This window comes from Priestia sp. FSL R5-0597 (genome assembly GCF_038006305.1).
Classification (GTDB): Bacteria; Bacillota; Bacilli; order Bacillales; family Bacillaceae_H; genus Priestia; species Priestia zanthoxyli.
In genome coordinates this window covers 3,574,738-3,630,126 of sequence record NZ_JBBOUZ010000001.1, presented here as the reverse complement: position 1 = coordinate 3,630,126, position 55,389 = coordinate 3,574,738, and the positions used below count along the sequence as shown (strand labels likewise).

The 55,389-nt window shown below is 39.5% G+C and carries 64 protein-coding genes, 1 pseudogene and 1 riboswitch (1 of these 66 only partly in view); of the genes and pseudogenes, 39 read left to right on the top strand and 26 right to left on the bottom strand.

Annotated elements, in window-relative coordinates; translation table 11 throughout:
- A protein-coding gene (locus MKX72_RS19120; RefSeq protein WP_155007715.1) for a squalene/phytoene synthase family protein crosses the window boundary here: on the bottom strand, positions 1–146 show its beginning. 673 nt of this gene lie to the left of the window's left edge; only the first 146 of its 819 coding nucleotides appear in the window; its start codon is at positions 144–146; its stop codon lies beyond the left edge, outside the window.
- A 325-nt stretch (positions 147–471) separates the two neighbouring features.
- On the opposite strand from MKX72_RS19120, the gene MKX72_RS19115 reads away from it, so the two are divergent.
- The 6 genes from MKX72_RS19115 to MKX72_RS19090 all read left to right on the top strand — a co-directional run bounded on the left by MKX72_RS19115 (position 472) and on the right by MKX72_RS19090 (position 6,343).
- The gene (locus tag MKX72_RS19115; RefSeq protein WP_028414985.1) at positions 472–1,143 is read left to right on the top strand and encodes a response regulator transcription factor; all 672 of its coding nucleotides are present in this window, start codon (positions 472–474) and stop codon (positions 1,141–1,143) included.
- A 1-nt stretch (position 1,144) separates the two neighbouring features.
- Positions 1,145–2,179 carry a sensor histidine kinase gene (locus tag MKX72_RS19110; protein ID WP_154989849.1) on the top strand — a complete coding sequence of 345 codons (1,035 nt, stop codon included), beginning with the start codon at positions 1,145–1,147 and terminating at the stop codon, positions 2,177–2,179.
- Positions 2,180–2,266: 87 nt separating this feature from the next.
- Positions 2,267–2,623, top strand: coding sequence for a YxeA family protein (locus MKX72_RS19105; RefSeq protein ID WP_034263848.1), 357 nt, complete (start codon positions 2,267–2,269; stop codon positions 2,621–2,623).
- Positions 2,620–3,387: an ABC transporter ATP-binding protein gene (locus tag MKX72_RS19100; protein WP_155007716.1), complete on the top strand. Its 768-nt coding sequence runs from the start codon at positions 2,620–2,622 to the stop codon at positions 3,385–3,387. The genes MKX72_RS19105 and MKX72_RS19100 overlap by 4 nt, the downstream gene beginning before the upstream one ends.
- On the top strand, positions 3,374–5,284 hold the full coding sequence (locus MKX72_RS19095) for an ABC transporter permease (RefSeq protein ID WP_034263844.1): 1,911 nt from the start codon (positions 3,374–3,376) through the stop codon (positions 5,282–5,284). The genes MKX72_RS19100 and MKX72_RS19095 overlap by 14 nt, the downstream gene beginning before the upstream one ends.
- Positions 5,285–5,410: 126 nt before the next feature.
- Entirely contained in the window at positions 5,411–6,343 is a 933-nt protein-coding gene (locus MKX72_RS19090; RefSeq protein WP_028414980.1) for a patatin-like phospholipase family protein, read from the top strand.
- Positions 6,344–6,354: 11 nt separating this feature from the next.
- Here the strand turns inward: MKX72_RS19090 and MKX72_RS19085 are convergent, their stop codons facing one another.
- Positions 6,355–6,720, bottom strand: coding sequence for a DUF3221 domain-containing protein (locus MKX72_RS19085; protein ID WP_034263841.1), 366 nt, complete (start codon positions 6,718–6,720; stop codon positions 6,355–6,357).
- A 173-nt stretch (positions 6,721–6,893) separates the two neighbouring features.
- Here MKX72_RS19085 and MKX72_RS19080 point away from each other — a divergent pair, with 173 nt between their 5' ends.
- The 3 genes from MKX72_RS19080 (at position 6,894) to MKX72_RS19070 (ending at position 8,528) form a co-directional block, all read left to right on the top strand.
- Positions 6,894–7,502 (top strand): hypothetical protein, encoded by a 609-nt coding sequence (locus tag MKX72_RS19080; protein ID WP_033579949.1) that lies wholly within the window; start codon positions 6,894–6,896, stop codon positions 7,500–7,502.
- Positions 7,503–7,638: 136 nt separating this feature from the next.
- Positions 7,639–7,899 carry a hypothetical protein gene (locus MKX72_RS19075; protein WP_016765166.1) on the top strand — a complete coding sequence of 87 codons (261 nt, stop codon included), beginning with the start codon at positions 7,639–7,641 and terminating at the stop codon, positions 7,897–7,899.
- 290 nt (positions 7,900–8,189) lie between these two features.
- Positions 8,190–8,528, top strand: coding sequence for a hypothetical protein (locus MKX72_RS19070; RefSeq protein WP_033579950.1), 339 nt, complete (start codon positions 8,190–8,192; stop codon positions 8,526–8,528).
- Between the two features lie 43 nt (positions 8,529–8,571).
- Here MKX72_RS19070 and MKX72_RS19065 read toward each other — a convergent pair whose 3' ends face one another.
- A complete protein-coding gene (locus MKX72_RS19065; RefSeq protein WP_013058548.1) occupies positions 8,572–9,045 on the bottom strand; it encodes a YtxH domain-containing protein in 474 nt (157 codons plus the stop codon).
- A gap of 327 nt (positions 9,046–9,372) precedes the next feature.
- Here MKX72_RS19065 and MKX72_RS19060 point away from each other — a divergent pair, with 327 nt between their 5' ends.
- A complete protein-coding gene (locus MKX72_RS19060; RefSeq protein WP_049166011.1) occupies positions 9,373–10,851 on the top strand; it encodes a glycoside hydrolase family 32 protein in 1,479 nt (492 codons plus the stop codon).
- Positions 10,852–11,197: 346 nt separating this feature from the next.
- Here MKX72_RS19060 and MKX72_RS19055 read toward each other — a convergent pair whose 3' ends face one another.
- From MKX72_RS19055 to MKX72_RS19045, 3 genes are all read right to left on the bottom strand, one after another.
- On the bottom strand, positions 11,198–11,479 hold the full coding sequence (locus MKX72_RS19055; protein WP_028414975.1) for a hypothetical protein: 282 nt from the start codon (positions 11,477–11,479) through the stop codon (positions 11,198–11,200).
- A 199-nt stretch (positions 11,480–11,678) separates the two neighbouring features.
- Complete coding sequence (locus tag MKX72_RS19050; protein WP_235918724.1) at positions 11,679–12,923, bottom strand: MFS transporter; 1,245 nt, start codon at positions 12,921–12,923, stop codon at positions 11,679–11,681.
- A complete protein-coding gene (locus MKX72_RS19045; protein ID WP_049166009.1) occupies positions 12,920–13,657 on the bottom strand; it encodes a MerR family transcriptional regulator in 738 nt (245 codons plus the stop codon). Before MKX72_RS19045 ends, MKX72_RS19050 begins: the two co-directional genes overlap by 4 nt.
- Positions 13,658–13,740: 83 nt before the next feature.
- On the opposite strand from MKX72_RS19045, the gene MKX72_RS19040 reads away from it, so the two are divergent.
- The 3 genes from MKX72_RS19040 to MKX72_RS19030 all read left to right on the top strand — a co-directional run bounded on the left by MKX72_RS19040 (position 13,741) and on the right by MKX72_RS19030 (position 16,723).
- Positions 13,741–14,421, top strand: coding sequence for a CPBP family intramembrane glutamic endopeptidase (locus tag MKX72_RS19040; RefSeq protein ID WP_155007718.1), 681 nt, complete (start codon positions 13,741–13,743; stop codon positions 14,419–14,421).
- A 448-nt stretch (positions 14,422–14,869) separates the two neighbouring features.
- Entirely contained in the window at positions 14,870–15,616 is a 747-nt protein-coding gene (locus MKX72_RS19035; RefSeq protein ID WP_154989864.1) for an SDR family oxidoreductase, read from the top strand.
- Positions 15,617–15,760: 144 nt separating this feature from the next.
- Positions 15,761–16,723, top strand: a complete 963-nt coding sequence (locus MKX72_RS19030; RefSeq protein WP_155007719.1) for an aldo/keto reductase — start codon at positions 15,761–15,763, stop codon at positions 16,721–16,723.
- A gap of 36 nt (positions 16,724–16,759) precedes the next feature.
- Here the strand turns inward: MKX72_RS19030 and MKX72_RS19025 are convergent, their stop codons facing one another.
- Positions 16,760–17,146, bottom strand: a complete 387-nt coding sequence (locus tag MKX72_RS19025) for a MerR family transcriptional regulator (protein ID WP_033579956.1) — start codon at positions 17,144–17,146, stop codon at positions 16,760–16,762.
- Positions 17,147–17,332: 186 nt separating this feature from the next.
- Between MKX72_RS19025 and MKX72_RS19020 the strand changes: the two genes are divergently transcribed.
- The gene (locus MKX72_RS19020) at positions 17,333–17,503 is read left to right on the top strand and encodes a hypothetical protein (RefSeq protein WP_186808505.1); all 171 of its coding nucleotides are present in this window, start codon (positions 17,333–17,335) and stop codon (positions 17,501–17,503) included.
- 62 nt (positions 17,504–17,565) lie between these two features.
- Positions 17,566–17,724, top strand: a complete 159-nt coding sequence (locus tag MKX72_RS19015) for a hypothetical protein (RefSeq protein ID WP_162200723.1) — start codon at positions 17,566–17,568, stop codon at positions 17,722–17,724.
- Positions 17,725–17,742: 18 nt separating this feature from the next.
- On the opposite strand, the gene MKX72_RS19010 is transcribed toward MKX72_RS19015, so the two are convergent.
- Positions 17,743–17,937, bottom strand: coding sequence for a hypothetical protein (locus tag MKX72_RS19010; RefSeq protein WP_186808506.1), 195 nt, complete (start codon positions 17,935–17,937; stop codon positions 17,743–17,745).
- Positions 17,938–18,161: 224 nt separating this feature from the next.
- Here MKX72_RS19010 and MKX72_RS19005 point away from each other — a divergent pair, with 224 nt between their 5' ends.
- From MKX72_RS19005 to MKX72_RS18990, 4 genes and pseudogenes are all read left to right on the top strand, one after another.
- Positions 18,162–18,686 carry a hypothetical protein gene (locus MKX72_RS19005; RefSeq protein WP_155007721.1) on the top strand — a complete coding sequence of 175 codons (525 nt, stop codon included), beginning with the start codon at positions 18,162–18,164 and terminating at the stop codon, positions 18,684–18,686.
- Positions 18,687–18,747: 61 nt separating this feature from the next.
- A pseudogene (locus MKX72_RS19000) lies at positions 18,748–19,242 on the top strand (GNAT family N-acetyltransferase); the annotation flags it as partial.
- On the top strand, positions 19,225–19,752 hold the full coding sequence (locus tag MKX72_RS18995; RefSeq protein WP_340760974.1) for a DinB family protein: 528 nt from the start codon (positions 19,225–19,227) through the stop codon (positions 19,750–19,752). The pseudogene MKX72_RS19000 and the gene MKX72_RS18995, both read left to right, overlap by 18 nt.
- Positions 19,736–19,903 carry a hypothetical protein gene (locus MKX72_RS18990; RefSeq protein WP_186808507.1) on the top strand — a complete coding sequence of 56 codons (168 nt, stop codon included), beginning with the start codon at positions 19,736–19,738 and terminating at the stop codon, positions 19,901–19,903. The genes MKX72_RS18995 and MKX72_RS18990 overlap by 17 nt, the downstream gene beginning before the upstream one ends.
- A gap of 38 nt (positions 19,904–19,941) precedes the next feature.
- Here MKX72_RS18990 and MKX72_RS18985 read toward each other — a convergent pair whose 3' ends face one another.
- Positions 19,942–20,556, bottom strand: a complete 615-nt coding sequence (locus MKX72_RS18985; RefSeq protein WP_155007722.1) for a pyridoxamine 5'-phosphate oxidase family protein — start codon at positions 20,554–20,556, stop codon at positions 19,942–19,944.
- A 124-nt stretch (positions 20,557–20,680) separates the two neighbouring features.
- Positions 20,681–20,935: a hypothetical protein gene (locus tag MKX72_RS18980; RefSeq protein WP_258524412.1), complete on the bottom strand. Its 255-nt coding sequence runs from the start codon at positions 20,933–20,935 to the stop codon at positions 20,681–20,683.
- Between the two features lie 277 nt (positions 20,936–21,212).
- Between MKX72_RS18980 and MKX72_RS18975 the strand changes: the two genes are divergently transcribed.
- Both MKX72_RS18975 and MKX72_RS18970 read left to right on the top strand, forming a co-directional pair.
- Complete coding sequence (locus MKX72_RS18975) at positions 21,213–22,223, top strand: aldo/keto reductase (protein ID WP_033579960.1); 1,011 nt, start codon at positions 21,213–21,215, stop codon at positions 22,221–22,223.
- A gap of 230 nt (positions 22,224–22,453) precedes the next feature.
- Positions 22,454–22,557: riboswitch (purine riboswitch) on the top strand.
- 156 nt (positions 22,558–22,713) lie between these two features.
- Positions 22,714–23,592: a 5'-methylthioadenosine/S-adenosylhomocysteine nucleosidase gene (locus tag MKX72_RS18970; protein ID WP_033579961.1), complete on the top strand. Its 879-nt coding sequence runs from the start codon at positions 22,714–22,716 to the stop codon at positions 23,590–23,592.
- A 66-nt stretch (positions 23,593–23,658) separates the two neighbouring features.
- Here MKX72_RS18970 and MKX72_RS18965 read toward each other — a convergent pair whose 3' ends face one another.
- From MKX72_RS18965 to MKX72_RS18955, 3 genes are all read right to left on the bottom strand, one after another.
- Entirely contained in the window at positions 23,659–24,363 is a 705-nt protein-coding gene (locus tag MKX72_RS18965) for an LrgB family protein (RefSeq protein ID WP_154989873.1), read from the bottom strand.
- The gene (locus MKX72_RS18960) at positions 24,338–24,721 is read right to left on the bottom strand and encodes a CidA/LrgA family protein (protein WP_033579963.1); all 384 of its coding nucleotides are present in this window, start codon (positions 24,719–24,721) and stop codon (positions 24,338–24,340) included. The genes MKX72_RS18965 and MKX72_RS18960 overlap by 26 nt, the downstream gene beginning before the upstream one ends.
- A 430-nt stretch (positions 24,722–25,151) precedes the next feature.
- Positions 25,152–26,648, bottom strand: a complete 1,497-nt coding sequence (locus tag MKX72_RS18955; protein WP_155007723.1) for a carboxypeptidase M32 — start codon at positions 26,646–26,648, stop codon at positions 25,152–25,154.
- Positions 26,649–26,853: 205 nt separating this feature from the next.
- On the opposite strand from MKX72_RS18955, the gene MKX72_RS18950 reads away from it, so the two are divergent.
- Complete coding sequence (locus MKX72_RS18950; protein ID WP_155008234.1) at positions 26,854–28,404, top strand: ABC transporter substrate-binding protein; 1,551 nt, start codon at positions 26,854–26,856, stop codon at positions 28,402–28,404.
- A 55-nt stretch (positions 28,405–28,459) separates the two neighbouring features.
- Here the strand turns inward: MKX72_RS18950 and MKX72_RS18945 are convergent, their stop codons facing one another.
- Positions 28,460–29,194: a class I SAM-dependent DNA methyltransferase gene (locus MKX72_RS18945; RefSeq protein ID WP_155007724.1), complete on the bottom strand. Its 735-nt coding sequence runs from the start codon at positions 29,192–29,194 to the stop codon at positions 28,460–28,462.
- A 157-nt stretch (positions 29,195–29,351) separates the two neighbouring features.
- On the opposite strand from MKX72_RS18945, the gene MKX72_RS18940 reads away from it, so the two are divergent.
- Positions 29,352–30,701 (top strand): TcaA NTF2-like domain-containing protein, encoded by a 1,350-nt coding sequence (locus tag MKX72_RS18940; RefSeq protein ID WP_155007725.1) that lies wholly within the window; start codon positions 29,352–29,354, stop codon positions 30,699–30,701.
- 100 nt (positions 30,702–30,801) lie between these two features.
- Here the strand turns inward: MKX72_RS18940 and MKX72_RS18935 are convergent, their stop codons facing one another.
- The 4 genes from MKX72_RS18935 to MKX72_RS18920 all read right to left on the bottom strand — a co-directional run bounded on the left by MKX72_RS18935 (position 30,802) and on the right by MKX72_RS18920 (position 33,051).
- The gene (locus tag MKX72_RS18935) at positions 30,802–31,527 is read right to left on the bottom strand and encodes an AbrB/MazE/SpoVT family DNA-binding domain-containing protein (protein WP_034271259.1); all 726 of its coding nucleotides are present in this window, start codon (positions 31,525–31,527) and stop codon (positions 30,802–30,804) included.
- 481 nt (positions 31,528–32,008) lie between these two features.
- Positions 32,009–32,164, bottom strand: coding sequence for a hypothetical protein (locus tag MKX72_RS18930; RefSeq protein ID WP_014458731.1), 156 nt, complete (start codon positions 32,162–32,164; stop codon positions 32,009–32,011).
- Between the two features lie 142 nt (positions 32,165–32,306).
- Positions 32,307–32,507 (bottom strand): hypothetical protein, encoded by a 201-nt coding sequence (locus MKX72_RS18925; protein WP_014458732.1) that lies wholly within the window; start codon positions 32,505–32,507, stop codon positions 32,307–32,309.
- Between the two features lie 22 nt (positions 32,508–32,529).
- A complete protein-coding gene (locus tag MKX72_RS18920; protein WP_014458733.1) occupies positions 32,530–33,051 on the bottom strand; it encodes a ferritin in 522 nt (173 codons plus the stop codon).
- Between the two features lie 293 nt (positions 33,052–33,344).
- Here MKX72_RS18920 and pgaC point away from each other — a divergent pair, with 293 nt between their 5' ends.
- From pgaC to MKX72_RS18900, 4 genes are all read left to right on the top strand, one after another.
- A complete protein-coding gene (pgaC, locus tag MKX72_RS18915) occupies positions 33,345–34,601 on the top strand; it encodes a poly-beta-1,6-N-acetyl-D-glucosamine synthase (protein ID WP_033579968.1) in 1,257 nt (418 codons plus the stop codon).
- Entirely contained in the window at positions 34,559–35,020 is a 462-nt protein-coding gene (gene pgaD, locus MKX72_RS18910; RefSeq protein ID WP_047750023.1) for a poly-beta-1,6-N-acetyl-D-glucosamine biosynthesis protein PgaD, read from the top strand. Before pgaC ends, pgaD begins: the two co-directional genes overlap by 43 nt.
- Positions 35,017–35,883 (top strand): intercellular adhesin biosynthesis polysaccharide N-deacetylase, encoded by an 867-nt coding sequence (icaB, locus tag MKX72_RS18905; RefSeq protein WP_155007726.1) that lies wholly within the window; start codon positions 35,017–35,019, stop codon positions 35,881–35,883. Before pgaD ends, icaB begins: the two co-directional genes overlap by 4 nt.
- 380 nt (positions 35,884–36,263) lie before the next feature.
- Positions 36,264–37,979 (top strand): putative bifunctional diguanylate cyclase/phosphodiesterase, encoded by a 1,716-nt coding sequence (locus tag MKX72_RS18900; protein WP_049165995.1) that lies wholly within the window; start codon positions 36,264–36,266, stop codon positions 37,977–37,979.
- Positions 37,980–38,237: 258 nt separating this feature from the next.
- Here the strand turns inward: MKX72_RS18900 and spoIIP are convergent, their stop codons facing one another.
- Positions 38,238–39,422: a stage II sporulation protein P gene (gene spoIIP / locus MKX72_RS18895; protein ID WP_034271278.1), complete on the bottom strand. Its 1,185-nt coding sequence runs from the start codon at positions 39,420–39,422 to the stop codon at positions 38,238–38,240.
- A gap of 190 nt (positions 39,423–39,612) precedes the next feature.
- Between spoIIP and MKX72_RS18890 the strand changes: the two genes are divergently transcribed.
- Positions 39,613–39,759, top strand: coding sequence for a hypothetical protein (locus MKX72_RS18890; RefSeq protein ID WP_176343531.1), 147 nt, complete (start codon positions 39,613–39,615; stop codon positions 39,757–39,759).
- A 10-nt stretch (positions 39,760–39,769) separates the two neighbouring features.
- Here the strand turns inward: MKX72_RS18890 and MKX72_RS18885 are convergent, their stop codons facing one another.
- Positions 39,770–39,949, bottom strand: coding sequence for a hypothetical protein (locus MKX72_RS18885; protein WP_084595977.1), 180 nt, complete (start codon positions 39,947–39,949; stop codon positions 39,770–39,772).
- 123 nt (positions 39,950–40,072) lie between these two features.
- Entirely contained in the window at positions 40,073–40,459 is a 387-nt protein-coding gene (locus MKX72_RS18880) for a glyoxalase (RefSeq protein WP_155007727.1), read from the bottom strand.
- Between the two features lie 172 nt (positions 40,460–40,631).
- On the opposite strand from MKX72_RS18880, the gene MKX72_RS18875 reads away from it, so the two are divergent.
- Complete coding sequence (locus MKX72_RS18875) at positions 40,632–41,159, top strand: YcxB family protein (protein WP_155007728.1); 528 nt, start codon at positions 40,632–40,634, stop codon at positions 41,157–41,159.
- A gap of 62 nt (positions 41,160–41,221) precedes the next feature.
- On the opposite strand, the gene MKX72_RS18870 is transcribed toward MKX72_RS18875, so the two are convergent.
- From MKX72_RS18870 to pruA, 3 genes are all read right to left on the bottom strand, one after another.
- On the bottom strand, positions 41,222–42,025 hold the full coding sequence (locus MKX72_RS18870) for a YwqG family protein (protein ID WP_155007729.1): 804 nt from the start codon (positions 42,023–42,025) through the stop codon (positions 41,222–41,224).
- Positions 42,026–42,199: 174 nt separating this feature from the next.
- On the bottom strand, positions 42,200–43,114 hold the full coding sequence (locus MKX72_RS18865; protein WP_033579975.1) for a proline dehydrogenase family protein: 915 nt from the start codon (positions 43,112–43,114) through the stop codon (positions 42,200–42,202).
- Positions 43,115–43,186: 72 nt separating this feature from the next.
- Complete coding sequence (gene pruA, locus MKX72_RS18860; protein WP_028414951.1) at positions 43,187–44,755, bottom strand: L-glutamate gamma-semialdehyde dehydrogenase; 1,569 nt, start codon at positions 44,753–44,755, stop codon at positions 43,187–43,189.
- Between the two features lie 528 nt (positions 44,756–45,283).
- Between pruA and MKX72_RS18855 the strand changes: the two genes are divergently transcribed.
- From MKX72_RS18855 to MKX72_RS18845, 3 genes are all read left to right on the top strand, one after another.
- Positions 45,284–46,678, top strand: coding sequence for an amino acid permease (locus tag MKX72_RS18855; protein ID WP_028414950.1), 1,395 nt, complete (start codon positions 45,284–45,286; stop codon positions 46,676–46,678).
- Between the two features lie 40 nt (positions 46,679–46,718).
- On the top strand, positions 46,719–48,107 hold the full coding sequence (locus MKX72_RS18850; RefSeq protein WP_033579977.1) for an amino acid permease: 1,389 nt from the start codon (positions 46,719–46,721) through the stop codon (positions 48,105–48,107).
- A gap of 189 nt (positions 48,108–48,296) precedes the next feature.
- On the top strand, positions 48,297–48,410 hold the full coding sequence (locus MKX72_RS18845; protein WP_080754474.1) for a YjcZ family sporulation protein: 114 nt from the start codon (positions 48,297–48,299) through the stop codon (positions 48,408–48,410).
- Between the two features lie 41 nt (positions 48,411–48,451).
- Here the strand turns inward: MKX72_RS18845 and MKX72_RS18840 are convergent, their stop codons facing one another.
- Entirely contained in the window at positions 48,452–49,126 is a 675-nt protein-coding gene (locus MKX72_RS18840) for a hypothetical protein (RefSeq protein ID WP_155007730.1), read from the bottom strand.
- 481 nt (positions 49,127–49,607) lie between these two features.
- Between MKX72_RS18840 and MKX72_RS18835 the strand changes: the two genes are divergently transcribed.
- From MKX72_RS18835 to MKX72_RS18820, 4 genes are all read left to right on the top strand, one after another.
- Positions 49,608–49,808 carry a cold-shock protein gene (locus MKX72_RS18835; protein WP_013058502.1) on the top strand — a complete coding sequence of 67 codons (201 nt, stop codon included), beginning with the start codon at positions 49,608–49,610 and terminating at the stop codon, positions 49,806–49,808.
- Between the two features lie 77 nt (positions 49,809–49,885).
- Positions 49,886–50,041, top strand: coding sequence for a DUF3934 family protein (locus MKX72_RS18830; RefSeq protein ID WP_162837669.1), 156 nt, complete (start codon positions 49,886–49,888; stop codon positions 50,039–50,041).
- Between the two features lie 386 nt (positions 50,042–50,427).
- Positions 50,428–51,078 (top strand): RNA polymerase sporulation sigma factor SigH, encoded by a 651-nt coding sequence (sigH, locus tag MKX72_RS18825; RefSeq protein WP_013058500.1) that lies wholly within the window; start codon positions 50,428–50,430, stop codon positions 51,076–51,078.
- A gap of 149 nt (positions 51,079–51,227) precedes the next feature.
- Positions 51,228–51,605: a hypothetical protein gene (locus MKX72_RS18820; protein ID WP_033579980.1), complete on the top strand. Its 378-nt coding sequence runs from the start codon at positions 51,228–51,230 to the stop codon at positions 51,603–51,605.
- 14 nt (positions 51,606–51,619) lie between these two features.
- On the opposite strand, the gene MKX72_RS18815 is transcribed toward MKX72_RS18820, so the two are convergent.
- Entirely contained in the window at positions 51,620–52,048 is a 429-nt protein-coding gene (locus MKX72_RS18815; protein ID WP_033579981.1) for a hypothetical protein, read from the bottom strand.
- Between the two features lie 253 nt (positions 52,049–52,301).
- Here MKX72_RS18815 and MKX72_RS18810 point away from each other — a divergent pair, with 253 nt between their 5' ends.
- The 3 genes from MKX72_RS18810 (at position 52,302) to MKX72_RS18800 (ending at position 55,352) form a co-directional block, all read left to right on the top strand.
- Positions 52,302–52,754 (top strand): MarR family winged helix-turn-helix transcriptional regulator, encoded by a 453-nt coding sequence (locus MKX72_RS18810; protein WP_034271293.1) that lies wholly within the window; start codon positions 52,302–52,304, stop codon positions 52,752–52,754.
- Positions 52,723–53,922 (top strand): MFS transporter, encoded by a 1,200-nt coding sequence (locus MKX72_RS18805; RefSeq protein WP_033579982.1) that lies wholly within the window; start codon positions 52,723–52,725, stop codon positions 53,920–53,922. Before MKX72_RS18810 ends, MKX72_RS18805 begins: the two co-directional genes overlap by 32 nt.
- A 179-nt stretch (positions 53,923–54,101) precedes the next feature.
- Positions 54,102–55,352, top strand: coding sequence for a C40 family peptidase (locus tag MKX72_RS18800; protein WP_155007731.1), 1,251 nt, complete (start codon positions 54,102–54,104; stop codon positions 55,350–55,352).
- Positions 55,353–55,389 lie beyond the last annotated feature (37 nt).

Genomic DNA, 55,389 nt, shown 5'->3' with positions numbered 1-55,389 from the left:
TCATCAATTGCCCTCATACATAAGTAAGCAGATCCTACTGCATCTTGCAATTCTGCCGGCAAGTGGCTAATTGGAATAAAAAATGTTCGGCTTGTCTCTTTTAACATCACCATTGCGTTGTCGCGTAATTTGTTGGGTACACTCATTGATAACTAGCTCCTTTTTACATATCCACATGTCAAATTAGTTTAAGTTTTCATCTTATATACTATAGTAACAAAAAATGAGCATTTAATGGAGTTTAAAGATTACTTATTAACGATATTGTCATTATTTTGTAGTATTTAAACAGAGATACTTGTATCATGCACAAGTTTACACTACGATAATACTCGTTCATTCTTCATTTTACAGACATAAAAAGTTTATTTTTAAGAAAATTGCCGTCATGCTAATGGGTTAGATGAACTTTTAAGAAAACCCTCAACAGTCGGGTATACATAATACATAGGAGAATACAGAGGTGAAGGTATGAAAATTTTAATTGTAGAAGACGATAGCAAAATATATGAATTAGTGAAAGAAAAATTCGAACAGTGGTCATTTGAAGTGGCTGGAGTAGAAGATTTTCAAAAGGTAATGGAAGTATTTATTGCAGAAAGCCCAGAATTGGTCATTTTAGACGTGAATTTACCTGTATATGACGGGTTTTACTGGTGTCAGCAAATACGTACAGTTTCAAAAACTCCTATCGTATTTCTGTCGTCTCGTGAACATCCAATGGACATTGTTATGGCAATGAATGTTGGGGCGGATGACTATATCCAAAAGCCGTTTAACTTGGATGTTCTTATTGCTAAAGTGCAGGCACTTCTGCGCAGAACGTATTCGTATGGAGACACGATTTCAGACGTTATCGAGTGGAACGGTGCGGTGCTAGACTTAAAAAAAGGAAGTTTGCATTATAACGATCGAGAAGTTCATTTAACGAAAAATGAATTTTTTATTTTACGGCTTCTTTTGGAAGAGCGAGGCAAGATTGTATCGCGAGAAGAGCTTATGCGAAGATTATGGGAAGATGAGAAATTTGTAAGTGACAATACGCTTTCAGTCAACATCACACGCATTCGTACCAAGCTGGAAGAAATCGGGCTGAATGATCAAATCGTGACCAAAAAAGGTCAAGGATATCTGGTGAATTAAGATGTGGAAAAGTTTTTTAAGAGAAAGGCTAAGCTGGATTCTATTCGTTCTTCTATGGCTGAGTGTAATCGATGCTCTGCTGCTTCTCGAGTATGATATTAAGGTATCGTCTACTTCGTTTTGGTACTTGAATCTTTTAACGCTGTGTATGTTAATTCTGTTTCTTTTATGGAGAGGAGTAAAAGAAAGAAGATTTATAAAAAGATTAAGTTTAATGCTGCAGAATGACGCGTACGATTTACAAGAAATGCATTCATACGTGCGGACGAAAGCAGATGAAGACATGCTGAGTCTGCTGCAGCGTATAGATCGTGTCTATCGCAGACAAACTCACGCTCTTCACGTACAGCAGCGAGAACAGCAGGAATATATAACGACGTGGGTTCATGAAATCAAAACGCCGCTTACTGCTATGAAGCTGCTTATTAACGCTCGTCGTACAGAGCTTTATAAATGGCCTTGGCTTAAGGATATTGAAGATGAATGGATGAAAATTGATGGGTTAGTAGATCAGAATTTATATGCCGCACGTCTGCGTCACTTAGAAAAAGATTACCAGGTGCAGGCAGTGTCGCTAAGCGAACTTGTTTTTCCAAACGTTGCGTATTTCTCGAAATGGTGTATTGAGAAAAGACTGCATATTGATGAAAAGAATCTAGATACGTTAGTGCACACTGACCCAAAGTGGATGCAGTTTGTTGTGAGGCAAGTGTTATCCAATGCAATTAAATATAGCCCTCTAGAAGGAAAGCTTTCTTTTTTTAGTGAAGAAACGCCGAAGTATGTGAAGTTATTTATCGTTGACCAAGGGGAGGGCATTCCACCACAAGACCTTCCGCGCGTATTTGAAAAAGGATTTACAGGAAATGTCGGAAGAAAATCGAAAGGAGCTACGGGGCTAGGGCTGTATTTTTCAAAAAAAATTACAGATGCTCTTGGCCATCGAATAGAGGTACATTCACTTTTACACGAAGGAACCACGGTAATTTTGACCTTCTACAAACCGAATTCTTTTGATAACCTTTCAAAAATGTAAGGTTGAAAGCCGAGATTGTCATCTGCTTCAAACGAATCTTTCCTTGTTACGAAGTAAGATAGAGCTATACACAAGGAGGGAACGTACATGAAGCGAAAGTGGATTAGCCTTTTAGCCCTGATTTTTATTGTGGGAGCATGTATAGGAGGAATAAAGATTTATCAAAACGCCGCAACGGAGCATCAATACGGGATCATCCCAAAAGAAGCAAAAAAAGTGGACGACTATGGACGAGTTCAATATACCATTTCAGTAATAAACGAAAAAGGACAAACAACGTTTCAAACGTTTACGACGATTAAACAGTTAAAAGAAGGAACGGTTATTGACCTTTTTGTTCGAGGTAACGAAGTTCGGAAATATGACATTATAACAAAAAATGAGCTGCCGCAGCGGGTGAAAAGCGTGTGGCCTACAAAAGAACGAAAGGAGGAAGGGAAATGAGTATTGTCCTTGAAGGGAAAAATGTAACCAAAACGTTTGGAGCAAGAGGAAACGTATACGAAGCGCTAAAAGGAATTGATTTTACAATCGAAGAAGGAGAGTTTGTCGGTATTATGGGACCATCTGGAGCGGGAAAAACGACGCTGATGAACATTCTTTCAACGATTGACCGTCCCACCGACGGCGAGATATGGATTCAAGGAGAAAACGTGGCGCTCATGAAAGATAAGAAGCTGTCTGCTTTTAGACGCAATCATTTAGGATTTATTTTTCAAGATTATAACTTATTGGATACGTTAACTGTAAAAGAAAATATTCTTCTGCCGCTTACGGTTACAAAAATGTCTAAGAAAGAAATGGAAGCGAAGCTGAAAGACACCGCAACGCGACTGGGCATCTATGAGCTAGCGGATAAGTATCCGTATGAGATTTCTGGTGGACAAAAACAGCGCGTTGCAGCAGCGAGAGCAATGATTACGAATCCAGCCGTTATTTTCGCCGATGAACCTACCGGAGCTCTTGATTCTAAGGCCGCTTCAAGCCTGCTTGAAAAGATGTCCCAGTTAAATCAAGAAGACCGTGCCACCATTATTATGGTGACGCATGATCCGCTGGCTTCAAGCTACTGCAGCCGCGTGCTGTTTATTAAAGACGGACAAATTTACACGGAGCTGTTTAAAGGTGAACAAACGAGACAAGAATTTTTCAAACGAATTATGAACATTCAAGGCGCATTAGGCGGTGAAGGCTATGACCGTATTTGATCTTGTTAAAAAGAATATGCGCAAAAACATTAGTCGGTACAGCCTTTATTTCTTTTCAATGATTTTTAGTATTGTTGTGTACTATGTGTTTGCTACGCTTCAGTACGACCAATCGATTTCAAAAGTGATTGGAGAAGAGATGAGGCTGCAGGGCATTTTTAATGCTTCAAATTACGTTCTGCTTACTTTTATTGTTGTCTTTATTTGGTACACAAACTCATTTTTTATCAGACAGCGTAAGAGAGAGCTCGGACTGTATCATTTAGTCGGTATTGAAAAACGTACGATTGGGAAAATGATTTTCTACGAGAATATGCTGCTGGGGATTTTTTCTTTGGTGGTCGGTATTTTACTAGGTACCGTGTTTTCAAGGCTGTTTGTGCTGTTTTTACTAAAGCTTATGGGACTGTCGCTTTCTATTACGCTCACATTTTCTCTTCAAGCGGTTTTAAAAACAGCCGTAGTGTTTTTGATTGTTACCATTTTTATCTCGTTTCAAGGCTATTTTATTATGTACCGCTATACGCTATTAGATCTGTTTCAAGCAGAAAGCAAAAGTGAACGCGTAAATAAAATGAATTCGAAACGCTCAATTGCAGTGGGAGGACTGGGTATCTTACTCGTTGGCTATGGGTACTACCTTTCATCGGGAAACATTGTGACGCCTAATTTTTTTCTAATTGTAGCCGTTGTACTGTTCTCGGTCATTTTCGGTACATTTTTACTTTTTAAAGCCACAATTGAGTGGCTGATGGGACTTTACCGAGAGCATGCAAGCCGATATTATTCGTTTGCAAATATGCTAAGCGTTTCTACGATGATGTATCGCATTAAAGCAAATGCACGAGTGTTAACCCTAATTACGATTTTGTCGGCTACTACACTTGTAGCAGTTGGTGTGACGTATTCCTCGTACTATAACACAAAAGCCGATGCCAGAAGCATGCAGCCTTATGACTATACGCTGCACAGTAAAAACGCAGCGCAAGGCTTTATGGATGTACTGCGTGAGTTAGATATCCAATCAAATCAGTATGTCTATCACATCGTGAAGCATTCCGCTGATTTATCGGATTTTCGATTTATTACATCGGGCTACTATAAAGATAGGGAACAAATCAGCTTTTTAGATGAAGAAGAAGTGCGGAAAAATGGCGTTTCGGTTCCTGCGCTAAGCGCAAACGAAACCGTTATTTTTGATTCAATGGCAAAAGGAAAAGTGTTTAAGCCTAGTACAGGTAAAACCGCAGCTGTGCAGCTGAAGGAATCAGAACAGCTTGCTTTAAAAGTCGTTAAATCCGAGCCTTTGCTCATTCTTGATTCTGACAGTGCCGGCTATCAGTTTGTAGTCAATCACGACACGTTTATCAAACTTTCAAAGGCTGGAAAAAAGCAAGCGGTGTACGTATTTAATACCGATGATGGAAACAAACAAAATGAACTTACTAAGAACTATCATCAAATCGCAAAAGAAGCTGGAGAAAGCCGTACTTCATACTATGATGTGTTTCAGGCAGGCTTAATGAGTAAAGGATTGTTTATTTTTATTGGAGGATTTTTAGGGCTCGTCTTTTTGATGGCAACGGGCAGTATTATTTATTTTAAGCAAATCTCCGAAGCCGAACAAGAGCGCAAAAGATTTGAAGTACTGCGCAAGCTTGGGTTTTCAGTGTCTCAAATGATGAGCGCCGTTCGAAAGCAGCAGCTGTTTACGTTTGGTTTGCCTTTAGTAATTGGCATCTTGCACAGTCTATTTGCGCTGAAGGTCATTACGAATCTAACCGGTGAAAGTCTGATCGTTCCTGTTTTAATAGCGGATGCAGTATACGGCGTTATTTATTTCATTTTCTACTGGCTGACAATGAATTACTATCGAATGGTAATAAAGCGACTGTAAAGAAAAGACTGTTTCGATAAATGAAACAGTCTTTTTTGTTGAAAAAATAAAAGGTATGGAGTAGCGAAAACCTGAATATAAAAAAGGGTATATAAAAACTAGAGAGTTGCAAGGGAGGGGAAAAATGTGAAAGCAGATGCTGTGTTTGAAGGGGGAGGCGTTCGAGGAATTGCATTCACGGGTGCGATTGAAGCAATGGAAGAAAGCAATGTAGAATGGCAGCGTCTAGCAGGTACGTCAGCCGGAGCGTTGATTGCGGCACTTTTGGCGAGCGGCTATAAAAGCGGGGAAATTCGCAAGGAGCTTCAAAACATGGACTATGCCAAGTTTCGCGGAAAAACGATCATTAACCGAATTCCTCTCATTGGCAACTTGATTGAACTGATGGTTCATTTAGGTTTTTATAAAAATGATTATTTGGAAAAATGGGTGTACGGTCTGCTGCGTGAAAAAGGAATCGAAACGTTTGCAGATTTGCCTGCAGATAAGCTGAAAATTATTGCCTCAGATATTTCGAACGGACAGATGCTTGTGCTCCCTGACGATTTGCCCCGATACGGAATGCAGCCAAGCGATATGAAGATTTCACAAGCCGTGATGATGAGTGCGTCCATTCCTTTTTTCTTTCGTCCCGTCATTTGGAAATCCAAAGGGTTCAAGAGGTCATACATTGTCGATGGAGCGCTTTTAAGCAATTTTCCGATTTGGCTGTTTGATACGGAGCATCCGCGTTTCCCGACGTTTGGTTTTCGATTTGTAAAAGAAGAAATTGATACAGCTGCTATTATTCCAACACCTGTCCATTTATTTAAAAGCATGTTTACAACGATGCTGCAAGCTCACGATTTGCGGTATTTGAACGCGGAGACAAAAGAACGAACCGTACAAATTCCAACGGGTGTGATTACGGCAACGGATTTTGCCTTAAAGGAAGAAGAAATCGAGTTTTTATATGAATCTGGTTATATATCAGCCAAGCGCTTTTTAGAAAAGTGGGATTTTGAACAGCATAAAATGAATCGGACTGAACGTCCGCTGACGCGAAGGAAGCTCCTGTAACAGGAGCTTTTCTACGGCTGTTTTAAAATGTTGACTTCCACAGCCTCGCCTTTTGCGGGAACAGAATACTGAACGCTTTTGTCTTTTTTGAGCCATGCTTTAACGAGCTGTCCTTTTTTGTATGTTTGATCATCCGCAACTTTTACATAGATAGGCTGTACATCGCTTGAACCAAGTATTTCTTTTGTTGTATAGTCAAGCGCGGTATCTCGCGGAATGACGTTTGCAATAAGAATTTCATTCTGTTTCACTTGTAAAATGCGCCCTTGAACTAAATAGCCGGCTGGCTTTTTTGACTGCTCGGCGTTATCCGAACAGCCGCTTAAACAAATAAAAAAGAGAAGAAAAAGTGCAGCTGATTGAACGTTAAACTTCATAAAATCTCCTTTCCGTTTTAACATGACTACCATTATAGCGCGTTTGACCATTTCTTTTCCAGTTTTCGGAGGAAGCAAGAGGTAATCATTGACGTTATTTCAGCGCGCGTGATATGTTTTAACTCATAAACGCTATATTACTAGAAGCTATGCTTAGTACGGGAGGTCCTTGTATGGATGTTACCTTTTTAACCAATGTTATTCGACATATATTAGAACGAGATAATTTTGTCATAGACTTTGAAGAATCAGACGAACAGAATATTCATTTTTGGCATCGAGACGAGCCGTTTCGCCTTTTTATTTCAGAGCAAACGGGGGATTATTTAGTATGGACCGTGTTTGAAAATGAAAAAGAACAGTGGAGCGGCAAGACATTTCTTCAAGAAGTGACGAATACATGTAAAGACTGCAGTGAGCCAATCGCACACTGGATTTATAAAGATGGAGGCAAAGCAGGTTATTGCGATCGTTGTCTTCAAACGTTTGGAAATGCGTATTTTACCAATGCTGATGATATCAAGCAAAACCTTCATTTAATTGACGGTTCTATTTGTTTTATTACCGATGAAACCGGAAGCGACTGGTGGATTGCATATGAAGGATTCAAACGAGTAATTGCAAGATTAGAAGAAAATCCTAATCAGAAAGTCGAAATGTACAAGCCTGAATATCCCGTCTTTAAATGGGAAATACATTTTCTAGAGGAAAACAATTCTGCTAGCTTTAAGTTCAAAGATGACTTTGCATCTGGAATTGTACCGAAGGGAAGAATACTCTAACATCCTTGTTATAAGGGTGTTTTTTCTTATAATGGGAAGTTTTTTTGAAAAAAATAATTAATTTAGGTTAAAAAGAAGGAATTAAAGGGTAAAGAGTAGAAGATATATCACTATAGGAAGAATGGGGGAAATAATTATGACAACTACAACAAATTTAACACTGGGGTACAAAATGTACACGATTGATTTTAGCCGTCCAACGCAGTCTAACGAGGCACTGCTTGATTTCTTTAAAGATGTGCAGCACAGACAGGGAAATAATGCAGAAAGCTTTTCTAAAACATTAATGGAAATTGAAGAAATCAAAACAAAATATGTAGATCATGAAATTGTCCTGCTGGCTAAATCGCTTGAACAGCAAATAAGCCGCTCAAATGCAGAAAAACTTGAGGTCTGATAATCACCAGAAATGGTCGATTTATCAGACCTTTTTTATTTTTATCGATGTAGCTCTGTCTCCGTGGCTAAAGAGCAGCCAAGGAGACAGAACTAGACCTAAGCGGAAGTTGTCCTCCCTTGCGGCCTGCCAACTTCCGCTTAGGTGGACCTTTTTGGGGGAATTCAAGGGGTCAGGGAATCTGGTAGCGTAGGTTTTTGGTCGACGATAAAATGCTGTACATTTCTCAGGACGTTTGATTTCATCAAAAGTTGTAGATGAATAGACTATTAAGTCGTTGGAGGCGTTATATGGTTGGAATTTGCAGCTGGAAGTGTGCAGTGAGTGGAATAAGTATTGCGAGTGTCTACAGTAAGCAGCCGTCGTGGCAGCGGGAGTGTTATTTGGTGACACCTGGTAAAGTTTATTATGAGTCGTGCTATCAAGGGTACGGAGAGTTTGCGGGAATGGATATTTTTTGTTTGATGAGAGAACGCGGAGCGGAGCAAGAAGACAGTGAAGGGGTAGCGGCTTTTAAGCCTAAGATTGTGCTGGCGAAGTATTACAGCGGACAGCGTTATGAAGAACTGCCGGAATCAGAGCCGTGTCCGTATGGAGGCTATTTTTTTGAAGGGTGGAAGGAAGGATAGCGAATATACATAAAAGCTGTAGAGATATCTCTACAGCTCGTTATTAACGTCTTGTTTCATCGACAGATTGTTCTAAGTCACTTACTTCTTGCGTAATTGTATTTAATTCTTCTTGCACCGCTTCAGCTTCAAGAACAGGATCTTGAACGATTTCTGTCGTTTCAAGCTCTTCTGCTGCAGCCGTTTCTGCAAGCGGCTGTTCTTTAGCAGTGCGTAGAGATTTCACTTTGTTGACAACTTGCGAAGATTGTTCGGAGACTTTTTGTGAAAGACGAGCCGTGCGCTGTTTGAGATCTTGGCCTTTTGCATATACCGTTTCTTTCACTTGACCTGTTTTAGCAAGTGCTTGATTCGCTCCGTCTTGAATAGAAGCACGCAGCTCTTTTCCTGACTTTGGCGCTACTAGTAAAGCTGTTGTTACACCCACTACGCTGCCTACTAAAGTGCCGACTAATAACTCTTTGCTTCCACCTTTTGTTTCTTTACCCACTGTTTCTTTTACGTTTTCTTTTGTCATGACATTTCCTCCTTTTATAATATGTAATATGAAGGGTTTACCATTTTGTTGAATACTTCCTGCAAAACGCAAATGATTCGCTAAAAAAATCTGCAAGTGCCGTCGGACGCTCGTACAGGCTGGTGAAATTTGATTGTATATAGTATTCAACCACCTGACAGAAAAACCTTCTTTTCTGCTATAAAAACAGAAAAAAACTTATCTATAAAATCCGACACAAGAAAACGACAACATTCGTTCTTTGGTAGCATTTTCACTTGAAATTTTATATCATAGAGGGCAAGGGGAATACGTTCTCTTTTTTTAAATGCTGGAGGGATTGAAGAAATGGCTGAATCGAAGTACAGAACGATTTTAGAAGCAAAATCTGGAGAGTTAGAAGCATTAAAAGACAAAGCAATCAAAGACAGCTGGCAGCCGATTTATCATATTCATCCACAGTACGGGCTGATGAATGATCCAAACGGATTGATTCAATTAAACGGTGAATATCACGTGTTTTATCAGTGGTATCCGTACGGTGCGATGCATGGAATGAAGCACTGGGCTCATGTGAAATCTACGGATTTAGTAACGTGGGAACGCCTTCCGGTTGCCCTAACGCCAACGGAAGAATATGAATCGCACGGCGCATACTCAGGCGGCGCTATCAAAAAAGATGGTCAAGGGCTGCTGTTTTATACGGGGAATGTAAAATACGAAGACGGCTCACGTTCTGCTAATCAGTGTATCGCGATGCTAAACAGGGATGGAAGTGTAGAAAAATACACGCATAATCCAGCTGTACGAGGCGTTCCTGATGGGTATACAGGACATGTGCGCGATCCGAAAGTATGGAAAGAAAATGATACATATTATATGCTGCTAGGCGCTCAGCGTGAAAACGAAACGGGCGCATTAATTGTGTATGAATCAAGCGATGCGCTTCAGTGGTCATTTAAAGGCGAAGTTAAAACATCGCTTCCTGACTTTGGCTATATGTGGGAGTGCCCGGATTACTTTAAACTGGACGGAAAAGACGTGTTTGTCTTTTCACCGCAAGGAATCAAAGCGGAGGGCCACGATTTTCATAATATTTATAATGTGATTTACGCGGTGGGAACCTTTGATGTGGAAAGTTTAACGTTTGAAATGGAGTATTACCGTGAAATTGATAAAGGGTTTGACTTTTATGCACCGCAAACGTTCCAAGATGAAAGCGGGCGTCGCTTGCTGTTTGCATGGATTGGAAACCCGGACGTTGACTATCCGTCAGACGAATATGGATGGGCCCATGCCTTAACGCTTCCTCGTGAGCTTTCGCTTGAAGGAAATGAACTTGTTCAAAAGCCTGTAGAAGAGTTAAATAAGCTTCGAGATCAAGCGGTTCATTTTAGAGGCACGCTAAAAAATGAAGAAGTGATTATTGATGAAGCAACAAACAATGCCTATGAAATCAATATGACGTTCCGCGAGATAGGGGCCAAACAGTTTGGTTTAGAGCTGTTTAATAGTAAAGAAGAAGAGCTTCGCCTTGTGTTTGATACAGAAAAGCAAGAAGTGAGACTTGACCGCTCTTCATTCCACCATCAATATGCAACGGAATACGGTGTCGTTCGCTCTGAAAAATGGACAGCGTCAAATGAAGTCGATGTTCGCGTATTTGTCGACAAAAGCATTGTCGAAATTTATATAAACGGCGGTAAAATTGTCTTCACTTCCCGCGTATTCCCGAAAAAAGATTCTAAATCAGCTGTAAATGTATTTGCAGAGGGATCTGTGGACTACCGTATTGATTATTACGGTATGTCGCGCGGCATTTCGTAAATGAGAAAAGAAGCTGTGACAAAAGTACTTTAGCGCAAGTGAAAAACGAACCACTAATTAACATGTTTGATTAGTGGTTCGTTTTTTTTACGATGGTGAATATAGTTTTATCTGTTTCGTTCCTTCTAGCAGTTGATTGGAGGGCAAGGCGAAGACTCCTGCGGGACAAGCAGAAGAGGTGAGACCCCACAGGAGCCAAGCGACGAGGAGGCTCAGCAGCCGCCCGCGGAAAGCGAAGCCTTGCACGGAAATCAACTGCGGTGTAACAAGCGGTTCAGCTCATGTATCTCATTTATTCGTCTTTAGGTTAGCTTCATTTCGTTATGTTTTAACCTTTTTTTGAGCTCTATAAAAATAAAATACAAATACAAGAAGCAACTAAATGAGGAACAGCTGCAATAATAAAACGTTTCATCCATTCTGTATCCTCTCGCTGCCGGACCGGGGTAAAGTAAGGTCCTCTTGTTTCAAATCGAAATGTATCCAGTAAGGTTACGAGTGCAATTGCCGTAAGTAATATGCCAAGAGGGCCTGAAATATAGTAAATATACTGCCAGTTGCCTGCTGTAATAGAAATGATAATCACAATAATTAAAGATATAATGCCAGATATTAATCCCGTTTTCAAACTAAAAATCTCCTTACATCCAGTTTTTGCTTATCTATTTTACCATAACCGAATGAAGGTTTGTATATACGGCTCCGGACTGATATTTACTTTTGGGCTGTTCTTCTATGTAAGTATCTTCTCGTATAAAAAGAGTTTCCTAGCAAAAGCAGTGTCCCTAAAATCCAGCCAGCTGCAGGGGAATAAGGAAAGATATTTTTTATGCGTCAATCTGAACGTTTCTTTCCGGTTTATCACGCAGCGGCATCACCATACTCACAAATCCAACGACTACTACGATGATTGCCGCCGTTAAAAAAGTCGTCTGAGCACCTGCAAGCTTTACGACCATGCCTCCAAGAACAGGAGCAGTAAGTAAAACGGCGCTCGTTAAGGTGTTAATGAATCCGTACACTTTCCCTAGATGCTCTTTGTCACTGTACTTTTGAACGATATAGTTAAACAGCAGCAAATTAAGTCCAACTCCGGCGCCACCGATAGGTGCAGCAATCAAAATAAAATAGCGCGACATAACGGCTGGGTTAAAGCAGCTAATAAAAAATAAAGAACCTCCAAATAGAAGCAGTCCAAGTGATAAAAGTCTAAATGGATGGTGAACCTGTTTTTTTCGATTAAGATACACTCCTGTTGCTAGCGCTCCCAGCCCGATTCCAGAAAGCAGCCAGCCGAGCATTTCCGGGTTATGAGGGAGCACATCTCGAAGAAAGATGCTAATTTGAGCATCAACAAGCATGATGACAAAGTATGAAACGTGAAACAAAACAACGACACGTAAAAGAATCGGGTGCTGAAAAACGAGTTTCCAGCCGTTTGAGTACGTTTCTTTCGGTTGATGGGAAGAACGAGCAGCTTGCCCTTGAATATTTTTACCTGCTTTTTTAAGTGAAAACAGCACGCCGATAGAAATCATACAAGCTGCGGCGTTAACTAAAATACATGCTTTAGGTGTTGTAAACGTCAGCGCGGCGGCTCCGAGAAACGGTCCCACAACTTTGGCAATTTGAAACATAATGTTTTGTAAAGTAGAGGCCTGCAGCAGCTGGTCTTCTTTGGCCACTTCTCGAACGTAAGCGAGCTGTGCGGGCACTTTCATAACAGAACTCATAGAGCGCAGCGTCAGCACCCCTAGTGCCAAAAGCGGTTCATTTGTGAAAAATAACAGACATGTAAACAGAAGACGGACTAGTTCAGACAGAAACATCAGCTGTACTTTATTGCAGCGGTCTGCTAAATTTCCAGCTGCTTGACTTAGCAGGATGCTAGGCAAAGCGTACGCGACAGGAATAAGCGTAATCCAGAGGGAATTTGCGTGCCACACGTATGTAAAAAGCGTCATCACCGCAAACATATCAAATAAATCTCCGAAGCTTGCCGCAGTACTTGAAATAAATAATTTTTTATAAGAAGAATTAGCAAACAGCTTTTCTTTTTTCAATACTTTCATTCCTTTATGTGTTGTTCGTAAAAAATAATCGCATCTTCAATAAATTGAAGGACTTCGCTGTCAATAGGATAGAGATTAAGTGAACTGGATGCCTCAGGAGATTTGCGAATATCCCAAAAGGCTTTCTCTAAATCGGTATGAGGGCCAAATAGCTCACTTGATAAAAGTAGTATATCCGCCGCAATCAGCTGGCCATCTTCAGACTGTGGTGAACGCTGATGCTTTAAACACAGCTGAATTCGTTTAATGATGCTGATCCATTTATCAGCGCTCTCATTCTCCAGTTTAGGCATATCACGCTGCAGAATCTCACTTTCTTCTATTGAAAGCAGATCAGTCCAGCTGCTTTGTGTAGTAGGCTGATTGTGAACTAAAGGAAGGAGCTGCTTCCAGTTTAGTTCACCTTCTATTTTTATACTGTTGCGAAGAGTGTGGGTGTGTTCTAAAGCTCGCTGAATTTCTGAAGCTTTCTGCTGAAGTTTTTGCTGATGAATCGCTAAAAGTTCATCAATACTTACTTGATGAAGAATAAGTTCAATATCTCGCAAAGGAACGGCTAAGTTTTTTAACAGGGTAATTTTCTCTAGTGTGACTAAGTCCGTTTCTGAGTAGGAGCGTTTTCCATTTTCGGCTTTTGACGATGGATGAAGCAATCCGATTTGATCGTAGTAACGAAGCGTACGCACCGTGAGTCCTAATTTTTTAGCGGCTTGCCCCGTAGAAAAATAAATCATGTTTAATCCCTCCAAAAAAATGCTTGCAGGTAACGTTACGTCACCTTTTACACTGAATATAGGTAAAAGGGAGGCGAAGTAAATTGAAAAAACAAAATCAAGGATTATGGACAATAAAATCATTTGTAATTATGCTAGTCGTCACGTTTGTTGGTGTGCCTATCTTAATTGAAGGCATATTGCAGGATGCTTTACATTCCCTGTTAAAAAATGATCTTTATGCTGGAACAGCTACTGGGTTTGTTATGGCAGCTGTGTTTTTATCAGCTCTGTATGGGCTGATGGTGCAGGCTGGTGATAGAAAAATTGGTTTTCAATCGTTTTCAAAACGTCACTGGCCGCTCATTCTTTTTTGGCTTTTTGTGCTGATCTTAGGAAGTGTGGCAATTGTTGTACTCATGGAATGGTTTGGTATGACGTATGAAAATAAAAAAACAGCCAGTTTACAGCATGACCTGTCGCTGTTTTCATTTATACTTGCTTTTGTTTCAGCCGCTGTGATCTCACCTTTTTATGAAGAGATTATTTACCGAGGTTTTTTTTATACATGGCTGAAACGTAAAGGAGGGATTGTATTTGGATTGGCAGGAAGTTCGTTTATCTTTATGCTGGTGCATATTCCAACGTACAATACCTTGCCCGTTAACTTTTTTTCAGGTCTCGTATTCGCTTGGGTGTACGAAAAAACAAAGTCGTTGCTCCCTAGTATGATCATTCACGCTTGTTTTAATGGAATTGCCGTGATTTTAACGGCGGCAGCTTAATGTAGTTTCGATAATGTGTAAGCTATGGATTTATCTTACCATATTATGTCTAATGAAGAAGCGGATTGTAAAAAAATAAGCGAAACAGATAAAGTGTACTTGAAGGTACCTATAACAAGAAAAACATAAAAATAAATGCTCAAAACCGCTTCTGTGACAAGGCAGAAAAGGGACACGTACATATTGGCCTAGCGTAATGCTGCGTATGTCATTGGGGGCGTTTTTCGTATAATAGCTGCTTTATGTTTGAAAATATGAAGCATGTAATCCCTTGGTTGACAAGGCTTTGAAGGAATGAAGAACAACACTAAAAAAAATTTTAATAAAACTGTTGCGTTAAAGAGAACTTTAACCGGTAAGCTTGTTGTATAAGTTTTTACAAAAACAAAAATGATAAGTGATGTTGGTTTATAAAAAGCTTATCAAACGAAAGGATTGGTTATCAGTTATGTCTAATACACAAGGTAAAGTAGTCATTATTACAGGTGCTTCTAGCGGAATCGGCGAAGCAACAGCAAAAGAGCTTTCAGCAAAAGGAGCAAAGCTTGTTTTAGCAGCTCGCCGTGAAGATCGTTTAAAAGCATTACAAGAAGATATTAAAGCAAACGGCGGAGAAGCGATCTACAAAGTAGTAGACGTAACGTCTCACGAACAAATGCAAGAGCTAGCACAAGATGCGCTTTCAGCATTTGGACGTATTGATGTGCTTGTGAACAACGCTGGTCTTATGCCATTATCTCTTCTACGCAACCAAAAAGTAGATGAGTGGAATACAATGATTGATGTGAACATTAAAGGTGTTCTTTACGGAATCTCAGCAGTTCTTCCAGCGATGAGAGAGCAAAAAGATGGACATGTGATTAACTTGTCTTCTGTAGCTGGACATGCTGTAGGTGCTGGAAGTGCCGTGTACAGTGCAACCAAATTTGCGGTTAAAGCGATCACAGAAGGTCTTCGTCTAGAAGAATCAGCTGGCGGAAGCAACATTCGTGCAACAAATATTTCTCCAGGAGCGATCGCAACTGAATTAAAAGAAACGATCACGGATACAGATTTAAAATCAGGTATCGATGAATTTTATAAAGGTGCAATTGAAGTGGAAAGCATCGCACGCGCGATTGCGTTTGCGATCGAAGAGCCAGCTGGTGTGGCGGTAAACGAAATGATCATTCGTCCTGTACACCAAGAATGGTAATATAAATGAACTAAAAACGGTTAGAAGCACTGCTGCTTCTAACCGTTTTTTATAGATGTATGCATGCTGCGGCTTGTCTTAAAGTGCACATTAAGGTGTATGATAATAGTGACTATAAACAGAAATAAAAAGGAGAGGGTATCGATGCAATATCGAAAGCTTGGAACAACAGGTCTGGAAGTATCAAATTTATGTCTAGGTACCATGGCGTTTGGACGATGGATTGACGAAAAAGCGTCGGCAGCTATTTTACATAGCGCCATTGAAAACGGAATTAACTTCATTGACACAGCCAACTATTACGGAAAAGGGCAGGATGAAGAGTTTAGATATGGCACAGGGGAATCTGAAGAAATTATTGGACGCACGTTAAAAGGAAAACGAGATGATGTTGTGCTTGCAACAAAAGTCGGCATTGCCGTAGGAAAAGGCAAAAATGATAAAGGTCTTTCACGTACACATATTATGAGAGAAGTTGATAATCAGCTGCGACGACTGCAGACGGACTACATCGATCTTTATCAAGTTCATCTTTTTGATCACCATACACCTATTGAAGAAACGCTTCGCACGCTAGATGATTTAGTTCGTCAAGGCAAAGTTCGTTATATTGGCTGCTCCAATTATGCCGCGTGGCAAATCGCAAAGTCTCATCATATTAGTGACAACATGAATCTTGAAAAATTTATTTCCGTTCAGCCTCAGTACAATCTTCTCTCTCGTGAAATTGAACAAGAGCTGCTGCCGTTTAGTCAATCCGAAGGTGTAGGCGTTATGGTATACAGTCCGTTAGCGCGTGGCATGCTTTCAGGCAAATATAAAACACCAAATGACGTGCCGCCAGAAAGCCGTGCTGCACATGGTGAAAAGCTACTGCGAAACTACTTTACTGCCCGAAACTTTCAGCTGGTGGAGCAGTATCGCAAGCTAGCAGAACAACATGAAGTAAGCTTGTCTCAGTTTGCTCTTTCATGGGTGCTAAATCAGCCCGCTGTGACATCAAGCATTATCGGAGCTAGTAAATTGCACCACGTAACAGATGCAGTTGAAATCAGCGATTGGACATGGTCAGAAGAACTGCTAAACACCGTAAATTCACTGTATTAATAAAAAGTCCGCAGGTGCACCTGCGGACTTTTGTGTTTATATTTTAATTTCTTTTTGCTCTAACCTTGCTTCTAGTGAGTCGTACAAAGCCAACTTGTAGTTAATTTGCTCGAGGTATTTAAAGGTTTTGGCCATTTCTTCTTCTACCGCTTCTTTGTGCTGAAGCATCATGTTTTTTCGTTCTTTAATCGTGCTTTCCCCTTGTTTATAGAGCTCTACATAGCGCTTGATTTCTGCAAGCGGCATGCCAGTTGAGCGCAGAGCTAAGATAAAACGGATCCACTCAATATTCGTATCGTTATAGAGGCGCTTTCCATTTTCATCACGTTCTACAAAAGGAAGGATTCCTTCTTTTTCATAATAGCGCAAAGTCGGTGCGGAAAGCCCGGTTTTTTCATTCATTTCTTTCATGCTATAAGACAAGATTGTTCACTCCCACTTATGAATCGTAAAGCTTACTTTAAGGTATATGATAATCGATAGTTGAACGTTTTATCAAATTCTTTTTCGGTTATTTTTAAAAAAATGGAACTTTTATACAGTTTGTCCGTAATAACAAGTAGACAATAAGAAACTTACTGTAAAAGGTTAAGTAAAGGGGATAGAGCAATGAAAAAAATAAAATGGATTAGTTTTATACTGCTGCTGATTTCAAGCGGAGTGTTTTTTATCAATCATCAGTACGCCATTTTACTAGCGGCTTGGACCGCTTACGTAATGGCTTTATCAGTCCTGGTTTATTTCTTTTCATACGGCATGAGTGATTCAAATCAAGAATAAAAACCGTATGCGCGTTTCTTATTGTCTTCAAAATAAAAGCAAAAAATGAAAGGGTGGAAGAAATGGGAGAACTTTTTTGGATGATTTTTTTCGGAGCGTGTATTTGGGTGCCACTAATTTGGAATAAAATTGCGATTGGCAAGCGCATTGCTTACGAAGAAAAGAAAGCAGGACGTGATTTAACAGGAGAAATCAATCCGTTTACTGGAGGAAGAATGTAAATAGAGATTAAGACATCTCTAAATTACTCCCATTGAAAGACGAACAAATAGGATAAATACGCTCATATGAATTGTTTGTGACACCGCTGTTAATTTCCGTGCAAGGCTTCGCTTTCTGCGGGCGGCCGGTGAGCCTCCTCGTCGCTTACGCTTCTGCGGGGTCTCACCTGTTCCGCTTTTCCCGCAGGAGTCTTCGCCTTGCCCTCCAATCAACAGCTAGAAGCAGCTACCTACATAAAACTTACATTCAGCCTATCCATAAAAAATCCGAAAGAATTTAATTCTCTACCAAGAATCTCAATGCATCGTTCAAATTTCCCTACCACTAATAAAATACGTTTGTTTCAGCTCTTCATTAGTAAAAAAACAATAGTTTAATTTTGTTATTAATTGTATAATTAACCATATTTACTTTAAATAGAAAGGTTGATGAAAAAGTGTCAACATTCTTTTTGGTCGGCATGATACTTGTGCTGGCGATGATTATTTTTTCGCGTACGCTGTGGGTTCCCAGCGGAGTGGTAGAACGTCTCAGCAAGAAAAAGTGGTTTCAAAACCATTGGCTGAGCGGAGGCTATTTGTTTGGCATTAATGCTTTATATTTTGGCACTACGATATTTTTACTCTATCTTCTTATGTTTACAGATATCCCTTATTTACATCTTGTTCTTATGTTTTTAGCGACGATTGTAAGTATTTTCACGTGGAGCGCTTTTAGTACAGCGTGGACAGGGTCATTTAAAAACCGTCTTAAAATGGCTTTAACAGGAAGCAGCTTTTATTTAATATTGGCATTGATTATGGTGAACCAGTGGCTAAGCGTTAAGCCTCTGTATCCCAATGAAGATACGTTTATGCGAGCTTTAGGATGGATGCTTGGCTTTTTCGTCTCAGCCGTCGCTTTTAGTATATGCTTCATCTTCACTGCGTTTCTAGGAAAACGTTCACCGCGTGTGTCATGATATCATCCGCTTTTTAACGTTTTTTTCTAGTTAACTACTATTTACGAAAGCAGGGGTAAACGTGATTCGAGAAATTTTAGTTTCCGATGCAGCCGCTTTTTTAACGTTAAATAAAAAGCTTGATAAAGAAACCGCCTATATGCTGTACGAGGAAAATGAGCGTGCGACTACGCTTGAACAGCAGAAAAAAATGATTATCACTTTTTTAAAAATGCCGAACTCGACCATTTTAGTGGCGGAACAAGACGGACAGCTTGTTGGTCACCTATCTGTGATTGGCGGAAGCGTTAAGCGAAAAACACACAGCGCATACTTAGCTGTTGGGGTGCTTCAATCTTACGGAAACCGGGGCATCGGCACTTCGTTGTTTAAAGAAATGGAGAAATGGGCAGCGCAGAGCGGCATTAAACGAGTAGAGCTAACGGTGATGGCCCACAATGAACCGGCCATTTCGCTGTATAAAAAGATGGGTTTTGAAATAGAAGGGAAAAAAGTATGTTCACTCGTTGTAGATGAAAAATTAGTCGATGAATATTATATGGGGAAGGTTTTTGAAAAAAACGTGCTTAAAGGAGAAATGAACATGGAAACGACGATTGTTCAGTTAAATGAATGGGTGGTAAAGCTTCCTAAAAAGCTTGAGGTACTCTCTGAAGCAGCGGCGTCAAACCGTCCTGTTCCTAAGAAATGGTCACCAAAAGAAATTGTGGGGCACTTATGTGACTCAGCCATTCACAATTTACAGCGCTTTATCAACGTTCAACATGAAAAAACACCTTTGGCCCTGTTACCTTACAAACAAGATGAATGGGTAGAGCTGCAGCACTATCAAGATACGTCCATGGAAGAAGTAGTTGCCCTATGGAGCAGCTTAAATAAGCAAATTGCTTCCGTTCTTTTGCATATACCAATAGAAAAGCATATGTATCAATTCGAACTAGGAGATGGAAAGTTCGTTTCGCTCCAGTGGTTGGCTAAAGATTATATCGCTCATTTGGAGCATCATATCAAGCAAATCGACGCTCAAATGCCGCTAGGAGGCAAAGAGGATGAAAAAAGAACATAAAAAAGAAGAATCTCAGGTGAAAGTCGATTTGAGAGCAGGCCGCGCCTATGGTGATCATGAATACACAGGGTCTTCGAAAAAGGGCGTGCTTCTTGCTTTGTTACCCGTTCTGATCATTGCCGGAGGTATACTTTCTTTGATGGTAAAATGATAAAAGCCGCATTATAGCGGCTTTTTTTCATAGAGGTGCTAAGTTTTGCTTCCTTCGGGATCGTTGCGGCTTTCTAGGGTGGAAAAGCCTGCGTGTTCTGCGACTATTTTAGCTGCGGAAGGAAGTGTTTCGACTCTTTCCCAAGATTCTGGGTTCCACAGTTTTGATCGTTTGACCGCTTTGCTGCAGTGTAGAAAGCATTCTTGTACTTCGACGCCGATAGCGAGCAGCGGAGCTTTATTGTGAACTGCCATTGTTTCAAGCATCGCTTTTTCTTTGACAATGCAAGCTTTGCCGTTAATACGCAGCGTTTCTTCTACGCCTGGAATCAAAAAAAGCAGTCCTATTTGAGGATTAGATAAAATATTTTCCAATGAATCTACTTTTTGATTGCCGCGCCTCTCTGGAATCAACAGCCTTTTCTCATCGACGACTTGTACAAAACCAGGGTGATTACCCCGCGGAGAACTGTCGCAAATTCCTTTATGATCAGCTGTAGCAATGATAACAAAAGGGGAATGTTTAATAAATTCCCGGCAGTGTCGATCTAAATAAGGAATTATTTTTTGATGTGCCAATTTGTTAGGCGCGCCGACTATACGTCGAAGCTCTTCCTTCGTTTTTACTCGTTCTTTAAAGTGACTGTTTTTCATTCCTTTTTTCACTCCTACAGTTTACGTATACTGAAAATACCATTTTTACATATGAAATTCTATGTTTTTATATTAAAAAAACAGAAAAATCAGTATATTGAAAAGAAGGAGAAGCATGGTAACGCTAATTTCGGTCTTTTTTTAAGTTTTTGATTGCGTTATCAAATATGTCATTAACCGTTTTCATATGTTCACTGACAAGATGGTCGGAGTCTTTTTCTCTCTGGCGCATGTCTTTTAACAAATCATCCATATCATCTAGCAAACTTTGAAAATACTCATCTTTTTGTTCTTCTTTCATTGTGGAATCGTCCATTTCATCGAGCTTATCGAGCTTATCTTCAATTTTTTTGAAGTATTCATCTCTCAAAATTCTCACCTCATTTATAAAGTAGCTTTCTGCTTATTGTATGCAAAATGTTTGTTTGCATGAGTAAGAAGTAGAAAGGGTATAAAGAAAAAAGAGTCTAAAAAGCTCATTTGCATCTTAGTAGGTTACTTTTTAGTTCCCATATTACTTTAAAGTGCGTACTTTTTTTTCGTGTTTCCATGCTTCATAATAAATTTTGTCAGGGAATAATAAGACATTTAATAAATTGATTATACGAATCAAATTCTAAAATAGAGGTATAAAAATTTCAGGAGGTTTTATTCATATGAGAGAGATACTGCAAGGAAAACTAGGTTTTGGAACAGCACCACTAGGCAATATGTATCGCAATATTCCAGAAGAAGAGGCCATCGCAACGGTTGATGCTGCTTGGGAAAGCGGCATCCGATACTTTGACGCAGCCCCTCTTTACGGAGCTGGCTTAGCAGAAATGCGCCTTGGTGAAGCACTATCAAAAAGAAACCGCGATGAGTATGTGCTAAGTACAAAGGTAGGTCGCGTCATTTCAGATGAATTGGAAGACACATCTTCACGTGATATGGGAGAAAAAGGCGGGCTTTTTGAATTCGGCCGTAAAAATAAAATTATTAATGACTATAGCGCTGATGCAACTCTTCGTTCAATTGAGCAAAGCTTAAACCGTTTAAAAACAGATCGCTTAGACTTTGTGTATATTCATGATGTTGCGCAAGATTTTTATGGAGATGAGTGGGTAGGACAATTTGAATCTGCTCGAACGGGCGCATTTCGTGTGCTTACACGTTTGCGCGAAGAAGGAGTTATAAAAGGATGGGGACTTGGAGTAAACCGAGTGGAACCAATCGAAATTATGCTGGAGCTAGAAGAAGCAAAGCCTGATGTATCGCTGCTCGCTGGCCGATACACGCTGTTAGATCATGAACGTGCGCTGCAGCGAGTGATGCCCGAAGCTGTAAAGCATAATATGGACATCGTTGTCGGCGGACCATACAGCTCAGGCGTTCTTGCTGGAGGTACACACTTTGAATATCAAAAAGCGTCTTCAGACATTATGGAAAAAGTAGAAAAAATCAAAGCCATTGCAGATCGTCATCAGATCAGCATTAAGGCTGCTGCTGTACAGTTCTCACTGGCTAATCCAGCGGTTGCTGCCGTTATTCCTGGGGCCAGTCGTCCAGAGCGTATTGCAGAAGACAAAGCGGCATTAAACACGGTAATTCCGGCAGCCTTTTGGGAAGAAATGCGTGAACAGCAGCTTGTAGCGTCTCATGCACCGCTGCCAATAAACGTTAAATGAAGGTAGAACGGTAAATAGTAAGTAGAAAAAGAGTCTGGGACAAAAGTATTTTAGACGAAGTGAAAAACGAACCATTGATCAAAATCTTTGATTAGTGGTTCGTTTTTTTTGTTTTGAAATAGGGATTTGTCATATATTTAGTAAGAATTGGTTAAATACGAACAATTTAAATAAATAATATTAAAATATTCGTTTTTTATATTGAATAACCATTTTGTATTTGATACATTTAGAAAGTGAAAAATATTGCTCGTATATGCTTGGAAATATGGTCTAAGTGTCTCTACCTGGTTCCCATTCAAAGAACTGGACTACGAGTTAAAGTATAAAAATGTTCGGTTTACCCAGACAGAAGCTGTATTCCGTACTTAATTTCTTATACTTTGACTCTAAAAAACGTAGACCATGAAACATGCTCTAGGTTTTTTTCTTTTGTCCAATCATCGAGTGTATGAAACAGCAAAACGAAATGGAGTGAAAGTAACGATCTATGAAAAACAAGATGTTAAAAACAGGTGCTTTATTTACTATTGGTATGGTTTTACTGCTATCTATACTTGCCGGGTGTAATTCAGCTTCAAAAAAAGAAGCCGGAGATAAACAGAAGCAGCAGCCTATTATTGTGCAAGGACCGATGCCGATAGAAGCGCAGAAATTCGCTAAAAAATTAGAAAATGTAAAAGAAGAAAAGTCAGGGAATTTTGTTTTTTACAAAGGAACTGTCGATAATTATCCAGTCATCGTGGTTAAAACAGGAAAAGGAATGGAAAACACGGCAGCTGCTACAGCGATAGCTATAGAAAAATACCATCCTAAAGCAATTATCAACCAAGGAACATCGGGCGGGCATGATGAAAACCTGAACGTGTTTGATATTGTATTAGGAAAGCGAACAACGAATATAGGCTCTTTAAAAACAGAAGATAAAAAAGAAGGCGAAGGAATGGATCCTACTGCGTGGAAGCCGATGGATTTAATGGCTTCTGAAGGAAGCGCTGGAGAAGATCCTGATGCTGAAAAAGCTCGTTATTATGAAGGAGATAAGAAGTTACTTGCGGCTGCAAATGCAGTAAAAGATACATATAAAAAAGGTAAAGTGGTTGAAGGAACGATAGGATCAGCAGACACGTGGAATAACGAAGTGGATCGAATTAAGTGGTTCCATACTAAGTACGGGACGTCTGTAGAAGAAATGGAAGGCGCAGCGGCAGCACAAATTGCAGGAAGCTACGACGTTCCATTCTTGGGTATCAGAGTGTTATCTAACAACAAAGTAAACGGTGGAAAATATAATCCAAATACAGCAGCCGCTTGCCAAGACTATGTTTATGAAGTAATTAAACACTATATCAGCACAAACGCTAAGTAAATCTTTATTTAAAAAAGCATCACAACTTTTGTTTCATTAACAAAGGTTGTGATGCTTTTTTCATCTCTAATCAGTAAGAGAATATTCAGTAAAAAAAGGAAAAAACGTATAAGCGAGGATGATGCTAATAATTGCAGCTACTACCATAGCTAGACTTGCAAACGTTCCTTCTTGTTCTCCTATTTCGAATGCCTTAGAGGCTCCTGCTCCATGGGCGCCCATACCAAGAAGTAGTCCTTTTGATGTTATGGTTTGAATGGAAAGAATTCGAATTAGTAAAGGGCCTAGAATGGTTCCTGCTAAACCGGTAATGATAACAAAAATAGCCGTCATTGTAGGGATTCCTCCAACGGTTCTCGACATATCCATCGCAATAGGCGTGGTAATGGAACGCGGTACTAAACTATTAATAAGAGACGTGCTGAGCTTCATCCATTTAGCAAAGAGAAACGAAGATCCGATTGCGGCTACAGAACCAATTGCTATGCTCACAATAATTTCAACTCCATGTTTTTTTAAAAGCTGAAAATGCTTGTGCATAGGAACGGCAAAAGCAACGGTGGCTGGACCAAGTAAATTTGTCAGCACCTTAGCTCCTCCGTTATAAGTTTGATAGGGGATATGGAAAATTGCTAAAAGAGAAATAAGAATAACAGAACAAGTTAAAATAGGAGAAAGCCATACAACATTCCAGCGCCCGTACACTTTTTTGCACAGTTCAAATATAAAAAACGTTCCTGCAATACTAACGATCTGTAGAAGTAGATTCATGTTTTACATCCTTTCTAAGCTTGGATAAAAATTTAGACGAGAGTCCGGTAGAGGCCATCACAACTGCGGTGCTTAGTATAATGACTAAAATAATTTTTGCTCCTTGAAAACCAATAAATTGCTTGTACTGCATAATACCTACAGAGGAAGGAATGAAAAAAAGAAGTAATTGTGCTAAAAGTAAAGCGGCACCAAGTTCTACCCACTCTACCTTCACTATCTTGACCTGCAGCAGCAAAAATAAAAGAAGCAGTCCTAAAACACTGCCAGGCAAATGTAGATAGGTACTTAAAAAATTCCCTATCATGAGAAAAACGTAAAGAAAACATATTTGAAAAAATTTTATGATCAACCTCATATGTGATAGCCATCCTTTTAAAAATTAGTTTGTTTACTTTTTCACAATCTTTTTTACAAAAAGAGCCGTCACGCAGCAGGACGGCATCTAAATGTGGTATTCATTTCTGTATACCAATGAAATAAAATCTCTAGCACCTAGTGCTAAAGCTTTTTAATTTTTGTCACGTTTATCAACTCAATTGTTGCTGTATATGCTGTTCATTTGTGAATCCTTTGTGTTGTGTGAAAATTGTCATCCATTTTGATTGATAATACCGCGTGGAATTATGATTGCTACACTATATACTGTAACTTGATTTTTTTCTTTCGTAAAATACATATAAACGATAAATTATATGCATTATGTCTATAGGAATTTACTGTTATAACATCAAAATGTTATGGAATAGTTGGATTGATTAATGTGAATGGAGTTTATGATGGTAAATTTAAAGTTTATACAACTCTTCATACTTTTTCGTCAAATAATTAATTAACGGCTGAGCATCAATTCTATCTATAGAAAGACCAGTTAATATCTCTTTTGGCGTCTTTAGTTTTCCATACTGGTGAATATGCTGTTTTTGCCAGTCTGCTATAAGCGATAGATTTTGACTCGAAATGATTTTATCAAAGTCAGGATGGTCATTGATTAGGGCTTCTTGTAGCTGAGCTGCATAAATAAATCCTAGATTGTAGGAAGGGAAGTAGCCAAACGCTCCTCCGTACCAGTGGCCATCCTGCAATACTCCGTCAATGTCCGTTTCTGGTTTGATTCCTAAGTACGCTTCATATTTTGTATTCCATGCGGAAGGAAGATCCGAGACGCGAAGCTTGTCAGCGAATAAATCTCTTTCTAGCTCGTAGCGAATGATAATATGCAGCAGATACGTAAGGTCATCTGCTTGCAAACGAATAAGAGAAGGTGTGACTTCATTTAAGGCAAAGTAAAGAGTTTCAAATGAAATATTACCGTAGATCGCAGGTTCTAACTCTTTGAATAAGTGAGCGTGATTTCTCCAAAACCCTTCATGTTTTCCGATGATGCGTTCCCAAAAAAGAGATTGAGATTCATGCAGTCCCATAGACGTGTATGCGCCTAACCCTGTGTCAAGCAACTCAGAGCTAATTTGCTGATTATAAATAGAATGTCCGCCTTCATGTAAAAACATAAAAGCTGCCAGTTTTACATTGTGTTCGTCGTATCTTACTGCAAGCCTTGCGTCGTGAGGGTGAATGCCTGCACTAAACGGGTGGGTAGTGGTGCCTATTTGTCCCGACTTAAAGTTATAGCCAATCGCAGTTAGCAGGTGTTTTCCGAGCTTTTGCTGATTTTCGACCGAAAACGATTCGTGGAGAAACGATGTATCATGTGTAACCGAGGAGCGTTTGATTTTTGTCAGCAAAGGAAGAATAGCATCTTTAATTTGTTGAAAAAGCGAATCGATGGTTTCACTAGAAATTTCAGGCTCATATTCTTCTAAAAGCTGTTCGTAAGGAGCGAGGTGAGGATTACGGTACTCCGCAAATCTTTTATGCATATGAATCAGCTGCAGCAGGTTGTCTTCAACGAGCTTAAAGTTATTTTGCTCTCTAGCCTGTGACCAAAGAGCATGAGTAGAAGCTTTTAAAACAGAAAATTGATGATAGTCTTCCAGTGGTACAGCGGAAAGTTTTTGATAGATATTCCAATAGTGCTGTACTTGTTTTTGCTGTAGTTGACTTAGATTTTGTTCTTGAAGATGCTGCAATTCTTTTGCAAAGGCTGGATCTGTTTGCAGCAAATAAAGCTCTTTGGAAAGCGTGCCTTGAATGGTTGCATGCTGCTTTTGACTGTTAAGAGGAGCGGATGTTTTTGCGTCCCATGATAGAAGAGATAAAGCTTGTTTGTAGTGTTCAATCGTTGCAATATGTTCTTTAGTATGAAGACGGATGGCAGAGTTCATAATATCCTCCTTTAGATAAAATACTTTACTTATAAACATACTAAGAATTGAGAATTGAAACAAGAAAAATTGAATCAGTAATTGCAAAGAAACAGTTTAATTTTGCTAATTTCACAAACAAATGGAAAGGTGGTAGGATGGTTTATATTCCTACTAACCTTACAAAAATAGTGGGTTTTAAAAAGTGATTTTAATTATTGGGGGAATGACGTTGAAACAGGTTAAGGTGAAATGGTTATTATTTATTGTGATTGCTTTATTTGTTGCCGGGTGCAGCAATAATCAAGCAAGCTCAGGCGATAAAAGCACCAGTGCCGCTCAAAAAGACGGAGGTACGCTAAACATTGCGTTTCAAAGCGAGCCAACAACTTTAGATTCTCAGATTACTGGAAATTCTTCAGTTAAAGATGCGGCGCGAAATATTTACGAAGGACTTGTTATTTTTGATAGTAAAGGCAATGTAGAGCCTGATTTAGCAGAAAAAATTGATATAAGCGATGATAAAAAAGTCTACACGTTTCAGCTGCGAAAAGGCGTAAAGTTTCATAACGGAAAGGAAATGACAGCGGACGATGTAGAAGCTTCGATTAACCGCTGGATTAAGCTGTCTTCACTTGGCAAAACAAACTTTGTTGGTGCACAAGTTAAAAGAACAGGAGACTATACGGTTGAGCTTCATTTGAAAACACCGAACGTGAATACGCTGGCACTGCTAGCAGATCCAATTCCGGCAGCCGCTATTTTTCCAAAAGAAATTATCGAAAAAGCACCTGCTGAAGGAGCTACTGAGTTCGTTGGCACAGGGCCATTTAAAGTGAAGGAATGGAAAAAGAATCAATATATCACGCTAGAGAGATTTAAAGATTATTCTTCAAAAGGACGAAAAATTAAAAAGACTCCTCACGTAGATGAAATTAAAATTAGTTTTTTAAGCGATGAATCTACTAGAATTTCAGGCATTACAGCTGGACAGTTTGATATTGCCTTAGGGGTTTCAAGCGACAATGCGTCACAAATTGAAAGTACGCAAAACGTTAAGAACAAGCTGGCTCCAGGAGGATTTATTGGTTTATTTTATAACACGCAAGAAGGGTTCTTTAGCGATTTAAATGCTAGAAAAGCTGTAAATGCCACGATTAATGCAAAAGATATTTTATCAAGTTCATACGGCGATTCCGATTATTATGAACTGACTTCATCGATTGTGAATAAAAAATTTCCTAACTATTACAGTGAAGCAGGAAAAGAAGAGTACAATCAGCATGATGAAAAGAAAGCAAAAAGCTATTTGAAAAGAGCTGGATACAGCGGGCAGGAACTGCGTCTTTTAACTTCACGCGATTATCAAGATCAGTACAATACGGCTGTTATCGTCCAGCAAGAGCTTGAAAAAATCGGTGTAAAAGTAAAGCTAGAAGTGTATGACTGGGCAACGTTTACAGATAAAGTAAATGATCCTAAAGCATGGGATATTTACCCGGTAGACTGGGCGGCGCGTTCAACCATTTTCCAAGGATTTTGGACGTCAGGGGGCGCTCCTGTTGAGAAATCAACAAAGTACTTAGATAAAATTAAAGCGGCTGCTTCTGTAAAAGATGCGAGACCATCTATTGATGCTACGCAGAAATACGTATGGGATGAGCTTCCGTTTACGTTAATTGGTCATAAAGTAAATATTAACGCCGTGTCTACACATGTAAAAGGCTATGATTTTAATTTAGGCCCTGTATTTTATAACGTGAGCGTGAATAAATAACATATATTAAAGAAAGTTACGAAGACCCTTTGCCGGAAAGCAAAGGGTCTTTCGTTTATCTATTTTTCACACCGCTCATTAGTAAAAACAAAGGAATACGCATTCGACGCTCGTAAGTTTCAGCGCTGTCGAAATGTTCTTTTTGAGGACATGCTTCTGTTAAATTTGTAACGGTGAATCCGCTTTGCTGCATCAAAGAAAAGTACTCTTCAAGGGTGCGATGATACTTTTGAACGTATCCACCCATCCAGTGTTGCTGACGGAATCCCGTGAAGAAGTAGTTATCCACCGTCCAGTTTGTGCGGAGAGCGGAAGGCTGAAGAGTAGAAGTAATGACTGGATGTTCAACGGAAAAAACAAATCTTCCTTCAGGTTTGAGTGCTTGATTCACTTTGATGAACATGGAAGCTAAGTCTTCTATATAGTGGAGAGACAGTCTTGCGGTAACTAAGTCGTAGGTGTCACGAGGTGGAGTATAATGCTCCATCGATTCATGCAGCACTCTTGCATTTGGATAGTTTGAAAGCTGTTGCTGAGCTGCGTTTATCATATTGATCGAGCCGTCTACTCCGGTATAAGAGAAACATCCCTGTTCAAGAAGCTCCACGCCAAACCCAGCGTTTCCACACCCTAAGTCTAAAATGTTTGCATCTGTAACATCACCTAGAAGCTGTAGAATAGCTGGTTTTTCAATCGTATCGTTGGCATTTTCTTTTTGCTGCCTGCATTTTGTATAAGCCAAAAACGTCTCGTCATTATCGTAAAATTCAGCTCCTGTTGAGATCTTCAACTAAATCAGCCTCCTCTATGCAAAGTATCTTATTATAATCATATATTCAAATTATTTACAATTATTTTGATGGATATGGAAATAGTGTTTTATTTTAGTATAATTATAAGTGTTAATGAATCGTTCTGTGTAACTAGAGAAGAAAAGAGGAGAAGTCATGAAACGTTCCACTATAAGCGTCAGTGTGGTTAGTATTCTGCTGTCGGTTAGTTTATTCATAAGCGGCTGTCAGCAAAATGAGGTATCTTCCCGCGACGAAAAAGAAAGTATCACTTCAAGTGCTCAACATTCTGAACAAAAAGAAAGTGCTATTCATACATCGGAGCAAAATGATGATAAGGAAAAGGGCAACCATCAAAAGTCAAGCACTTCTTCAACAAGTAATACAGCCTCTGTTAAAGATGAAAACAACATATCCACCCCTACAAAACAAACGGCTAATATATTAATCAAGTCCTATTTGCAAGGTTTAATAAAAGGAATCAACAACGGTTCTTTTAAAGAAGTAAACAGCTATCTGGTGAAAGGAAGTTCTCTTTATAAAGATCAGCAGTCTTTAATTAGTCATTTACATGGCAAAGGAATTCAAGAAAGATTAGTAGATTATGAAGTGGTTGACTTTAAAAAAGCAGGCTCTGCTTATGATATCCAAACTCATGAAGTGATTATGATTGTTCAGCCTAATGGTTCAGAAAAGATAAAGGAGTATGATTGGGTATATTCAGCGGTATGGTCGGGCGATCAATTACGCTTAAAGGATATTTCTAAGGCAGAGAACACTGCTTCAACAAAAACATCAGCACCATCGAATCAAAGCAGCGGCAACTATGATGGAGAATGGTCAAGAGATATTCATCATCAAGAAGCAGGGTTAACCATCACTAATTCAACAAGCGGCTCTTTTAATTTTACAATAGGTGCAGTATACGGTGCGCATGCAGGAGGAATAGAAGGAAAAGCAGAGGTGAAAGGAAATAAAGCTATTTATAAAGACATGGAAGAAGCTACGGAATGCGTACTAAACTTCACGTTAAGTCAAAAAGAAATCAAAATTGATGCTACTCCAGGCTGTTCCTATTACGGTGGGTTAAATGTTTCTTTTGACGGCACGTATAAAAAAGGAAAGATCACAGAACATACGAAAACCTTATCAGAACTCGATATCCTTCCAAGTAAACAGGATGAAAATGTGAAAAAACTTGTAGGAAATGACTACGAAGCGCTTGTTGATAACTTTCAAATCGTCCATGAAGAAAAAGATTTAGACGGCTTAGGAGCGACAGCGCTGTCAGGTGGAGTAACCGGTTTGTATACGCTTATGGAAGGAATCATTGAGTATGATAAGCAAGGCTATTATTACGTAGCGTTAATTGTTGACAGTGACAAGGTGAAATTCTACACGAATAATCCTGCATATCGAGATCGTATCACACTCACAGTAAAAGAGTGGATGAGCCGCTTTAGCGATTATCCAGTAGAGACAATATATAAAGAAATAAAAAGATAAGTCTAAAAGCTAAGAGTTGAGTATAGAAAGGGTCAGTCTATGCGTAACTCTTAGCTTTTGCTTTGAATCCGTAGGAAACCATTTGTTTTTGGCGTCGTTCTTATTTCGGTAATTTTTCAACAATTGCTGCGTCTATTTGCTGAGATAATACGCTGCTAATCTCTTTTTCATTTTCCACTTTTTCTAAAATTAGCTGCTTATTGCCCTTCTTTATTTTTAACATTGTACCTGAGTGAATAGAGAAATCATCTCGCAGCTTTTTAGGAATAGTAAGTCGAAAACGGTCATCAATTTTTCGAGATTGAGCCGTAAATGTTAAAGACGTTTTCTGACCAAAACTCATTTCATATTTTCGAATCACAATGTTATTTTCTTGGTTAATAAAAAATTGAACCTCCATGTTTGCACCCAATTCGACTGACGTTAACAGTTCAGAAGTGAGCTGAATCTGCCGTCCGGTTAATGATGCATAATAAGGAGGAGACGCCGCAGGTTTTTGTGAAAGCGCTATCGATTTTTCGTCTCTTTTTTTCACAACAATTTGCTGTTCTACTAAGTATAGTTCTACATAATCAAAGGGCTTAAGTTCATAGTCATCTCGTAGGGATCTGGGAATGACTATTCTACCCATATGGTCAATTGTTCGAATGAAGATATGAGAAGGAACGGGGACATTTTCATCATGATGATCAATAATAATCCAATCATCACAGCTCCGTAAAAGAACTTTGTCGTTCGTCTCGAGTTTCGTTATTTGCATAAACAAAGAAGGAAGGGATACTCTTCCCATTTCATCAATTATACACTCTTCTTTTTTTGTACGCATCTTGCTACTTAATCCTTTCTAAAAACAGTTTAGATGGGGTATGTTACTTAAATTACACAGCATTTATTTCTTTGTCAAATGAAGCAAATGAGTATTTATTCATCCTACAGATTGAGAAATACAGGAAGTTTGACCTCATTCAGTAGATGCACAGCTTTCCCGTGTAAATGGTAATCATCTGAAGAAAACAAGTTAATCTATAATTGAAAAAGCATAGAATAAAAGCGTTATTCTTTCTTTTGGTTTTATCGCAAGAAGAGAAAGAAAAAAAGGCTTAAAAAGGGCCAATACCCTATTTCTAAAGAGTAGATGTAGGTTTTTAATCAAAAAATGCCGCGGAACTCAGTCTGAATGATGAATAGATTTATGCATATTAAGCCTAGAAAAAAATTTCAAGCAGTGCTTTTTTTACTTGTTTTGGAGAGCAGTTATAGTTGAAGAATAAAGAAAAAAGCTCAATGTAATGAGCTTTGAGCTAATTTTATCGTTTTTCAACCAGCAGTAAGATGAAGGTAGCAAGCGGTCCTAAAGCAAGAGATAATAAGAACCAGTTCAGACCGGTTCGATTTTTACCTTGCGCTAATCCGGCATTAATTAGAGCCAGCGTTCCCCATCCTACAACGTATTGATTATCCATATGACACCCCGCTAATATTATTTCTTTATATGATTAACAAATTTTATATTAGCATAAATATCCATATTTTTGATTGGAATTCCTGAATTAGGTGGAAAAGCGGTGAATTTCTTCATGAAACAAAATTCCTGTTTTCCTCCACTCAGTGAAGGTAGTAGTGAATAAGAGAAGGGTGCACGTAGTACACGTGAACGTACTGAGGACGATGATAGTGAAGCTGATGCATATATTGATTCATAAGCCTTTGAATGGCGTCGTACACATTGGGCGGATAGCCGTAATAGCCGTGATGAATCCCAACTCGAAGCAAGGAAACGGGAGGCGTGTTATTGTTTTTGTACATTGTTCGGTGCTCTTCTGCGCGTTTAACCTTGCGCAGCTGCTCCGCCCGCTGCCGGCGCAGCTTTTCGCTGTCCTAGTTCTTGATCGAGTATAAAAATAGCTGCAGGGTTATTTTGAGCAATTTTTAAGCGGTCTACAATTGTCTGAGCCTGAGCTTCTTCATCGACTTGTTCTCTCAAAAAGTCCTGCACGATGACTAGGGTTTGAGGATCGTTCGCTTGGCTGATAAATTGAAACGCTTGACGATAAGAATTTGTGACGAACTTTTCATGCTCCAATACTTTTTGAAACGTTTCTAACGGTGTCCCAAACTCACTTGGCTGAGCAGGTAAAGAACTTAATTCAACCGTTCCGCCGCGGTCAACTAAGTAGTCAATAAGTTTTAGCATATGAGTGCGTTCTTCTTCAGACTGCAGGCGTAGCCAGCTGCCCATTCCTTTATAGTTTAATCGATTCATATAGTTAGACATAGCTAGGTACAAAGTTGAAGAGACGTGTTCAAGTTGAATTAAGTTATTGAGCAGTTTTTGAATTTGTTCGTTCATATTTGTTATTCCTCCTTAGGGAAAGAATTTCTTTCATATACTAGCTGCAACCCTCACGTTTTTTATGGTGAAAGAAATCTACAGTGATACTATATGTCACTTCTTTAAGTAGGTAACTTGCCCATCCTTTATTGGTGCTTCTTACTTACATAAAGGGGTTGTATAATATAGGAATAAACGTAGTTTAAAAGACTCTTTTTTTAGATGGTTAAAATTACTATGTTCTATTTAACCAATTTAATGATAAAATTGTCACTCTGTGCAATTTTAATTGGTATGAAGGAGTCAGAAAAATGAATATGCAACACGTATTAATACCTGGATTTGAAAAGCTCGCGAGCTTTGTTTTCTGGTATCCATTTATTATGTCTTTATTTTGGATTGCGGGCACGCTTATTTACATACGCTATCGCGACCGAGATCCTAAAGTTGATTTTTCAACAGTTGATTGGCCGTTAGTGAGCTTTTTAGTGCCTTGCTATAATGAAGAAGAAACGATTGAAGAAACGCTTAAGCACCTTTTGGCGTTAGATTATCCGTCTAAAGAAATCATTCTTATTAACGATGGAAGCACCGATGGAACAGCTGATATTTTAAAGGAAATCAGCAGGAATCACCCTGAAGTTCGTGTGATTCAGCTTTATGAAAATAAAGGAAAAGCCAACGCGTTGCATTTAGGTGCGCACGCATCTAAAGCTGAGTTTTTAATCTGCTTAGATTCAGACGCTATTTTAGATCAAGACGCTCCGTATTATCTAATCCATCATTTTCTTCATAAAGGGGAACGGCTGGGAGCCGTTACCGGAAATCCGCGCATTCGAAACCGTAATACGCTGCTGAGTCGCATTCAGCTAGTTGAGTATTCTTCTATTATCGGTTCTATTAAACGAACACAGCGAATTTTAGGAAAAGTAATGACGGTCTCAGGCGTAGTAGTGGCTTTTCGAAAGAAAGCACTTGTGGACGTCGGGCTGTGGGATCGTGACATGATTACGGAAGATATCGCCGTAAGCTGGAAGCTGCAGCAGCGCTTTTGGGATATCCGCTATGAACCGCGGGCATTGTGCTGGATGCTTGTGCCCGAAACCTTAAAAGGAATTTGGAAGCAGCGAGTACGTTGGGCTCAAGGTGGGCAAGAGGTAATGCTTCGCCACTGGAAAGTGTTATTAAAATGGAAGCAGCGCAGAATTTGGATTGTATACCTAGAGCAGTGGATCAGTACTCTTTGGTCATTCGCATGGCTGTTTGTGACGATCATGCTGCTTGTTACCGCGAGCAGTCCTCAAGACATACTGTTTTGGTTTACGTTTACGTCATTTTCCCTTGTATTTATGAGCTTAATTCAGCTGTTTATTGCGTTGAAAATTGATTCGAAATACGACAACGTGAAGCGGTATTACGTATGGGCTGCATGGTACCCAGCGCTTTACTGGATTGTGAATACGATTGTGGTAGTGGGCGCATTTCCTCGTGCTATCAGATCTAGAGTGAAAGGAGGCTATGCCACATGGAGCAGTCCAGACCGCGGCTTAACGAAGAGCAAATCATGATTCAAGCTAAGCAGCCTCTTGCTCGATTCGTGATTAGCATCATTGTTTCATCTGTTTTTTGGCTGTATTGTGCCATTGTTCTTTGGTTTTTCCTTTCAGCTGTTATCGGCGTAAATGACCGTTACAGCGGGGTATTAAAAATTGCGTTCAAAACGACGAACGGCGAAATTCGAACGTTTTTAGTAATTGGACTCGCTATTTTTTGCTTCTTTTTCCTAGCTCTGTTTTTATGGAGATTCTACAACAAAAAGAGATTTGGAAGCTTAAACCGACGAAAAGAGCCGGCGTATACGAGTATTAAAGATTTAGAGCGTCTTGAGCTTTTATCGAAGGATCAAATTCAAGAGCTTCAGCGTGCACAGTACATCGAGTTTGATGTTAATCCGTTAAAACATACTGAGGAGAGGAAGCACGCATGAAGAAATATGTATTCTTTCTTTTAGTTGCGGCAGCGGTAGTTGGCTTTATTTTCTTTAAAGTAGTGAACTGGGAAGATAAGGCGAAAGCAACAACGACCGTGGAGCCAGCGCTTGAGACGAACGGATGCTTAGGCTTAAATTATCATCGCGTGCGCAAGCATAATTGGTTTAATCGAATTGTCAGCTCAGTTACAAAGTCTGACGAACTGACAGAGTACAGCGTCTACAGCAATGATTTTGAACAACAGTTAAAAAAGCTGAAGGAACTTGACGCTACGTTTGTTACGCCAAAAGATATTGAAACGTATCAGCAAAAAGGCACGTTTCCAAAACGCTGCGTATGGATTTCATTTGACGATATTGACCGTACCGTGTATCAAAACGCTTTTCCAATTTTGAAAAAGGAAAACATTCCGTTTACGCTATATGTAATCGCAGGACAAGTGGGAGCAGAGGACTTTCAAAATTTAAATATGGCTTCATGGAGTCAGCTAAAAGAAATGAAAGACAGCGGCCTTGCGACAATCGGTTCGCATACATATGATATGCACCGTTTAGAAGAAGACAAGCCTTTATTTCTGACGCCTGCTAAATACAGCGCGTTTGCTCGTGATTTACGAAAAAGCAAAGAAACGATTAAGAACCATTTAGGAATAGACCCCGTTTACTTTGCCTATCCATACGGCAATACAAATGATGACGTAGCTAAGATTGTGAAAGATGCTGGTTTTCACCAAGCAGCTATTTTAGCCCCTCATGTTATTACAAAAGACAACGATCCGTATTATCTTAACCGGATTGTTGTGTACAACAAAACCTTTCAATATCTTATTCTTCCGTGGCTGACGCGTACGAGCTCATGAGAAGAAAGTGAAAAAAGCCTCTGTCTAAAGCAGAGGCTTTTTTCTGTTTACCATCAAAAGGTATGTCAATTACGTGAAGAAAGTACACTTTCATTTCTATAAAAATCATTTTAATGTTACCATAGAAAAGTTGTGATAACAGATATGGATAAACGAAACTATCTATCAATCCTTTTACAAACTGCGTGTAAGAAGTTTGTAAAGGTGTAAAGAGGAAAAGCGGCAATTGTACGCTTACTATTTTACGAATGTAAGGCAATCGGACAAACTAATTCGCTGTCCATTGCTAATTAAATTGTATTCATTATTCACGATTCCTCTCTATCATTTCGTCATGGGTTTTGTTTTATCGTTAAAATTTTGATAAAGGTGTATAGGATATGGAAAACAGGCATTTTGAATATAAATTTAAAGAAGCGCTGAAAAAACTAAATGATATTGAACTTGCGTTAAATGAATCATCGATTGTAGCGATTACAGATAGTCGCGGATTCATCAATCACGTGAACGATAAATTCTGTGAAATTTCTAAGTATGAAAGACATGAGCTTCTCGGTCAAGATCATCGTATTATTAATTCGAAACATCACTCAAAACGGTTTTTTAAAGAGTTATGGAGTACAATCAGCTCAGGTAAGGTCTGGCACGGAGAAATAAAAAACAAGGCAAAAGACGGTTCGTATTACTGGGTGGATACAACCATTGTTCCATTTTTAGATGAACGAGGAAAACCGTATCAGTACGTATCAATTCGCAATGATATTACAAAGCGAAAAGCATATGAAGAAAAAATTAAGCAAATGGCTTATTATGATCCGTTAACTAATTTACCTAACCGCTACTGGTTAAACAAACAGCTAAAAAAACTGTTTTTAGATGAAGAATCTCCAGAACTGCTGGCTATTTTATTTTTAGATTTAGACCGCTTCAAATCAATAAATGATACGCTTGGCCATCATCACGGCGATGTGCTGCTGAGGCGCGTAGCAGAAAGATTAAAAAAATGTATTCCGTCCTCTGATTTTATCTCGCGGCACGGGGGCGATGAGTTTATTTTAGTGCTTCATACACTAAAAACTGTTGAGGAAATTGAAGAAATGACCGAGCAGATTGTAAAAGAAATGTCGCTTCCTTTTTATATAGACGGAGATAAAGTGCTAACCTCTACAAGCGTTGGCATCAGCCTATTTTCAAAGGAATGTCAGCAGCATATTATTCCAAAAGACGCAGATGAACTAATTGACAGGTTAATTAAGCAAGCAGATATTGCGATGTATGTAGCAAAACGAAATGGGCGAAACACATATGAAATGAGTTCTTCTTCATCAAATGAAAAAATCATTAAAACGATCAGCATGGAGAATGAGTTAAAGTATGCGTTAGAAAGAAATGAGTTTCAGCTCGTTTATCAGCCGTTAATCGATTTGAAAACGTCTGATGTCATAGGGGCAGAAGCGCTTATCCGCTGGAATAGCGCAAAATTTGGTACTGTCTATCCAAATGAATTTTTGCCCATTTTAGAAGAAGTTGGTTTGATTGTACCGGTTGGCAAATGGGTATTAGAAGAAGCATGTCAGCAAATGAAAGCATGGACGGAGATAAATTTAAAAGCGAGTAAAATAGGGGTGAACGTGTCACCTATTCAGCTGAAGTCCTCACGATTTGTAACGGACATGGAACAAATTTTGAAGAAAACGGGCCTTGAGCCGCACTTTCTAGAACTTGAAATCACCGAAAGCGTTATTCAAAACAGTCAAGAATCGAAAAAAGTGCTAAACCGCCTGCGGAGTCTAGGGATAAAAGTGGCGATGGATGATTTCGGAACGTGCTACTCTTCTCTCAGCTATCTTAAACACTTGCCAATCAATACGTTAAAAATTGATAAATCATTTATTGACGACTTAGATGAAGTTGGAAAAGTGCTGGTGGAAACGATTATTCAAATGGGGAAAAAACTTAATTTTGCCCTAACCGCAGAAGGAATCGAAAACGAAGAACAGCTGCAGTTTGTGACGGAACAAGGCTGTCATATCGGTCAAGGCTATCTATTTGATAAGCCGCTTTCTCCTGAGGAAATGAGCCGTTTGTTGAAATGAAGGAAAATCCTATGTACGGAAAGAAGCTCTTTAATAGAGCTTTTTTTTATGGTTTTTAATCGTATGTAAGGAGTGAGAAAGTCGTGAAAGAGTACGTTGGAATCTGCACGATATGTCAAAAGAACGTGTACTGTTTAGAGGGATTTTTGAACGGTGTGGTTGTTGAAGGGAAGCTTGTCTGCTTTGCGTGTGAAGAAAAGGAGAAGCGTGACTCTCATAAAAACAAAAACTAGCTACCTTGAGTAGCTAGTTTTTTATTTACTGCGCATTCACTTTTTCAGCTTGCCAATAATACTCGCTGAACACATCAGAAAAGGCTTTGACGGTATTTGTGAGTTCTTCCATATTGTTATCGACGCCGCCTACTTCAATTAAAATGGAGCGGTCGGATAAGTCTTGATTATACAGGCCGTTATTGCCGCTTGTTTTCTTTTTGCTTAATACTCCGCGGCTAAGGCCTGGATATTTTTCCTCTAGCTTTTCATGAATCGCTTTAGCCATTTTTACATTTTCATCAAATTTCGGATTCGCTTCACCTAATACAATCATTATTTTAGCGTACGATTTGCCGTTGATAGTAGCCGTTGTTTTTTCTTGACGTAGTGAATCACGATGAATATCAATTAAATAATCGACGTCTTGGTTTTGCTGAAGAGCTGTTTCCACCACGCTTCGAGACATCGCATAGGCTCGTCCTGTACCCCAGCCTTTTTCATTCAGCTTTTGCGTCATGTTGGTTGTATCTACTTCCGATCCGATTCCGTCTGCTTTTAATTCCATTCCTAGCATTTGACCAACGAGCGTGATGTTGGTTTTGTTATCTACTGCTTTATTTTCGTTCGCTTCACCTGGCATACCAAGTAAAGGGAAATAAGATTCCCAGCTGTGCGTGTGGTAGATGTACACAACTTTTCTGTCTCCCGTGCTTTGCTTAGCCTGTGTTTGAGACTGTTTTTTGCTTTCTTCGTACGTTTTGCTTTCAGCAGGATCCAAATCACGCTCTCCAGAAATGCTTTCGAGAGGAGGAGCCGATTCATGAGGAATCGTGGTATAATCCGTTCCTTCACCGGCTAACAGAATATGAGAATCAAAAATAGAAAAGCCGGGCAGTTCTGATCCAAATAGACTTCTTGTATCCGCCACGCGAATATTCGTTGCAAGCTGCAGGGCGACAGAAGAAAGAGGAGGCGGGGAGAAGTCTTCTTCAAAGGCATGAGAGAAATGATGGTTTTCCGTATGCATGAAGTAGAACAAGCTTTGAGCTTTATAATTTGATAGCGCTTGATAGACAACGTTCGAGCGCAGCGTATGCTGAAGAGTTGAATACGTGACGGTAAAAATAGCGGCAGATGTTAACAGAACAAATAGTATAGCGATAATTAATGATTTATAAGAAAGAATCCAAAAAAGCTTTTTAGGCTTTTCAGTGAACTTTTTTTTCATAGAGTAAACCTCCTCTAATAAAATTTTGAAATCAGCGAATAAGAACTCTAAGAGGAGAATGTTATGTATCTACTATTTACTCTATTAAAAAGAAAAAGAAATATGATAGAAACCATGATATTTAAAACAATATAAAAAAGGTTATAGTAGGGCATACTATAAAAAAACGGTGCATATTGGAGCTGGTTAGATGAACGATTCATGGGTTTATCATCATTTTATTAATACACTGTTATTTCCTTTAACGATGTTTGGCGTGGCATTTTGTGTACTGGGGCTATTGCTATACATGCTGTGGAAAGAAAAGCAAAAAGAAGGGCGAAAACAACGAGATTGAGGCATTTAATCTAAAGACGAACAAATGAGGTAAAGGAGCTAGTATGGAGCGCTTTTGACACCGCGGTTGATTTCCGTGCAAGACTTCGCTTTCTGCGGACGGCAGGTGAGCCTCCTCGTCGCGCACGCTCCTGCGGGGTCTCACCTGTTCCGCTTTCCCCGCAGGAGTCTTCGTCTTGCCCTCCAGTCAACCGCTAGAAGCCGCTACATACACGAAACCTACGTTCACCATACCAATAAAAAAATCCGAACGAATAATCGTTCGGATCTTCCTTCAACTAAAATACGCTTGTCACAGTCTTTTTGTCCGAATTTCAGCTGGGAAAAGGAAGGTTTTTTCTTTCTAAGAACTCCATACGGTTCCCAAATGGATCATCCACGTAAATTCTTTCAGTACCGGGAATGTTTTTGTCTCCTATAAAAGAAATACCAAAGCTACTCAGATGATTTTTGAACGCAGGGAGGTTTTTAACATAAAAGCCTGGATGCGCTTTTTTGGCAGGTGAAAAGGTAGGTTCAACACCAATATGCAGCTGATAAGAACCAAATTCAAACCACACGCCGCCGCGTTTTTTAAGACTTTCCGGCTTTTCAATTTCTGTTAAGCCAAGAACGGTTCCAAAAAAGTGTCGTGCTTTGCTTTCTGAATGCGGTGGTGCAGCTAGCTGAATATGATCAATATGCGTTAGTGTAAAAGTCATAAACATTCCCCCTTAACTAGTAGAGTACTAGTTAAGTTTACGTGATGTATCACTGTAAATAAATGATAAAAAGTTGATGTGTTTCATAAGAAAAACTTATTATTTTATATACATATAACACCAAATGAGGTATATTTTATTTTGTTGTTATTTAGAAGAATTGGAGATTAATATGGAATATCACTATACGTTAACAAAAGATGATTATGTGGCTTTTAATATGCATCATGCTCAACATTCGGAAAGAGTACAAAAAGTGCTGAAAGTTCAGCGATGGATGTCGCTTATTTTTCTTCTTATTCCTTTGCTTGTTTCGTGGGTTGAAGGAGAGTTTTTACTTGGTATGTTCGTAGCATTTGCGCTGCTTGCGGTTCTTTGGTTTTTATTTTATCCGAAGTATTTTTATGGAAGTATTAAAAAGAACATTATAAAGGTAATAAATGAAGGAGATAACAGCAGTCTGACGGGTGAGCATACTATAATGGTGACGGAAGATGGCTTGGTAGAGAAAAGCTCAAAAGGAGAAGTGAAGACTCCTTGGTCAAGCATCACTCAAATTAGAGAAACCGATGAACATATCTTTATTCTTGTTAGTGCAATGAGCGGATACGTTATTCCTACAAGCGCATTTGCAGATGTAAAAGCGCTACAGCAGTTTAAAGAAACGCTGAATGCTGCAAGGGCTGGAAAAACAGGCTGAGTAGTAAATAATAATAATGTAAAAAAACGCCCTCCTAGATACTTTTCTAAGAGGGTGTTTTTTTAACAGCAGTCCCAGTTGTACAAAATATCTTTAAAGTTACGGTTGCGAAGGTCTTCTTCTTTAATGAAGAAATTGGCCACTCCCGCATCACCAAACATAATATCCGCTTCGTCGTCCATGGCGAATTGAAGAAGCAGAACGTTATATGCGCGCAGCGCTTCATCGTAGTCTCGAGGATCGCTTTGAGTGAAAAAAGCGTATCCGCCCATTTTATGATACTCGCCCGTAAGCTCATCCCAGTAGATCTCTTCCATTTCTTCATCATCAAATAAATCTGATTCCATATCGTTATATCGATAGTCAGTAGGAGACACGGGTTCGCTTTTTATTTCAAACTGTAGGCCTACTTCTTGAGGAATAGGGAACATATCTCGGTCAACGTCTTCTAGATACGTAAAGTCGGTTATTAACTTGTTTTCGTCGGTTGTTATGTCTTCATAAAAAACGACGCGAAAGTCTTTTTGAGACGTGGGTTGGTCAAAATCCAGACCATACACATCACCGGTGTTTTTGTTATCAGCTCCGCAAATGAAAAATTGAAGCATGCCTTGAGAAGGCATATTTTCATAGGGAGGCACGTCAGAAAAATTGATTTGTGCCATCATTAACATAGGCTTGCCCTCGGAGTCGAGAGGATGATTTGCTTCTAGAGGCAGGTAAGGGTTGCCGCCGAACTTGCTGTCATATAATTTGGGACTATTCCTGACCGTATGGATGTGGATATAAGGTTTACATGTTTTTTCGATTTCTTTTCGGTAAGGTTCTAGCTTGAGAGGCAGTGCTAATTTTGATAGAGGATTCATATGTACTCTCCTTTTTGTTTGGAATAAAAAGAACGTTTGTTCGTACTTGTATTTTATCGTAATACATACGAAAAGGGAAGAGAAATCGTATAAAAAAACCCCTTTGCAGAAGCATCCGCAAAGGGCACAAAGAAATGATAGCGTTTTCATTACGAACCTTACTAAACGAACTGCTTATTTAGAAAAGAATCCTTTTAAAGCAAATGCGACGTTTTGCGGTCTTTCCGCTAAGCGGCGCATAAAGTAGCCAAACCAGTCGTTGCCAAAGGGAACGTATACGCGCATTGTATAGCCTTCTTTTGCAAGGCTAAGCTGCATATCTGTTCGGAATCCGTACAGCATTTGAAATTCAAACTGCGTGCGCGGGATGTTATTTTTGTGAGCGAACTCTTTTACTTTTGCAATAATATTGTGGTCGTGAGATGCAATAGCCGTGTATGTTCCACTGAGCAAATGCTCTTCGATAATTCGCATATAGTTCTCATCAATTTGGGCTTTGTCTTGAAACGCCACCGTTGGTGATTCTTGATACGCGCCTTTTACCAATCGAAGAGGAATGCCTTTTAGCTCTTTTACATCTTGTTCAGCGCGGAATAGGTAAGCTTGAATAACCGTTCCAACATTATCAAACGTCTCGCGGAGCTCTCGTAAAATATCTAGCGTCATTTGACAGTGAGCATAGTCTTCCATGTCGATTCGAACAAAGTTATCGTATTTTTTCGCCGTTTCAAGAATGCGGCGCATGTTCTCAACGCAAAAGCTGCGGTCAATATCCAAACCAAGCTGCGTCATTTTGACAGATAAGTTGCACGTTACACCGGCTTGGCCCATAGCTTCTAGTGTTCTGATGTTATATTGAGTTGCTTCGATAGCTTCTTCTCTGCTTGAAACAAATTCCCCTAAATGATCAAGCGTACAAACAAGCCCTTTTTCATTCAATTCCCGTACTTTTTTGATCGCATGTTCAATTGTGTCGCCAGCTACCACTTGAGCTGCACCAAAGCGAAGACCCCATTTTTTCGCCGCTTTGTTTAGCGCTTTATTTTGGGAAGCGTGAAGAAACACATTTTTAGATACCTCTGCTAACATAAATATCTCCCCCTATAGAAAAAATCCCTTGTTGTTTTAAGATAGAGCAGCCTAGGGCTGCTCTACTGAGTATTAAAGCGTTGTGCTTGTTGTTTTTGCTTGCAGGTGCAGAATCAAGTAATCAGGACCGCCAGCTTTTGAATCTGTTCCTGACATATTAAATCCGCCAAACGGCTGGTACCCAACGATGGCACCTGTACAACCGCGGTTGAAATAAAGGTTTCCAACGTGGAACTCTTCTTTCGCACGCTCAATGTGTTCAGGCGTATTTGAAAGAAGGGCACCTGTTAAACCGTAGTCAGTGTTGTTCGCAATTTCCATCATATGATCGAAGTCGCGCGCTTTGCAGAATGCTACGACTGGGCCGAAGATTTCTTCTTGCATTAAACGTGCTTTTTCATCTACATCTGCAATAATCGTAGGCTGGATGAAGTAGCCTTTTGAATCATCTGCTTCTCCGCCCGTCATTAAACGGCCTTCTTCTTTACCGATTTCAATGTACTTTGTAATTTTGTTGAAAGAAGCTTGATCAATAACAGGTCCCATATACGTGTTTACATCTTCAGGGCTGCCCATTGTTAATGTTTTTGTCAGCGCAACTGCTTTTTCAAGAACGATATCGTATACGTCTTGATGAACAACTGCACGAGAGCCCGCTGAACACTTTTGTCCAGAGAAGCCAAACGCTGAATACACAATAGAAGAAGCAGCTAAATCTAAATCAGCATCTTTATCTACAACAACCGTGTCTTTTCCGCCCATTTCAGCAATAACGCGTTTTAGCCAGATTTGACCAGGCTGTACTTTTGCTGCGCGTTCATAGATGCGGCAGCCTACTTCACGAGAACCTGTAAATGAAACGAATCGTGTTTTTGGATGATCTACTAAATAGTCGCCAATTTCGCTTCCGCTTCCCGGCACGTAGTTCAGTACACCGTCTGGAAGGCCAGCTTCTTTCATTACTTCTACAAATTTTGCTGCGATAACCGGTGTGTTGTTAGCAGGTTTTAATAGAACCGTATTTCCTGCTACGATTGCTGCTGCTGCTGTTCCAGCCATGATCGCTAGCGGGAAGTTAAACGGTGAAATAATAACGCCGACACCAAGCGGAATGTAGTTAAATTTATTTTCTTCACCTTCGCGGCTCTCAACAGGCGCGCCGTCTTTTAGCTGCACCATTTGGCGAGCGTAATATTCAAGGAAGTCAATTGCTTCTGCTGTATCAGCATCTGCTTCATTCCACGGCTTTCCTGCTTCTTTTACAAGGTAAGCTGAAAATTCATGTTTGCGGCGGCGAATGATGTCCGCTGCGCGGAAAAGAATGTCAGCGCGAGCTTCCGGCGCTTCTTTTTTCCATGTATTAAATGTAGAAAGTGCTGCTTGCATTGCTTTTTCAGCCAGGTCTTGATCTGCTTTTGACACGCGTCCGATAACTTCTGCTTTATTTGCTGGGTTAATGGACTGAATTTGATCTTCTGTTGTAATGAATTCTCCGCCAATTACAAGAGGATAGTCCTTTCCAAGCTCTGATTGTACAAGTTCTAATGCAGATTCAAACGCATCTTTGTTTTCAGCAACCGTAAAGTCCGTGAAAGGCTCGTGTTTGTATTGTTTGATTTCGTTAATATTCATTGTGTTCATTTTCATTACCCCTTTTTTAGAAAATTTACAACATAATTAATATTCCAACACCCTATACCTGTATTATAATCACCTTATTCTCGTTTTGTACATAGTTTTTTAACAAAAATGTTCAAAAATTTTTAAAATAAACACTTTTGTTTAAAAAGCCAATAAAACGATGTTTTTTATAGTGATTTTGAACAAAAAGAAAAGAAAGGGATATGAGTAAGTAGATGAAAAGATATTTTGAAGTGAAGAATTACGATAAAAGAAAGAGTTTATCGATAGTAAGGTAAAATACTTTTTCGATCAAAAAACAATAGACAAAGTTGTTCAAAATAAATTATCATATAATTCGAAAAGTAATTTTGTCGAATGAAGCTGACTTTTGCGTTAAGTGAAAGTTTCATTTGCATGCACAGATAGAAGGAGGGTAGGAAAACGGCAGTTATTTGTCCACGATATTGTAAGGGCTTACATATTTAACGCGCGATGCGAAGAACGTGTAATTCTTTAAATGACGGTTTCTATGAGGAGGATTTTAATATGAGTCATCAACCGCCTGAGTTAAAAAAAGAATTAAAAATTCGACACATAACCATGATTTCTTTAGGAGGAATCATTGGTGCCGGTTTGTTCATTGGAAGCGGATCGCTTATTAACGCAGCAGGTCCTGGTTCCATCTTTTCGTACGCGTTTGCCGGTTTGCTGGTGATCTTAGTTATGCGAATGCTGGGGGAAATGTCTACGGCTAATCCTTCAAGCGGTTCGTTCGCGACCTATGCCAGAGAAGCGCTTGGACCGTGGGCTGGCTACACAATCGGCTGGCTGTACTGGTTTTTCTGGGTAATTGTTATTGCTGTTGAAGCGATTGCTGGTTCAACGATTATTCAATACTGGTTTCCATCTCTACCGTCTTGGGGTGTGAGTCTGCTCCTGACATTTTTATTAACGTTAACGAACTTATACTCTGTTAAATCATTTGGTGAATTTGAATACTGGTTTTCGCTTATTAAAGTAGTTAGTTTAGTGCTGTTTTTACTTTTAGGAGGAGCGATCATCCTCGGTTTAATACCGGGAGTAGAGTCTCCGGGAGCGTCGAACCTTCTTCATAGAGGCGGATTTCTTCCAAATGGAATCAGCTCCGTCTTTTTAGGAGTGGCGATTGTCATGTTTTCCTTTATGGGAACAGAAATTGTCGCAACAGCGGCTGGAGAATCGGCTCAGCCTGAGCGAGCGATCACCATCGCAACAAATACCGTTATTTATCGTATTTTGATTTTTTATCTTGGGTCTATTTTAATCTTAGTAACGATCCTTCCTTGGGATTCTTCAAGCTTGATGAAAAGTCCGTTTGTTTCGATATTAGAGCTGGTAAACGTTCCGGCAGCTGCTCAAATCATGAACTTTATCGTACTGACTGCCGTTCTTTCTTGCTTAAATTCAGGTCTATATACGAGTTCTCGTATGCTGTACTCAATGGCGCAAAAAGGAGACGCGCCGCGTATGTTTTTGAAAGTGAATAAAAAAGGCATTCCGTTTAATGCCATTGTAGGATGTACCGTGATTTCTTACATCAGCGTTGGGTTTAACTATCTTTCACCTGATAAAATCTTTTTATTTTTAGTAAATGCATCTGGAGGCGTAGCGCTTCTTGTGTACCTTGTTATTGCTTTTTCACAGCTTCGCATGAGAAAGAAATACGAAAAAGAAAAGCCAGAAGCTTTAAAAATCAGAATGTGGCTGTTTCCTTATTTAACGTATGGAACAATTGCGGCGATCACAAGCATCTTTATTGCGATGGCATTTATTGATTCGCTTCGCACTCAGTTTTATCTCACGCTGCTGATTGCTGTATTTGTGGTATGTTCGTACTTCTTTATGAAAAAGAAAAAAGATGATCATTCCCTATCAGGACAGGGGAATAAAAGAATCTCTTAATAGAAGAGAAAATCATCACGAGGGGCTAGGGGGAAGTAAATTGGCAAACAAAGAGTTAAAAAGAGGGCTTGAATCTCGTCATATTCAAATGATTGCTCTTGGAGGAACGATCGGGGTAGGGTTATTTATGGGTTCAGCAAGCACCATTAAATGGACGGGGCCATCCGTCCTGCTTGCGTATGCTATTTGCGGCGTTTTTATTTTCTTTATTATGCGTGCAATGGGTGAAATGCTTTACTTAGAGCCAAGTACGGGTTCATTTGCGACATTTGGTCATAAATATATTCACCCGTTAGCTGGCTACATTACGGCTTGGAGCAACTGGTTTCAGTGGGTGATTGTCGGCATGGCAGAAATTATTGCCGTCGGAGCTTATATGCAGTACTGGTTCCCGCATTTGCCGGCGTGGGTTCCGGGAATTATCGCCATGATCATTCTCGGTGCGGCAAATTTAATCTCAGTAAAATCTTTTGGAGAGTTTGAATTTTGGTTTGCAATGATTAAAATCGTGACGATTGTTCTCATGATTATTGCCGGTCTTGGCCTTGTTTTCTTCGGTCTTGGAAACGGGGGAGAAGCGCTTGGACTATCGAATTTGTGGGCAAACGGCGGTTTCTTTACAGGCGGATGGTCCGGCTTTTTCTTTGCGCTGTCGCTTGTGATTGCTGCCTATCAAGGAGTAGAGCTTATTGGAATTACAGCAGGAGAAGCCAAAGATCCTAAAAAAACGTTAACAAGCGCGATTCAAAGCTTGATTTGGCGTATATTAATCTTTTATATCGGTGCCATCTTTATCATTGTAACGGTATATCCGTGGAACGAGCTGGACTCACTCGGCAGTCCGTTTGTTTCTACATTTGCGAAAGTAGGGATTACGGCAGCTGCGGGAATCATTAACTTTGTGGTCATTACAGCGGCAATGTCTGGATGTAACAGCGGAATTTTCAGCGCAGGACGCATGCTTTATACGTTAGGCGTAAACGGACAGGCTCCAGCGTTTTTTACAAAGGTTTCTCGAAACGGTGTACCTATTTATAGTACCGTTGCGGTAATGATTGGGTTAGCTGCGGGCGTTGTCTTAAATTATATTGCTCCGCCAAATGTTTTTGTGTACGTGTACAGCGCGAGCGTGCTTCCAGGTATGATTCCATGGTTTGTCATTCTTATTAGTCAAATTCGTTTTCGAAAAGCAAAAGGAGCGGCGATGGATCAGCATCCATTTAAAATGCCTTTTGCTCCTGTGACGAACTACGTAACCATCGCGTTTTTACTTATGGTGCTTGTAGGCATGTGGTTTAATGATGAAACGCGCATATCGCTGATTGTTGGGCTTATCTTTTTAGCTATTGTCGTGCTGAGCTACTATGTACTAGGTATCGGAAAGCGCACGGAAGTACGGTCTTCTGAAAGACGTAAGCTAGTGAAATAAATGATTTTGTAAGAGGGGCTGAAAAGCATTTTCTTTTTTTACTAATGAGGTGCATGGCAAGAAGGAAAAAGAAAAAAGAAAAAACCAGAGTCAAATCGGCGTGTTCAGGCATAAGATAATCCAACTCAAGCGAAATGCAAGCGGCGTTTTTCTTGAGGAAAGAGTAACTAAAGAAAAGGAAGTGTTCGTATGTCTGGAAACGCTGGATGTGGATATGGATCTGGTTTTGCTTTATTAGTTGTATTATTTATTTTATTAGTAATCATCGGCTGCAGCTGCTACGGCGGAGGCCTTGGCTGGTAATTCACTCATTTAAAAAGCCCTATAAGGGCTTTTTTCAATGCTTATAAATAACGTTTTTTCCCGTTTTGATAAATGTTTACGTGAAAGCCGTTTACTTCATCCATAAAGATTTTAGAAGGAAAGTCGGCTGTTTTGACAGATGAAGTGATTTCGACAGTTTGATACGCCTTTGGTTCCAACGTAACAGTATGAAGCCTAGGCTTATTCATCATGAGTAAAAAAGGGGTATCTTCTTTAAAATAGAAGCGTTCATCCAGTGCTACTTCAAACGTAACGGGTTTTGAACTGTGATTTTCAAATGAAAGGTCACAGGTACCCGTTAATACGGTTTCTTTTTTATTTCTCTCAAATGTACAAATGCTGTTTTCCACATCGTAAGAAATGGCATACATACCTGGTAATACGGTCTTTTGCATCGCTTCAACTATATGACCAGGACCCGATATGACAATAAACGCAGCTAAAATCGTTAATTTTAAACGGTGACGATTTAAACTTTTGTAAAGTGCAAAAAGACCAAGTAAAAGTATAATTCCCCACGCATTGTTAGCATATTGAATTCCCGTCATTGTTTCTTCATCTCCATAGAGGGGAAGACCTAAAAAAGAAAAGACAGAATGACTGAGCGGTGTTGAATTAGGGAAAGGGATGTTTAAAATAAAAACAATCAGTAAAAAAATGAGTCCCTTTGTAAAAAGTGATCGTTCACGAATCATGTTGTTCCTCCTTAGCTATAAATCACGTATCATTATATACTATTATTATCTTTTTTTGTAATTAATGGTTATTTTATTGCGTGGGAGAAGAGAGAGTGGAAAATAAATTGATAAAAAATGTGCATGTCCATTTATAAGCGTCGTAGTTTCTTAGAAAGCAGGGTATGAAATATTTATTTTTGTGCAAATGATACATATTGCCGAATGAAAAAACTTTATGGCGCATCACAATCCAGAAATGTCGGTAGCCTCAAAGCTTACACAGAGGGTTTTAACCATACATAATTAGGATAAAGCCTGTCTTAGAACAGAGACTTGCTATTTCTAAATTGATATGTTACACTAAGTTTAATTATTTTTGTTCGGTATGAAATTGAAAGAAGAGAAATATTCTTCAATAGAAATTTTTATCTGGAAATAGTACGATTGAGCAAGGGTAGTAATATATGTGTGGAGTAATTCCACCACTGGAGGAAATAGTATGACTGAAGGTACAGTAAAATGGTTTAATGCAGAAAAAGGTTTCGGTTTCATCGAAATTGAAGGCGGAGAAGATGTATTCGTACATTTCAGCGCAATTCAAGGCGACGGATTCAAATCTTTAGACGAAGGTCAAAAAGTGACTTTCGACATCGAGCAAGGTCAACGCGGTGCACAAGCTGCTAACGTTGTAAAAGCATAATTTTATGCAATCCAAAAAAGACTCCGACTTTGGACGGGGTCTTTTTTTATTGTAGCAAACACGCAGGTAACGGAGGAATACGTATGAGTAAAGCAAAAGGTAAAGGCGGCACGGGGCGAGGCACCGGCAAAAAAGGATGGAACCGCTGGCAGGCGAGTGCAAAAAAGAAGAAAAATGCAAAGCCTTATAAAAGTAAGGGAACAAAAAATGCTGATAAGCCGGAAGGCAACTAATCCTATATGCGCAGTATCATCTGCAACTTCGACTTACTCTGCTTGAGTAAGTTTATTTCATATTGGAAGTATTTTTTTATTGCTTTTTTTACAGTTTGCTGTCACTATATGAAATAATAAAGTGATTTGTGTGAATTTTCTATAAAAATTGATTTTTTTTGCAAACACTTTCATATTTCGACAACCTTTTTGATTTTTATCGGTTATACTTCTTTATAATAGATTATAGAAAGATGCAGGGGAGCATAAAGTGAGAGAGGAAAGCGACAGTTTACTCTGTACGCTTTTTACGTTTCTGGACCGTATTGCAGTAGCGTCGTAACAAGTAGATCATGCATCAGTTTAGAACACATCAAAACTCAACTAAGTGTAACGGGGGGATATGAGTGAGCGTAGGCATCGTAATTGAAAAAGTTCAAAATTATGCTATGTTAGAAGATCATGTTTTGGTTGAAATGGTTCACAGCGGAGACGAAAAATCATTGGAGTATTTAATCAACAAGTATCAAAATCTTGTAAGGGGAAAAGCAAGAAAATACTTTTTGATTGGTGCTGAAAAAGAAGACATCGTCCAAGAAGGAATGATTGGACTGTACAAAGCAATTCGCGACTTTAACGAAGACAAGCTAACATCTTTTAAAGGGTTTGCGGAGTTATGTATCACAAGACAAATTATTACGGCGATCAAAACGGCTACTCGTCAAAAGCACGGTCCGTTAAATTCGTACATTTCATTGGACAAGCCTCTGTATGATGAAGAATCAAACTATACGCTGATGGATATGATTCCTGGCGATCAAATTGCTAATCCGGAAGCGGTGCTGATTCATCAAGAAAAAGTGGAAGACCGCGAGTTAAAAATTGCGGAAACACTTAGTGAATTGGAAAGAAAAGCATTGACGCTGTATATGGACGGCCATTCATACGCTGAAATTTCGAAAGAATTAAATACGCACGTTAAGTCAATTGACAACGCGCTGCAGCGTATCAAAAGAAAGTTAGGTCGAGACGTAGAAAGCAGACAAGCTATTTCATAATAGGTAAAGAGGACCTTATTGGATAATAAGGTTCTTTTTTTATTGAATAGGTGTCTATTCTGCACTGAAATATTTAACAAATTTAGGTTTTTACCATAATTTCCTTTATGTGTTAAACTAATAGCACGTTAATTTCGAAGGAGGATTTTATGTTTTTCTTTCTAGACAAGCATCATGACAAGCTAACGTGGATGATTGTAGGAATCGGACTTATTCTTTTTTTCGTAAGGCGAGATATGCTTACATTTGTATTGACCCTCTACATATGCTTACAGGGAATTCAACATCGCAGGCTTATTAAAAAGAAAATAAAAGCTACCTCTTGGGGTAAGCGTATTTTATACGTACTGTGTTTTTTACTATTAATTGTTGTATTGGCTTATTCTACGACTCATATGCTTGCTTGGGCACATACGCATCATGTGTTCATTGTTTTTCAATTCATTATGATTTACCTGCTGATTCTTTTAGGTAGGTTTTTACTGTCTCACGTCATTCCAAAAGTGATGAATAAGCTACATGAATAGAAAAGGGCCGGACCTCAAAGGGGTTTCGGCTCTTTTTCACGATCTTTTAAAATGTCTTGAATAATTTCAATATGAACAGAAGCCCACGATTGTTCACGGAAATGGAGAAACACGCTTGGAATGAGAATAAAAACATACAGCACGACAAAAATAATCCAAAGCCAGCTGCCGTCTTTAAATAAAAATTGCTGCAGCCGCTGCGAAAATAAAAAAAAGAGCCAAGGCAAGGCAGAAACAAGGATAGGGATGACGCCGGAGCCGTTTTTTTCTTTGGTCATTCGGTAATACACTTTTCGCAAAGTAGCGCTTTCTAGCGTAAGGTAAAGCTGCCGGATTTCTTCCATTTCCGCTAATTCATCAATATCTGCTGCGTTTTGATTTTGATGAGCCGCTTTTTTCAGTTTAAGGTAGACTTTATGAGCATCGCCGCGCAGTGAAAACATATACCAGCCTCCCGCATATTGTTTCGTCTTCTTTAACAGAGTTTGCAGGTGCATGTAAATCTATACAAAAAGTTTCGTGATACGAAAGAATAAGAAAACAGAAGTGTAAGCGTAAATCATTAGTAGAAAATAAGAGAAAACAGCTGATTTTTACTCTTTTTGGCCGCCTTTACACATCAACTAGCAGCACATATACTAATAAAAGAGCAATTAGTTACCTAGGTAAATAAAATGAAAAGGTGAGGTGAGAAAAGTGAATAACTTGGTGTTTCATGAGCTTCATCAAAAGTCGAGATTGTCTATTAAAGAAGTAAATGAAGTATTAAAAGCGTACGGGCTATACAGCTCACAGTATTCGATTTTATTTTGTTTAAAGCGATTCGGCTCGATGACGCAAACGGAGATTTGGCAGTATTTAAATGTCGAAGCGCCAACGGTTACCCGCACGTTAACAAGGCTTGAAAAAAGCGGATGGATCGTTCGAAAAGCAGGCAGTGATAAACGAGAGCGCATCGTTTATTTGTCTCCTCAAGCGAAGAAAAAGCTTCCAGAAATTCAGCAAGAAATTGAACGTTTAGAAGAAAATTTGCTGATTGCTTTATCCGACAGAGAACAGGATCAGCTTATTTCGTTATTAAAGAAAATTTGTAAATCTACAGAAAAGGGTGAAATGAATGACGAACCAGCAGGAGCCAATCTGGACTAAAAGCTTTATCAGCATTGCGATTACCAACTTTTTTATTTTTGTCGTGTTTTATGCATTGCTGACGCTGCTGCCGATTTATGTATTAGACGCCTTGGACGGCACGAGTACGCAGGCAGGGCTTGTTGTTACCATCTTTTTATTATCTGCGATTATTGTTAGACCGTTTTCAGGGAAAGTCATTGAAAACATTGGAAAGAAAAAAACGCTTGTATTTAGTACCCTCATTTTTGCGCTTTCTTCCTTCTTATATATGTTTATCCACCATTTTAACGTGCTTTTATTACTGCGCTTCTTTCAAGGAATTTCATTCAGCTTAGCGACAACCGTCACCGGAGCGATTGCAGCGGATTTAGTTCCCGCTAAACGACGAGGAGAAGGGCTTGGCTACTTCGGAATGTCAATGAACTTAGCTGTAGTTGCAGGGCCGTTTTTAGCATTAACGCTTCATCAATACATGGCATACAACATTATTTTCCTTGTATTTGGCGTGATTATGCTCGTTGGTTGGCTGTGTGGAATGATGGTCAAAAATCTTCAAGAAAACGCTGCTTCGCCAGTGAAGAAATCATTTTCACTGAGCGACTTGTTTGAAAAGAAATCCATGCCGATTTCATCTGTAGGTATTCTCGTTTCTTTTTCGTATGCAAGTATTATTTCGTTTATTTCTGTGTACGCACAGTCGCTTGGATTAATTAAAACAGCAAGCTTTTTCTTTGTTGTGTTCGCAGCTGCGATGCTGATTTCACGACCGTTTACCGGAAGACTATTCGATAAATCTGGTCCAAACATCGTGATTATTCCATCATGCGTTGTCTTTGCGATTGGTCTATTTAGCTTAAGCTTTACGCATTCTTCTTGGATGCTGCTGTTTTCAGGTGCATTAGTAGGACTAGGCTACGGAACGCTGCTTCCTAGCTTCCAAACGCTGGCGATTCAAGCAGCGCCTGCTCACCGAAGCGCATATGCAACTGCCACGTTCTTTACGTTTTATGATAGCGGAATTGCAGTTGGTTCGTTTGTATTAGGAATTGCAGCAGGTGCTTTAGGCTATTCAAAATTGTACTTTGCGCTTGGTATTTTTGTTCTTTTGATTACACTTTACTACAAGTGGATTGCAAATTTACGTCAAAAACAAAAAGCAGCAAATATCCAGGTGGGCATGAAATAAAAAAGCTCGGCGTAATATGCGCCGAGTTTTTTTATGGATTTTTTACAGGACTTTGGAAGGGAAGCATATTTAAGTCAAAAGGTACTAGCCAATTCCTATCCATCTGCACCATACTTTAACAGGGGAACCATTTACATATAAAACTTCTTGGATGAAATAAAAAACAAAGGAGAACAAACATGAAAGTAATGAAACCTCTTATGGTCACAGCGTTAGGGCTTAGTCTTGCCACTTTTTATGAAGGCGCTTTTCCTGCAGAAAAAGTTGTGCAAGTACAGGCTGCTACAGATGAAAACGTGATTGCTGATAAAGCAAAAACGTATGAAGGAGCCGATTATACATCTGGAGGAGAGACGCTAAGCGAAGGGTTTGACAGCTCTGGCTTCGTTCAATATGTGTTTAAGCAAGCGCTGGATACAACGCTGCCTCGTTCCGTGAAAGAACAGTCAGAGCTTGGGACAGACGTTGATAAAAACGAGCTGCAAGCGGGTGATGTATTGTTTTTTGACACTAATGAAAACGGTGAAGTGAACGTAGCCGCTATTTATATCGGAGACGATGAGATGATTTATGCATCTTCTTCAGACGGAAAAGTCGTGGTGAAAAACATTTCAAGCAGCGCCTATTGGTCATCACATTTCGCCAAAGCAAAGCGCATTACAGGAGCACCGGAAATTGCAAAAGATAATGAAGTCATTGCAGAAGCATTAAAACATCTCGGCACGCCATATGTATTTGGAGGCGAGTCGCCAACAGACGGTTTTGACTGTTCCGCATTTGTTGCCTATGTATTTCAACATGCATCGGACGTCTACCTTCCGCGATCAACCGATCAGCAGTGGCAAGTTGGAGAAGAAGTTGCACGGGCAGATTTAAAGCCAGGAGACGTTATCTTTTTTAAAGACACGTATCGTGAAGGGATTTCACACGTAGGCATTTACGCAGGCGGCAATCAGTTTATTCACGCCAAGCGCAGCGAAAATGTGACGGTTGATTACCTAACAAGCAGCTACTGGACGTCTAAGTACGCCGGAGCAAGGCGCTACGATGGCTTATCGCTGTCAAAAGACAATCCATTTGTGACGGAATCTCTTAAATATGTAGGAGAAGTACCTTACGCACAAGGTGGGACAAGTCCTTCTACAGGCTTTGATACAGCTGGTTTTGTTCAATACATTTATAAAGAAGCAGCTGGAAAAGACATTCCGCGCTATGCAAGTCAGCAGTGGGAAGCAGGAGAAACCATTTCACAATCTGACTTGAAGCCGGGAGATCTCGTCTTTTTTGAAGGAAGTTCACTTATTCCATCTATCTATATTGGAAATGACTATGTCGTTCACGTATCCACATCTGAGGGCGTGAAAATTACAAACTATAAAGTAGACAGCTACTGGGCGCCTAAATACTACGGAGCAAAGCGCATGCCATAAAGGTAAAAAACTAAGACAGTCTGGGGCTGTCTTGTTT

Excerpts from the sequence above, each read along its gene's own strand:
- MKX72_RS18970 (WP_033579961.1), top strand. The coding sequence starts at position 22,714 with ATGAAAAACAAGATGTTAAAAACAGGTGCTTTATTTACTATTGGTATG.
- MKX72_RS18965 (WP_154989873.1), bottom strand. The coding sequence starts at position 24,363 with ATGAATCTACTTCTACAGATCGTTAGTATTGCAGGAACGTTTTTTATA.
- MKX72_RS18925 (WP_014458732.1), bottom strand. The coding sequence starts at position 32,507 with ATGTACAAAAACAATAACACGCCTCCCGTTTCCTTGCTTCGAGTTGGG.
- MKX72_RS18805 (WP_033579982.1), top strand. The coding sequence starts at position 52,723 with ATGACGAACCAGCAGGAGCCAATCTGGACTAAAAGCTTTATCAGCATT.
- MKX72_RS18930 (WP_014458731.1), bottom strand. The coding sequence starts at position 32,164 with ATGGATAATCAATACGTTGTAGGATGGGGAACGCTGGCTCTAATTAAT.
- MKX72_RS18920 (WP_014458733.1), bottom strand. The coding sequence starts at position 33,051 with ATGAACGAACAAATTCAAAAACTGCTCAATAACTTAATTCAACTTGAA.
- spoIIP (WP_034271278.1), bottom strand. The coding sequence starts at position 39,422 with ATGAAAAAAAAGTTCACTGAAAAGCCTAAAAAGCTTTTTTGGATTCTT.
- MKX72_RS18950 (WP_155008234.1), top strand. The coding sequence starts at position 26,854 with ATGACGTTGAAACAGGTTAAGGTGAAATGGTTATTATTTATTGTGATT.
- MKX72_RS19035 (WP_154989864.1), top strand. The coding sequence starts at position 14,870 with ATGTCTAATACACAAGGTAAAGTAGTCATTATTACAGGTGCTTCTAGC.
- MKX72_RS19105 (WP_034263848.1), top strand. The coding sequence starts at position 2,267 with ATGAAGCGAAAGTGGATTAGCCTTTTAGCCCTGATTTTTATTGTGGGA.
- icaB (WP_155007726.1), top strand. The coding sequence starts at position 35,017 with ATGAAGAAATATGTATTCTTTCTTTTAGTTGCGGCAGCGGTAGTTGGC.
- MKX72_RS19115 (WP_028414985.1), top strand. The coding sequence starts at position 472 with ATGAAAATTTTAATTGTAGAAGACGATAGCAAAATATATGAATTAGTG.
- MKX72_RS19065 (WP_013058548.1), bottom strand. The coding sequence starts at position 9,045 with ATGACAAAAGAAAACGTAAAAGAAACAGTGGGTAAAGAAACAAAAGGT.
- MKX72_RS18845 (WP_080754474.1), top strand. The coding sequence starts at position 48,297 with ATGTCTGGAAACGCTGGATGTGGATATGGATCTGGTTTTGCTTTATTA.
- MKX72_RS18880 (WP_155007727.1), bottom strand. The coding sequence starts at position 40,459 with ATGACTTTTACACTAACGCATATTGATCATATTCAGCTAGCTGCACCA.
- MKX72_RS19050 (WP_235918724.1), bottom strand. The coding sequence starts at position 12,923 with ATGAAAGTATTGAAAAAAGAAAAGCTGTTTGCTAATTCTTCTTATAAA.
- MKX72_RS18985 (WP_155007722.1), bottom strand. The coding sequence starts at position 20,556 with ATGAAAAACAGTCACTTTAAAGAACGAGTAAAAACGAAGGAAGAGCTT.
- MKX72_RS18865 (WP_033579975.1), bottom strand. The coding sequence starts at position 43,114 with ATGTTAGCAGAGGTATCTAAAAATGTGTTTCTTCACGCTTCCCAAAAT.
- MKX72_RS19095 (WP_034263844.1), top strand. The coding sequence starts at position 3,374 with ATGACCGTATTTGATCTTGTTAAAAAGAATATGCGCAAAAACATTAGT.
- MKX72_RS18870 (WP_155007729.1), bottom strand. The coding sequence starts at position 42,025 with ATGAATCCTCTATCAAAATTAGCACTGCCTCTCAAGCTAGAACCTTAC.
- MKX72_RS18935 (WP_034271259.1), bottom strand. The coding sequence starts at position 31,527 with ATGCGTACAAAAAAAGAAGAGTGTATAATTGATGAAATGGGAAGAGTA.
- pgaC (WP_033579968.1), top strand. The coding sequence starts at position 33,345 with ATGAATATGCAACACGTATTAATACCTGGATTTGAAAAGCTCGCGAGC.
- MKX72_RS18995 (WP_340760974.1), top strand. The coding sequence starts at position 19,225 with ATGGGGAAGGTTTTTGAAAAAAACGTGCTTAAAGGAGAAATGAACATG.
- MKX72_RS18890 (WP_176343531.1), top strand. The coding sequence starts at position 39,613 with ATGAACGATTCATGGGTTTATCATCATTTTATTAATACACTGTTATTT.
- MKX72_RS18815 (WP_033579981.1), bottom strand. The coding sequence starts at position 52,048 with ATGTTTTCACTGCGCGGCGATGCTCATAAAGTCTACCTTAAACTGAAA.
- MKX72_RS19020 (WP_186808505.1), top strand. The coding sequence starts at position 17,333 with ATGAAAAAAATAAAATGGATTAGTTTTATACTGCTGCTGATTTCAAGC.
- MKX72_RS19100 (WP_155007716.1), top strand. The coding sequence starts at position 2,620 with ATGAGTATTGTCCTTGAAGGGAAAAATGTAACCAAAACGTTTGGAGCA.
- MKX72_RS18875 (WP_155007728.1), top strand. The coding sequence starts at position 40,632 with ATGGAATATCACTATACGTTAACAAAAGATGATTATGTGGCTTTTAAT.
- MKX72_RS18975 (WP_033579960.1), top strand. The coding sequence starts at position 21,213 with ATGAGAGAGATACTGCAAGGAAAACTAGGTTTTGGAACAGCACCACTA.
- MKX72_RS18840 (WP_155007730.1), bottom strand. The coding sequence starts at position 49,126 with ATGATTCGTGAACGATCACTTTTTACAAAGGGACTCATTTTTTTACTG.
- MKX72_RS19110 (WP_154989849.1), top strand. The coding sequence starts at position 1,145 with ATGTGGAAAAGTTTTTTAAGAGAAAGGCTAAGCTGGATTCTATTCGTT.
- MKX72_RS19030 (WP_155007719.1), top strand. The coding sequence starts at position 15,761 with ATGCAATATCGAAAGCTTGGAACAACAGGTCTGGAAGTATCAAATTTA.
- pruA (WP_028414951.1), bottom strand. The coding sequence starts at position 44,755 with ATGAACACAATGAATATTAACGAAATCAAACAATACAAACACGAGCCT.
- MKX72_RS19085 (WP_034263841.1), bottom strand. The coding sequence starts at position 6,720 with ATGAAGTTTAACGTTCAATCAGCTGCACTTTTTCTTCTCTTTTTTATT.
- MKX72_RS18855 (WP_028414950.1), top strand. The coding sequence starts at position 45,284 with ATGAGTCATCAACCGCCTGAGTTAAAAAAAGAATTAAAAATTCGACAC.
- MKX72_RS18800 (WP_155007731.1), top strand. The coding sequence starts at position 54,102 with ATGAAAGTAATGAAACCTCTTATGGTCACAGCGTTAGGGCTTAGTCTT.
- MKX72_RS19060 (WP_049166011.1), top strand. The coding sequence starts at position 9,373 with ATGGCTGAATCGAAGTACAGAACGATTTTAGAAGCAAAATCTGGAGAG.
- MKX72_RS19080 (WP_033579949.1), top strand. The coding sequence starts at position 6,894 with ATGGATGTTACCTTTTTAACCAATGTTATTCGACATATATTAGAACGA.
- MKX72_RS18820 (WP_033579980.1), top strand. The coding sequence starts at position 51,228 with ATGTTTTTCTTTCTAGACAAGCATCATGACAAGCTAACGTGGATGATT.
- MKX72_RS18940 (WP_155007725.1), top strand. The coding sequence starts at position 29,352 with ATGAAACGTTCCACTATAAGCGTCAGTGTGGTTAGTATTCTGCTGTCG.
- MKX72_RS19015 (WP_162200723.1), top strand. The coding sequence starts at position 17,566 with ATGGGAGAACTTTTTTGGATGATTTTTTTCGGAGCGTGTATTTGGGTG.
- MKX72_RS18990 (WP_186808507.1), top strand. The coding sequence starts at position 19,736 with ATGAAAAAAGAACATAAAAAAGAAGAATCTCAGGTGAAAGTCGATTTG.
- MKX72_RS18835 (WP_013058502.1), top strand. The coding sequence starts at position 49,608 with ATGACTGAAGGTACAGTAAAATGGTTTAATGCAGAAAAAGGTTTCGGT.
- MKX72_RS19070 (WP_033579950.1), top strand. The coding sequence starts at position 8,190 with ATGGTTGGAATTTGCAGCTGGAAGTGTGCAGTGAGTGGAATAAGTATT.
- MKX72_RS19075 (WP_016765166.1), top strand. The coding sequence starts at position 7,639 with ATGACAACTACAACAAATTTAACACTGGGGTACAAAATGTACACGATT.
- MKX72_RS18955 (WP_155007723.1), bottom strand. The coding sequence starts at position 26,648 with ATGAACTCTGCCATCCGTCTTCATACTAAAGAACATATTGCAACGATT.
- MKX72_RS18900 (WP_049165995.1), top strand. The coding sequence starts at position 36,264 with ATGGAAAACAGGCATTTTGAATATAAATTTAAAGAAGCGCTGAAAAAA.
- MKX72_RS18960 (WP_033579963.1), bottom strand. The coding sequence starts at position 24,721 with ATGAGGTTGATCATAAAATTTTTTCAAATATGTTTTCTTTACGTTTTT.
- MKX72_RS19045 (WP_049166009.1), bottom strand. The coding sequence starts at position 13,657 with ATGATTTATTTTTCTACGGGGCAAGCCGCTAAAAAATTAGGACTCACG.
- pgaD (WP_047750023.1), top strand. The coding sequence starts at position 34,559 with ATGGAGCAGTCCAGACCGCGGCTTAACGAAGAGCAAATCATGATTCAA.